This is a genomic window from Flavobacterium sp. GNP011, assembly GCF_056428925.1.
Genome location: NZ_JBWJVJ010000020.1, coordinates 1 through 57,671, shown reverse-complemented (window position 1 = coordinate 57,671; position 57,671 = coordinate 1). Strand labels below are relative to the sequence as shown.

The window sequence follows — 57,671 nt, the reverse complement described above, 5'->3', positions numbered from 1 at the left end:
TGATGAGTTGCGCATGGCTACAAATTTTAAAGGTAAAGTTATTGGATTGAGTATAAAAGACCGTGGTGCTATTTTGCCAGCTGGACATTTTGCTAATTGGGCTTTTTGGTACAGTTCAACAGGTTCCTTTATTTCTAGTACGTTTTATGGTGCAAATTTGCCAAGTTGGGTTACTGAATTCAACCAAGAAAAACGATACATGAACTATATAAATAGAGGTTGGAATTTATTAAAGCCATTATCTACTTACAATGAAAGTTTAGCGGATGATAATCCATACGAGGGGAAATTGGATAAAGCAAATGGTCCTGTTTTTCCTTATGATTTGGCTAAAATCTACAAAGAAAAAGGTGCTGATGTTTTACGAACTACACCTTTTGGTAATGATATCTTGGCAGATTTAGCTATGAAAGCTATTGAAAAAGAGGAGTTAGGGAAAGACGATATAACTGATTTTCTAACAGTTAGTTTTTCTTCTACAGATTATGTTGGTCATACTTTTGGACCTCGTTCTATAGAACTTCAAGATACCTATTTACGTCTTGATCAAAATTTAGAACAGTTTTTAAATTACTTAGACAAAACAGTTGGAAAGGATAATTATTTAGTTTTTTTGACTGCTGATCATGCTGGGGCAGAAAATCCAAATTATTTAAAGGATAATAAATACAATGTAAAAAATGTTCCTACTAAAGGTTTTGTGGAATCCTTAAAGAAATTTTCAAATGAAACTTTTGGAGCAGATCTTATTTTGGACTATTCTAATTTCAATGTGTTTTTCAATTTGGACTTGGTAAAGCAAAAAGGTTTAGAATTGACAAAAGTAAAAGAGAGCTTTAGAGGATTTTTGATGACACAAGAGCATATCAAAAGAGTGTATACTGAGGAAGAAATTTTAGCTTCTTCAGGTGATGATTACTTCTTAAGTTTTATAGCTAAAGGTTATGATCCTAAACAGAATGGTGAGTTAGTGATTTTAGATAAGACTGGCTATATGGAATATCAAGCTACAGGAACAACACATGGATCTCCAAATAGTTATGATACTCATGTGCCGCTTCTTTTTTATGGATGGCATGTCCCTAAAGGAGAATTGCACGCAAAAAAATACATTACTCAAATTGCACCTACGTTGTCTCAAATGTTAAAAATTCCGTTTACGAATGGCACTGAGTCAAAAGTTTTAGAAACTTTACTTGATAAGTAATAATATCTAGAATTGAAAAATCCCATTTACAACTGATTGATAGTGTAAATGGGATTTTCTATTTTAAACCGCTGCTATTGCTTGTGGTAACGGAATTTGATTTTTTAATAAATCTTCAAAGGTTTCGTGGGCTCTGATTAAATGCCCTTCGCCATTCATCCATAAAACTTCGGCTGGTTTGTACCGTGAATTATAGTTTGATGCCATAGAAAAACAATAGGCTCCTGCATTTCTAAATGAGAGTATATCGCCTTCTTTGATTTCGGCAATTCGTCTGTTGTTTGCAAATGTGTCTGTTTCACAAATATATCCTACTACGGAATAAAAACGCTCTTTCCCTTTTGGATTTGAGATGTTTTCTATATGGTGTTGTGAGCCGTAGAACATAGGACGAATTAAGTGGTTGAAACCACTATCGATTCCTGCAAAAACAGTAGATGTTGTTTGTTTAACGACATTAACTTTTGCTAAGAAATATCCAGCTTCACTTACAAGGAATTTTCCTGGTTCGAAAATCAATGTTAATTCTTTTCCGTACTCATCACAGAAGGCGTTGAATCGTTTCGATAATTTTTTACCCAACTCTTCAATGTCTGTTTCGATATCGTCTTTTTTGTAAGGTACTTTAAATCCACTTCCGAAATCTAAGAATTCTAAGTTTTTGAAATTTCTAGCTGCATCAAATAATATTTCAGCTGCATATAAAAATACTTCAATATCTAAAATATCGGAACCAGTGTGCATGTGGATTCCCACAATGTTCATTTTTGTGTTTTCAACAATACGAACTAAATGTGGTAATTGGTGAACTGAAATTCCAAATTTACTATCAATATGACCTACAGATATATTGGCGTTTCCACCTGCCATAACGTGAGGATTGATTCGGATGCAAACTGGTACGTTTGGATATTTTGTTCCAAATTGTTCTAAAATTGATAAATTATCAATATTTACTTGAACTCCCATAGCGGCAACTTCTTCGATTTCTTCAAGCGAAACACCGTTTGGAGTATAAAATATTTTTTCAGGTTCGTAGCCCGCGTGCAAACCTAATTGTACTTCTTGGATAGAAACTGTATCCAAACCTGAACCCATTTCTCGTAACAATTGAAGTATCGCCACGTTTGATAAGGCTTTCATAGCATAATTGATGCGCAACTGTTTTACCTTAGAAAAAGCTTTGGATAATCTGTTGTATTGAGATTGTATTTTTTCGGCATCATATACGTATAATGGACTACCAAATTGTTCTGCTAATTGTACTAAGTCTTTTGATTGCATAATTATTAATTTTGAGCAAATTTATTACTCTTTATTTAGTCCCACAAGGGAAGATATGAATTCTAACAAATTGTAACAAAAAGTTATATTTCAAACAAATCGAGTTTTAAAAAGCGAATTTTTAATTTGGGTGAGGGATGGTAGCGGATAGCCCACAGACGCTGTAGTTTTTACGAAAGCGGCGAGGACTTGAAGCGAACAGCCCGACGCTACCGAAACGATAGTGGAGGTAGGGGCACCTCCTAAAAAATCAAATGACTGCCCATAAAGGAATTGGCAGTCATTATTTGATTGTTTAAAACTATTTATAGGCTAGGCAAATCGCCATTTCCTTTGGTTGGTAAATTGGTATAACCCATCAAGTATTTATCTACTTCTCTGGCGGCTTCGCGACCTTCTGAAATGGCCCAAACAATTAAGGATTGCCCTCTACGCATGTCGCCTGCGGTAAATATATGGGGAATATTGGTTTGGTAATTGTTTGCTTGATAGTTGTTACGGGTGTCAATTTTGATGCCCAACTGCTCGCTCAATGTTTTTTCAGGGCCTGTAAAACCGAGTGCTAACAAAGCCAAGTCACAAGGCCAGATTTTTTCGGAACCTTCTTTTTCAATTAATTCAGGTCGTTGACCAGGTGTCATTTTCCAAGCTACTTCAACGGTTTTCAAGCCGACCAGTTCTCCAGCTTCATTGGCTATAAATTCCTTCGTATTGATGAGCCAGTTTCTATCGCAACCCTCTTCGTGAGAGCTTGAAGTTTTTAATTGCAAAGGCCAAAAAGGCCATGGAGTGGACTCGCTTCGGCTTACCGGAGGTTTTGGTAAAATTTCAAAATTTGTGACTGATTTGGCACCATGACGGTTTGAAGTTCCTACGCAGTCTGAGCCGGTATCTCCACCACCAATAACGATAACATTTTTATCAGTTGCTTTGATTTGATCAGGAATTGATTCACCGTATAATGCTTTGGTTTGCTGTGTTAAAAAGTCCATTGCCTGCACAACGCCTTTGCTTTCTATTCCTTTTGTTGGTAAACTGCGACGCTCTGTAGCGCCACCACATAAAACAACTGAATCGAAGTTGTTGAGTTCTGCAATTGAGTAATTAACCCCCACGTTGACATTGGTTTTAAAAGTAATTCCCTCCGCTTCTAAAACTTTTACACGTCTGTCGATGATTGCTTTTTCAAGTTTAAAATTTGGAATCCCATAACGTAATAATCCACCAATGGCATTGTCTCTTTCGAATACTGTAACGGTGTGTCCGGCGCGGTTCAATTGTTGTGCTGCTGCCAGACCAGCAGGTCCAGAGCCAATTACGGCAACTGTTTTTCCGGTTCTAACCTCTGGAGGTTGTGGTTTGATCCAACCTTCGGCAAAGCCTCTTTCGATAATATTTTTTTCAATATTTTCGATAGCAACTGGCTCGCTAATGATTCCTAGAACACATGATTTTTCGCAAGGAGCTGGGCAAAGTCTTCCTGTAAATTCAGGAAAATTATTGGTAGATTGTAATATTTTCAGTGCACTTTCCCATTCCTCCTGATGCACCATATCGTTAAAATCAGGAATTAAGTTTCCTAACGGACAAGAGCTGTGGCAAAATGGAATGCCGCAATCCATGCATCTGGAACCTTGTTCTTTGATTTTATCTTTGGTTAACGGAATTGTAAATTCATTATAATTTGAAACTCTTTCTGGAACTGCAACATTACTTTCGTCGGTTCTAGAATATTCTTTAAATCCTCCTATTTTTCCCATGACTATGATGCTATAAGTTCTTTAATTTGTTTTTCCTCGGCCAAGCGTTGCAACGCTTTTTTGTAGTCCGTAGGCATTACTTTTACAAAATGCTGCTGTTGATTTTCCCAATCTTCTAGGATTCTTTTTGCTAAAGGACTACTTGTATACAGCGAGTGATTTTTAATCAAACGACGTAGTTTAGTGAAGTCGTCCTCTTCTAAAGATTCTAAGCCAACCATTTCCATATTGCAAACTCGTGCATCAAATTTTTTGTTGGGATCAAAAACATACGCAATTCCACCGCTCATACCAGCTGCAAAATTCCTTCCTGTTTTTCCTAAAACCACTACAGTTCCGCCAGTCATATATTCGCAGCCATGATCTCCAATTCCTTCAACAACGGCAGTTGCTCCGGAATTTCGAACACAAAAACGTTCTCCCGCCATACCATTAATGTAGGCTTCGCCAGTGATAGCTCCGTATAGCGCCACATTACCAATAATGATATTTTCTTCGGGTTTGAAAGTTGCAGTAGGAGGAACTTTAATGATTAGTTTTCCGCCAGAAAGCCCTTTGCCTAGATAGTCATTGCAGTTACCATGAATTTTAAATGATAAACCATTTGTTGCAAAAGCACCAAAACTTTGCCCAGCGGATCCTGTAAAATCAACTAAAATAGTATCTTCGGGTAATCCTTGTGCGCCATAAATTTTTGAGATTTCGTTACTCAATATGGCTCCTACAGAACGATCGGTATTTTTGATATCGAAGGTAACTCTTGTTTTTTCTTTTCTGTAAATTGATGGAATCGCAGCTTTGATAATATCAAAATCCAAAACGTGCTCTAAAGCATGATCTTGAGTAGTTGTATTGTGATTGGGAACTTCTTTTGCTTTTTCAGGCTTGTATAAAATGGAAGACAAATCTAGTCCACTTGCTTTGTAATGCTTGATGGCTTTATTTACATTCAGTTTTTGTGATTGTCCAACCATTTCTTTCAAGGTTCTAAAGCCTAATTGAGCCATGATTTCTCGCAATTCTTCGGCAATAAAATACATGAAGTTGATAATGTGCTCTGGCGTTCCTTTGAAATTTTTTCTCAATTCAGGATCTTGTGTTGCAATACCCACAGGACATGTATTCAAGTGACACGCTCGCATCATGATACAACCTGAAGCTACTAATGGCGCTGTTGCAAAACCAAATTCCTCCGCTCCAAGTAAGGCTGCAATAGCCACATCGCGACCCGTTTTTAATTGGCCATCACATTCTAAAACGATTCGGCTTCTCAAATCGTTCAAAATCAATGTCTGTTGTGCTTCCGCAAGTCCAAGTTCCCAAGGAATTCCGGTATGAGTCAATGAGGTTAATGGAGCGGCTCCAGTTCCTCCGTCGTATCCTGAAATTAAAATCACGTCTGCTTTTGCCTTTGCAACTCCAGCTGCTATTGTACCTACACCGACTTCGGAAACTAATTTAACATTAATTCTAGCTTCGCGATTTGCATTTTTTAAGTCAAAAATTAACTGCGATAAATCTTCAATTGAATAAATATCATGGTGAGGTGGTGGCGAAATTAAGCCTACATACGGTGTTGAATTTCTGGTTTCGGCAATCCAAGGCACTACTTTTTCACCAGGTAATTGACCACCTTCACCAGGTTTTGCTCCTTGTGCCATTTTGATTTGTATCTCACGAGCGTTGGTCAAATAGTTAATTGAAACCCCAAAACGTCCTGAAGCAACTTGTTTGATGGCGCTATTTCTTGAGTCTCCATTTAAGTCTTTTTGAAAACGTTTTGGGTCTTCTCCTCCTTCTCCAGAATTGCTTTTACCACCAATTCTGTTCATGGCAATCGCCAGGTTTTCGTGTGCTTCTTGGCTGATAGATCCATAAGACATGGCACCTGTTTTGAATTTTTTTACAATTTCTGTCCAAGGCTCCACTTCATCCAAAGGGATAGGATCTAAGTTGTTGAATTCAAATAAACCTCTTATGGTCATCAAATTTTCACTTTGATCATTGACCATCTTAGAGTACTCCTTATAACTTTCAGGACTGTTTAAGCGAACAGCTTGTTGTAATTTAGAGATTGTTGTTGGATTAAACATGTGCTTTTCGCCTGATCTTCTCCATCTGTAAACACCACCAATTTCGAGTGGAAGTAAATTACTGACTTTGGAATTTGGAAAGGCTTTTTGGTATCTTTTTTTGACTTCTTTTTCAATTTCCATCAATCCAATTCCTTCAATTCGAGAGGGCGTGTAAGGGAAATACTTAGATGTGAATGTTTTGTTCAGTCCTAAGATTTCGAAAATTTGTGCCGCTCTGTACGAATGCAAAGTAGAAATTCCGATTTTATTCATGATTTTCAGAATCCCTTTTGCGATGGCTTTATTGTAATTTTTGATGGCATAATCCGCTTTTACACCAGTGATAAATCCTGCATTTACTTGGTTGTGAATAATTTCATTAACCATGTACGGGTTTATTGCACTTGCTCCGTAACCAAATAATAGCGCAAAATGATGTGGTTCACGTGGTTCTGCCGATTCAATAAGAATACCAAATTTTGATCGAACTTTTAAAATGTTTAGCGAATGATGAATGTATGAACACGCCAATAACATTGGAATAGGTGCCATTTTTTCGCTAACACCTCTGTCTGACAAAATCACAATATTACAACCTTCTGCAACTGCTTTGTAGGTAGCTTGTACTGCTTTTTCAAGTGCGCGCTCTAAGCCGTTTACTCCTTTTTTGATTTCGTATAACATTGAAATAGTGACTGACTTGAAATCGGCATGATCGATGTTTCTTATTTTGTCCAAATCTTCGTTGGAGATAACAGGATTTTGGATTTTTAGTTTTTTACAATGTTTGGGAACAATGTCAAAAATATTATAATCGCCACCAATTGCCAAGCTAATATCAGTTATGATTTCTTCACGAATACCGTCCAGCGGTGGATTGGTTACTTGTGCAAATAGTTGTTTGAAATAATTATACAACAATTGAGGCTGATCAGATAAAACAGCAAGCGGTGTATCATTCCCCATTGAACTTAGCGCTTCGGCTCCTTCGGCACCCATCGGGTTGATGATGGTTTTTAAATCTTCAATCGTATATCCAAATAAGCGCTGTCTGGTTTCAAAATCAATATTTTCAACTGGAATGAGATTATCAGTGTACGGAATTTGAGCTAGCGAAAGTAAATTTTCGTCAAGCCATTGTTTATAAGGTCGCTTGGTGACAATTGCATTTTTGATTTCGTCATCCTCTATTATGCGACCTTCATTCATGTCAACCAAAAACATTTTCCCCGGTTCTAATCTACCGTGTTGAATCACATCTTCTGGTTTGATATCCAATACTCCAATTTCAGAGGACATAATTACGAAACCACTTTTGGTTAAAGTGTATCGAGAAGGACGCAATCCATTTCTATCCAATAAAGCACCAATAACGTTACCATCTGTAAAAGGAATAGAGGCTGGACCATCCCAAGGTTCCATAATACAAGCGTTGTATTCGTAAAAGGCTTTCTTATCTTCTGACATCGTTTGATGTTTCTCCCAAGCTTCCGGAACCACCATCATCATAGCTTCGGGCAAGGAACGTCCTGTCATCAGTAACAATTCAATAACCATGTCCATCGAGGCAGAATCTGATTTTCCTTCCAGAATAATTGGGAAAAGCTTTTTGATGTCTTCGCCAAAAACATCACTTTTCATCAATTCCTCACGTGCACGCATACGGCTTATGTTGCCACGTAACGTATTGATTTCTCCATTGTGACACATGTAACGAAAGGGTTGGGCTAGTTCCCAAGATGGAAAAGTATTGGTTGAAAATCGTTGGTGTACCAATGCCAATCGGGTTACCAAGTCATCGTCTAGCAAATCGGTGTAATACCTGCTGATGTCCTCTGGCATCAATAAACCTTTATATATTATTGTAGTGGTAGAAAAACTTGAGAAATAAAACATGTGACTTTCGGAAATTCTTGAGTTCCGAATTGTGTGCTCTGCTATTTTTCTGGCGGCAAACATTTTAGCATTAAATTGTTGCTCTGTCAAATCCAAACTTTTTTTACCTACAAAGACTTGCTTTACGGTAGGTTCTTTTTCTCCAGCAATTCGCCCTAAATTTGATGCGTCAACAGGAACGTCTCTCCATCCTAAAATTTCTAGATTTTGATCATGAATAGCATTTTCAAACGCAGTTTTACAAAAAACAACTTGATTGTTGCTCTTTGGCATAAAAACCATTCCAACAGCATATTCTTTAGCATTTGGAAGTTCAAAATCACATACTTTTTTAAAAAAAGCATGTGGGATATCAAATAGGATACCAGCTCCATCTCCAGTTCTACCATCAGAACTTACAGCACCTCGATGCTCTAGTTTTATGAGAATATCTAATGCTTTGTGTATAATATCATTTGACTTAATTCCATTGAGATTACAAATAAATCCTGCTCCGCAATTATCGTGTTCAAATTCGGGCAAATACAGACCTTGTTCTTTAACTTTCATGCTTAATTTTTTTTCTTCAAAATTAAATATTTAGTATGTAATATTAGTCAAATTGGTTAAATATGGGTATTTTTTATAGTAATAATAGAAAAACGTTGTGAAAAATACAAAAACGTGATTTAAAGGGAGGTGATTTGTTTTTTCGATAAAAAGTAAAAGGATTTGTTTTCAAAATAGGGTGGAAAAGAGCCTAAATACGTTTGTTTTTAATATTGAAATGAAATTCTAACAAAATTGTTTGAAAAATTGATATTTTTTAGAATCGTACCAATGTGAAATGGGCTTAAATACCTGCTGAAAAATTGAACAATAATTTATTTAAAAAAAATAACAGTTACATTAAATTTTGCTATTTTTGTGGCACTTTATTTCTGGAAGAAATTCAGAAGCCAGTCAAATTCTATATTATGAACATACACGAATATCAAGGGAAAGAAATTCTAGCAAGTTACGGAGTACGCATTCAACGCGGAATTGTAGCAAATAGTCCAGCTGAAGCTGTTGAAGCTGCGAAACAATTAACTGCCGAAACGGGTACAGGATGGCATGTTATTAAAGCACAAGTTCATGCAGGTGGACGTGGAAAAGGTGGAGGAGTAAAACTTGCTAAAAATTTACAACAAGTAGAAGAAATTGCAGGTCAAATCATAGGGATGCAATTGATTACACCTCAAACATCAGCTGAAGGAAAAAAAGTAAGTACTATATTAGTTGCTGAGGATGTGTACTATCCTGGAGAAAGTGAAACATCAGAGTTCTATGTATCTGTTTTATTAAATAGAGCTACTGGTCGTAATATGATTATGTATTCTACCGAAGGTGGAATGGATATTGAAGAAGTTGCTGAGCACACACCACATTTAATCTTTACTGAAGAAATTGATCCTTCTGTAGGTTTGCAAGGTTTTCAAGCAAGAAGAATTGCTTTTAACTTAGGACTTTCAGGAAATGCGTTCAAAGAAATGGTTAAATTCATCGATTCTTTATATAATGCGTATATCGGATCTGATGCTTCAATGTTTGAAATCAACCCGGTATTAAAAACATCTGATGATAAAATTATGGCGGTTGATGCAAAAGTTAACATTGATGACAATGCATTATACAGACAAAAAGCATATGCTGACATGCGTGACGTTCGTGAGGAAAATCCAATTGAAGTTGAAGCTAAAGAAGTAGGCTTGAACTATGTAGATCTTGACGGAACTGTTGGATGTATGGTAAACGGAGCAGGTCTTGCAATGGCAACTATGGATTTAATTAAGTATGCTGGTTTTGAACCTGCAAACTTCCTTGACGTAGGTGGAACTGCTGATGCAAAACGTGTTGAAACTGCTTTCCGTATTATCTTAAAAGATCAAAACGTAAAAGCTTATTTTGATTAATATTTTTGGTGGAATTGTTCGTTGTGACCGTGTGGCACAAGGAGTTGTTGACGCTTACAAAAATATGGGAGATGCTATTAAAGTGCCGATTATTGTTCGTTTACAAGGTACCAATGCAGCTATTGCAAAAGAATTAATTGATAATTCAGGAATGCCAATTTTATCTGCTGTTGAATTTCAAGAAGCAGCTGATCAAGTACAAGCGGCACTTTCTTAATTAGAAAATTGTTATATATTAAAAACCTGTTTGCTTTAGTAAACAGGTTTTTTTGTGCCAAATAATTAGTGGAAAGTAAACAATTCATAATATTATTGGAAAGTGCAAAACAGTATAGCACGGATCAATTACCTTTGTTTTTTTAAATTTGATATCATGAAACTTCATATAAAAAATAACTTTATCACAGAATTACCGGCTGATCTTGACCTTGAAAATACTCCAAGACAAGTTGAAAAAGCATGCTTCTCCTATGTAACGCCAGTAAAACCGATTAATCCTGAATTAATTCATGCTTCAGTTGAAGTGGCCAATACTATCGGTCTTAGCGAAGAAGATATTGCATCAACAGCATTTTTAAATACGTTTTCAGGAACTACGATTTATCCTGAAACCAAATCTTATGCCTTGTGTTACGCAGGTCATCAGTTTGGGAATTGGGCTGGACAACTAGGAGATGGTCGTGCCATTAATCTAACAGAAGTTCAGCATAACAATGAATCGTATACGTTGCAACTGAAAGGTGCTGGGCCTACACCATATTCTAGAAATGCAGATGGATTTGCGGTTTTGCGCTCTTCCATTAGAGAATACTTATGTGCCGAGGCCATGCATTATTTAGGAGTTCCCACAACTCGTTCGCTTTCGTTAATTTTATCTGGAGATCCCGTTTTACGCGATGTTTTGTACAATGGAAATCCTGCTTATGAGAAAGGCGCTATTGTAGCAAGAGTGGCTCCATCTTTTATTCGTTTTGGAAGTTTTGAAATTTTTGCCGCGCGTGAAGATCACGAAAATTTAAAATTACTGGCCGATTATACTATTAAACACCATTTTTCACATATCCAAAAGGAAGGAATCGAAAAATACTTAGCCTTTTTTCAAGAAGTTACTCAAACCACGCTCAATATGATTGTTAACTGGCAGCGCGTTGGTTTTGTGCATGGTGTAATGAATACGGATAATATGTCTATTCACGGGATTACAATTGATTATGGTCCTTACGGTTGGTTAGAAGATTTTGATTCTGGATGGACTCCAAATACCACTGATAGGCAGCATAAAAGGTACCGTTATGGCAATCAACCTGAAATGGCATTGTGGAATTTATACCAATTAGCGAATGCATTGTATCCTTTAATTCAAGATGCCAAGCCGCTGGAAGCTATTCTTGAGGCATTCAGTACCAATTACGAAAAGGAATATTTGAGAATGATGCAAAATAAGATGGGCCTCCAAATCAAAAAAGAAGAGGATGTAGTCTTGATTCATGGTTTGGTTGAATTACTACAACGAGTAGAAACCGATATGACTATTTTCTTTAGGACTCTAAGCAATGTTACCAAAGCAGCTACTTCGAAAGTTGCTTTCAATACAGTTAAAGCTGCTTTTTACAATCAAAAGGATTTAGATGAAACCGTCTTGAGTGAATGGTACGATTGGTTTGAAAAGTACAGCATTCGAATTAATGAAGAGGTTATTTCTGATTTGGAAAGAAAACAACAAATGGATAAAGTAAATCCCAAGTATGTATTGCGAAATTACATGGCGCAATTGTGTATTGATGATGCTGATAAAGGAGATTACGGTTTGCTTAATGAATTATATGTAATGCTCAAAAAACCTTATGAGGAGCAACCGAATTTCCAAAAATGGTTTGCCAAAAGACCGGATTGGGCTAGAGATAAAGTTGGATGCAGTATGTTAAGCTGTAGTTCTTAAAAGTGAATTTAGAATTTTTTAATAGCAATAATATCCTCTCCTTAAATTAAGATTTTTTTTTAGGAAAATTAAAAACACCTAACTAAATCCCGAACTCTCATTCAGGATTTAGTTATGTATTAGTTTCCTAATTCTTGAATCACATCCGATTCGTAGATATGAAAACCTTCTGTATTTTTTTGTGCCAATTTGTACATGGCTTTCGCAACTTTTACACCTTCTATTGGTTGGTATTTTTTTAAATTTCCTTGAAAAATAAATGAAAACATTTTCATGACAAATGCACCAGCTTTTTCTGCAAATCTAAATTCATTTCGATCACCCAATAGGAGGGAAGGTTGTAGAATAGAAACGCTTTCAAAATTACAAGTTTTAAGAAAATCTTGAATTTCACCTTTTGTCTTTAAATAAAAATTTGAAGACGTGGCATTGGCATCCAGTGAAGAGATCAATAAATAATTTTTCACTTTATTCTCTTGCGCAAAAAGGGCGAATTGTTTAGGATATTCAAAATCTACTTTTTGGAATGCTTTTTGGCTACCAGCTTTTTTTATGGTAGTGCCAATGGTACAAAAGAAATCATCGCCTATAACCCATTCCTTATAACTTTCGGGCTTGTCAAAGTCAATGATGTGTTGGGTTAATTTTGGGTTTTGTATTCCCGTATCTCTTTTTACAAAGGTTACAACGCTTGTATATTCAGGATTGTCTAAAAGTATTTGGAGTAATTCAGATCCAATAAGACCTGTGCTGCCAATAATCAAGGCTGTTTTCACAATTATGATTTTTTATTTTTCCCGAAATTATATTTCACTTTTTCCACCACTTGCACTTTTGGTGTTCCTTTTGCAAATGTTTTTTTGAAAGGCTTTTTAGCGGCAGGTTTTGTTTTTGATGGAGCTTCGTCACCTCTTGCTCTTTCAGAATCTTTTGCTTTTGCTTTGAATTCTGTTCTTTCTCCTGCACCTTCTTTTACTGGAATTTGTGCTTTGTGTTTGGCCAAAACATCATTTGGATTTTTTGGATTTTCCTTAGTTCCACGCAAGTGAATCACGAGTCCGTTCAAGAAATTACGCAATACTTGGTCACCACATTCCATGTAATTTTCATGTTTTTCATCACGAAAAAAAGCACCCAACTCCGATTTTGTGATTCTAAAATCTACTAATTCTAATATTTCAACTATTTGGTCGTCACGAAGCATAAGTGCCACGCGAAGTTTTTTAAAGATATCGTTATTTGTCATCATATTCTAATTTTATACAAAGGTACGTTTTAAAAGCATTTAGAATACAATTTTCAATTTAGAATTGGTTTGCGATCGCATTTCTAATTGATAATTTAAAATAAAATAATATTTTAGCACAAAATATAGATTATGAACGAATTTGAGGAAAGACGCAGTTTGTTGCTTGAAATGATAGCTTTTTCAACTGTTGATGGAAAATTACATAAACGCGAATATGAATTTCTGGCAATAGTAGCACAAGCTTTAGGAATAGAAAAAGATGTTTTTAAAGATTTATTTCATCAAGAAGTTCCTCAATTGTCTATAAAAACAGAGTTTCTGAGAATTCAACAATTTTATAGATTGGCTTTGTTAATGTATTGTGATGGTGTGATACATGAAAAAGAATTAGCCTCTATCCAGCAAATAGCTATTGACATGGGATTGAATCCTAATGCTACCAAACGTATATTAAAATTAATGAGTGAATCACCTAATGCTATAATTGACGGGGCGGTTTTATTGAATGTTTTTCAGGAACAGCATAATTAAGGCAATTGACCTTGCAATGCTTTGATCTCATCTCTAAGTTTTGCGGCTTGCATAAAATCTAATTCTTTTGCCGCTTTTTCCATTGATTTTCTTTTCTCTCGAATGAGTTTCTCCAGTTCAGGTTTAGACAGATAAAGGTTTTCAGGCTCTGCTGCAGTGTTTAAAGTAGCACCTAATTCATAATCTACAAGAGGATTTTTGGTAAAGGCGCTTTCTATTTTTTTGTTCAACGCCATTGGAACCTCATTATGTTGGGTATTGTAATTGATTTGTTTAGTTCTTCGGTATGAAGTTTCGTCGATGGTTTTTTGCATGCTAGCCGTAATTTTATCGGCGTACATAATCGCTTTTCCATTTAGGTTTCTCGCTGCACGACCAATTGTTTGCGTAAGTGATCGATGACTTCTTAAAAAACCTTCTTTGTCAGCATCTAAGATTGCTACCAGGGAAACTTCGGGTAAATCTAATCCTTCACGAAGTAAGTTGACACCTATTAAAACATCAAAAATTCCTTTTCTAAGGTCTTGCATGATTTCAATTCGTTCCAAAGTATCCACTTCAGAATGGATATAACGACAACGGATATGAACTTTGGTTAAATATTTAGCCAGTTCTTCGGCCATTCTTTTGGTCAAAGTAGTGACTAAAACACGCTCGTCAATTTCGGCTCGAACTTGAATTTCTTCGATTAAATCATCAATTTGGTTCAAGCTTGGTCTTATTTCAATAATAGGATCGAGTAATCCCGTTGGACGAATCACTTGCTCTACCACAACACCATCTGTTTTTTGTAATTCATAATCAGCAGGTGTTGCCGAAACGTAAATAACTTGATTTTGCATTGCTTCGAATTCCTCAAATTTCAAAGGACGGTTGTCCATTGCCGCAGGAAGTCTAAATCCGTATTCAACCAAGTTCTCTTTACGGCTGCGATCACCGCCATACATAGCGCTTACTTGTGAGAGTGTTACATGGCTTTCATCTACGACCATCAAGTAATCTTTAGGGAAATAGTCTAGCAAGCAAAAAGGTCTTGTACCTGGCAAACGCCCATCTAAGTAACGAGAGTAATTTTCGATACCGGAACAATATCCTAATTCCCGAATCATTTCTAAGTCGAAATTGGTTCGTTCTTCCAGCCTTTTAGCTTCAAGATGTTTACCTATTTCTTTAAAATAATCAACTTGTTTTACCAAGTCTTGTTGAATTTCCCAAATGGCATTTTGCAATACATCCGGCGAAGTCACAAACATATTTGCGGGATAAATGGTTAGCCTGTCAAATTTTTCAAGAACTTGAGAATTTTTAGTGTCAAAGCTTTCTATTTCTTCAATTTCATCCCCAAAGAAATGAATTCTATAGGCTTCATCGGCATAACTAGGGTATACATCAACGGTATCACCTTTTATCCTGAAACTTCCAGGATTAAAATCAGCTTCGGTTCTAGAATACAAACTTTGAACAAGTTGGTGTAATAATTTGGTCCGAGAAATAACTTGCCCTTTCTCTATTGGGATTAGGTTTTTTTGAAATTCAATTGGGTTTCCAATACCATACAAACAAGAAACGGATGCTACAACCAGAATATCTCTACGTCCTGAAAGCAACGAAGCAGTGGTTGACATTCGCATTTTTTCCAGCTCTTCATTGATAGATAAATCCTTCTCAATGAAAACGCCAGTAACAGGCATAAACGCTTCAGGCTGATAATAATCGTAGTACGAAACAAAATATTCTACGGCATTATTCGGGAAAAATTGTTTGAATTCAGAGTACAGTTGTGCCGCTAATGTTTTGTTGTGTGCCAAAACTAGCGTAGGACGTTGCACTTCTTGAATAACATTGGCCACAGTAAACGTTTTACCAGAACCGGTAACTCCTAAAAGCGTTTGGAATTGATCTCCATCTACAATGCCTTGCGCTAATTTTGCAATGGCTTGGGGTTGGTCACCTTTGGGCTGGTAATCGGATACTACTTGAAAATTCATGTCTTGGAATTACTTCATACAAAGATACGACTGAATTCAAGAAAAAATGTTTTTAAAAACTTAAAACTTCCATGCTTTTTGTTGTGCTGAACTCAAGAAAGTCCAAGCTAAGATGCGGCTTGTTTTTTGGCCTTGAGCCATATCAATAGTTTTGATTTCGACAGCGCTTACTTTGTTTAGTGTTTTGTATAAACTGGAAAGATTTTCTTTTTTGGACACTAAAGTCGTGAACCAAAGACACTGCATCGGATATTTTGCACTTTCGTAAATCATTTGTGTGACAAACCCTAGTTCACCGCCTTCGCAAAATAATTCGGCATTGTGACCTCCAAAGTTTAAAACAGGCTTCGTAGTTTTACTTGTACCGCTATTAGATTGTAAATTGTTTATTTTTCTTAAGGTACTTTTAGTGGCCTCATCTTGTGATGCGTGAAAAGGAGGATTGCAAATTGTAAAGGTGAATTTATCCTCAGGCGTTATAATATTTTTAAATATGAAACGTGATTCCGTTTGTTGTTGCAAGCTAATTAAATCAATGAGTTTCGGGTTATTTTCAATGATAGTACTGCAGTTTTGAATTGCTTTTGTATCAATATCAGTTCCTACAAAACTCCAGCCATAAACAGAACAACCAATAAGCGGATAGATGCAATTGGCACCCACACCAATATCTAACCCTTGAACAGTTTCACCCTCAGGTATAATTCCGTTGTTGCTAGAGGCTAATAAATCTGCTAAATAATGAATATAATCAGCTCTACCAGGAATAGGTGGGCACAAATAATTGTTAGGAATATCCCAATTTTGAATGTCAAAGTGCTGCATCAAAAGCGCTTTATTCAAAGCTTTTACCGCTTCAGGATCGCTGAAATCGATGGTTTCAGTTCCGTGTTCATTGGTTTTAACAAATTCACTTAGGGATGGATATGTAGTAATTAATTCTTTAAAATCATACCCTGTCCTGTCCAGATTCCTTGGGTGTAAATTTGTTTTTTCAGTACTCATTTTAAATCGTTCGTTCTTATTTTGGGTGCAAAGATAACCATAAGTAGTTTGCTAATGTAAAGTTAATGTGATTAAACAGCTGGAAAAGAAATCATAAAATTTAATTGAGACTTTTTTTGAAGCTTAAAAACGGCTACTTTTATGAAAAAAATGAATTTTATAGCAGCTCGATTCGTTTTCAAGAAGCGTTATTTAGTAATAGTACTCTACTTGTTGTTGTGTCAAGCTTGTATGACTATGCGGTTTACTCCTAAAGAAACGACTTCGTTTTTTTCAAAATCTTATACGACGTATCAAGACACGACCTTTCAAAGCGGTGGTTTTAAGTTGCATTATGTAGCCACTGGATCAGATTTAAACCCAGTATTATTTTTTGTTCATGGTTCGCCAGGAAGTTGGAATGCTTTCAAAGATTATTTAGTAGATCCAGATTTACTAAAAAAATACCGAATGATTGCTATTGATCGTCCTGGATTTGGGTACAGTGATTTTGGCGATGCTCAAAATTTAGCAACACAATCACAGTTTATATCCACATTTATCAAATCTCAAAACTTTAAAAAGCCAGTTACGTTGGTAGGGCATTCATTTGGCGGTCCGCTTGTTGCACAACTTGCGGTTGATCATCCCGAGTGGTATCACAGGCTGGTATTTTTAGCGGGATCTCTTGATCCAAAAGCTGAAAAACCAGAGAAATGGCGCACGGTAATTAAGACAATTCCGTTACGGTATTTAATTCCAGGAGCATTGAGACCCTCAAACGATGAATTGTGGTGGTTGAAAAAAGACTTGGTAACCTTAGAAAACCAACTTTATAAAATTGATTGCGAAGTTACCATTGTACATGGCACTAAGGATGTTTTAGTACCTTACAGCAATGTAGATTTCATGAAAAAGAAGTTTGTAAACGCTAAAAATTTGACTGTAAAAACCATTCCCGAAGCCAATCATTTTATTCCATGGAGTCATTACGATATTATTAAAAACGTAATTTTAGACGAAGAAACTAAGAATTAATCCATACATTCCATGAGTAGCAAATCACCTTCTTCATGAAGTATGGTAACTAAGCCGTCTTGAGTCACGTGATTACTACTACCAGTTCGATATCCTATAGTTAAAGTATCGTTTTGAAGCGGATAAAATAAATTATCAGAGTGTATTCCTGTTACTTGTCCTATTGGGATTAAGGAAATAGGAGTTTGTGCTGTATACCATTTTTCGAATTTTCTAGGCAACAAAAATACTTTAGAGTGATCGTCTAGAATCACAATTTTCAATAGATTTCGGTATTTTGGGATGTTGGTTAGGTTCGTAATCGTATGGTCGGCTCTTTTTCCTGTTGCCCAAACCACATTTACAGCAGGTATTTTTCTATTAATTAAATAATCAAAAGCTTTCTCAAGGTCTGTTTTGTTTTGGTCCGGTGTATGAACTATTTCCAGGGGATATTGGGAAGTTTTATAGATTTCAGGATCAAAACTACGGTCAAAATCACCCAAGAGTACATCTACTTTTATATCTAGTTCCATAACTCGCACCATAGCAGAGTCTAGTACAATTACAAGAGGAGACCACTCCAGCAATTGACCTAAAAGTTCAGGATTACAGGATGCGCCATTAGCAATTATTAAGGCAGGCTCTTGATCGTCCCGAACGATATGATGTGAAGACATGTTTATTGATTTTGGTTTGGAGTACAAATATACTTATTCAACTGTATAATTTCTTACCTCCGTCTCGCTTAATGAAAAATACCCAAGCGGATAGTTTTCTGGTGTGGTCGAGTTGATGATATTTCCTCTTACAGTTGCTGGCGGTGCTTGAAATGGCCCACCTCCATTGTTACCAGCAATACTTACTAGAACACTCATATAATTGTAATAGGCTTTTGAAATTCCGATATGCGTTACCTCAATGAGATCCCCTTTCTTAAGTTCGTCGTTTTGGGAAATACTAAAAAATTCATTGCCATTGAAAAACTCATCTTGATCCACATAATAATCTGCTTTTACTTGATTAGAATAGCTGTATTTGTATAGGTAATAATTGGCAATTCCTGAAGGATCTTGGTAAAAAGTTTTTATTTCTTTATTGTTTCCGGTAAAGCCACCTTTCTCATTTTGAATAATTTTGGTAATAGAAGCAACAGGTTTTAATGTTTCTGTGGCTGTATAGGTGGCGCCTTTGTTAATGATATTTAGCGTGTATGTCTCATTAAGAACTGGATTGAAATTGGTGCAAACATATTCCCCAGGTGTTCCTGTTTCAGTAAAAACAAAAATTGTGTTGGCACTATTTTTTATAGTCACAGTAGCTCCTGAAACTTTTGGAATTTTAGTGTCATAAAAACCAGTAGTTGTTGATAGTTTAATGGTTTGTACTGTACCACTTGTTCCTTTTTTCCAGTTTATTGCCGCTTCAATTACTAGTTTTGGCGCAGCATTATTCAAGTCAACATTTATTACATCCTCACAACTAGTGGTAATGCAAGTGCTAATTAGGATTAAGAGAAGGATTATTTTTTTCATCATCTGAAATTTTAAAAATATTTTAAGTACTAAAATTTAAAGTTGTAACTCACTGCTGGAACCATTCCAAAAATAGAGGTTCTTACGGCTTCATTATTGCCTGTGTCTGCGTTTTGTCTAAAATTGATTGACGCAGCATTACGACGGTTGTATACATTGTAAATACTAAAAACCCATTCGCCTTTCCATTGTCTATTTTTATTTTTTGTAGGTGTTAAGGTCGCTGCTAGATCTAAGTGGTGGTAGGCTGGTAATCTATTTTCATTGCGCAATCCATAGCTAGGAACAACTATTCCTAAATACTCGTATTGCCCCGTAGGATAAGTTACTGGCTGCCCTGTTTGAAGTGCAAAGTTAGCGCCAAAAGACCATTTGTCATTTAAATTATACGAGGAGGTAACAGCAATATTATGTAACTTGTCATATACAGAGTTGTACCACTGACCATTGTTTATCCCTGTTTCTAGCGGAGTTCTTCCCGGTGTTTGTTGCTCGGATTTTGATAGTGTATACGAAATCCACCCGTTTAGTTTGCCTTCATTTTTACGGAAAAGTATTTCCAAACCGTAGGAACGTAATTGACCATTTAAAATAATTTGTTCAATAGCTTTATTTGCAATTAAATCGGCACCATCAATATAGTCCAATCGGTTTTGAACCTCTTTGTAATAGGTTTCTACCTCAAGAGAATACATATCATCTTTAAAATTTTTAAAATAGCCCAACGCAACTTGATCTGCAATTTGAGGTTTTATAAAATTGTCACTCGGTGTCCACACGTCTAGTGGAGTAGGAGATGAGGTGTTTGATATTAATTGTAAATACTGTACCATCCTGTTGTAACTGGCTTTTACAGATTGTTCGTCATTAATTTGATACGCAATGGACAAGCGTGGCTCAAGATAATTATAGTTCTTAATGACCTTGTTTTTACCATAAAATTGAGAACTTATGGGTGTAGCTTTTTCATAAATTTGCAACTCAGGATCAAAAAGTACGGGGTTGTTGTTCTCGTAAATATTTACTGTAGATTGCCCTAATCTATAAAACATACTGTAACGAAGTCCGTATGAAAGCGCTATTTTATTAGATATTTCATGATCTGCATTTAAGTAAAGTGCTGGTTCAAAAGCGTATTTTTTATCTAGCTGGTCAAAGTTAATTCCAGAATTTTCATTGCTAGGTTTTATGGTGCCGGGATTGAATTCATAGTAAATAGCGTTTAGTCCATAATTTAATTTGAACTTATTCGAAATGTAATTTTTAAAGTCGTATTTGACATTGTAGTTTTTAATACCAGAATCCCATTTGAAACCTACAAAATCCAAATCCAAACCATAGTAATAGTCACTGTAGATTAGTGATAAATTAGAAAATAGTTTTTCTGAAAATAAGTGATTCCATCTAAGGTTTAAAGTAGCATTCCCATAGATATTGGTAAAACTGTCGCTAAGACTGAAAACATCGCGGCCAAAATACCCCGACAAATATAAACTGTTATTTGGGTTTAATTTATAGCTCAATTTTGTGTTTAAATCATAAAAATAAGCAGAATTGTCTTTTTGCTCTTCAGAAAGTTTCAAGAACAAATGTGCATAAGAGCTGCGACCGCCTATTAAGAAAGAGCCCTTGTCTTTTACTAATGGTCCTTCGGCCAAAATTCTACTGGAGATTAACCCAATTCCACCGTTTACATGAAATTCTTTGCTGTTACCATCTTTTTGATAAATATCCAGAACAGATGAAGCTCTTCCGCCATATCGTGCTGGAATTCCACCTTTATACAACTTTAAATCTTTGATAGCATCAGGATTAAAAACAGAGAAAAATCCAAAAACGTGTGAAGAATTGAAAATCGTTGCTTCATCTAATAAAATTAAGTTTTGATCAGCTCCACCACCTCTCACATTGAATCCAGATGCACCTTCACCAGCATTGGTAACACCAGGTAATAATAAAATAGACTTTAAAACATCAACTTCTCCCAGTACAACGGGCATTTTTTTGATTGCAGAAATGGAGAGTTTATTTACGCTCATCTCTGGTTTTTTGATGTCAATTTTGGTTTTATTATCGGTGATAATTACTTCCTTTAAAATGGTTTCATTACCCACTAGTTTGAAATTCCGAATCGTATTCTGGTTCAAATCAATAGATTCTTCAAGCGTTTGAAAACCCAAGTAACTCACTTGTACGGTGTAAATTCCCTTAGGAACTGTGATTGAAAAAAATCCATATTCATTAGTTGTAACACCTGTTTTTAAACTTGGTAAAACAACATTTACACCTATTAAAGACTCGTTACTGCTTGCATCGATTATAGTTCCACTAAGGGTGAATTTTTCCTGAGCAAAAGAGCAAAATGACGAGAGTACAACTATGAAGTACAGAATGTATTTTTTTGAGTTCATTGTTTTATTTTTATCAGAATGAAAGTACAAATTACCTCAAATAGTTTGGTAATTGGCATATAACACATGTTAAGGTATTGCTAAGATAAAAAAAGACAACTTGTTACAGTTGTCTTGATTTTTTTGTTTCACTATTGTTATTCTACTTATGCAATTTTTGCTAAAATGGCATTGAATGTTGCACTAGGACGCATGGCTTTGCTTGTCAACTCTGGATTAGGTTGATAATGTCCATTAATATGTTGAGGTTGGCCTTGAGCTGCAATAAGTTCAGTATTAATGCTTGCTTCATTAGCTAACAACTCAGTTGCGATAGGTGCAAAAATCGCTTTTAATGACGGTTCTTTATCTTGAGCTGCAAGAGCTTCTGCCCAGTACATAGCCAAGTAAAACTGTGACCCACGATTGTCAATTCCACCTATTTTACGTGCAGGCGATTTGTCATTTGCTAAGAATTTTTCGGTAGCTACATCTAGTGTTTCAGCAAGAACAATTGCTTTGTTGTTGTTTAATGTTTGTCCTAAATGTTCTAAAGAAGCTCCAAGTGCTAGGAATTCTCCAAGAGAGTCCCAACGCAAGTATCCTTCTGCTGTAAATTGCTCAACGTGTTTAGGAGCTGATCCACCTGCGCCAGTTTCAAACAATCCACCACCATTCATCAATGGAACGATAGAAAGCATTTTTGCTGATGTTCCTACTTCTAAAATTGGGAATAAATCAGTTAAGTAATCACGCAATACATTTCCTGTTACAGAGATTGTATCTTGTCCTTTTATGATGCGCTCTAAGGTAAAGTTAGTAGCCTCGATAGGGTTTAAAATCTGAATATCTAATCCAGTAGTATCAAAATCTTGTAAATAACGGTTTACTTTTACAATTAATTCTCTATCGTGTGCTCTGTTGTTATCTAGCCAGAAAATGGCTGGAGTATTAGACAAACGAGCTCTGTTTACAGCTAGTTTTACCCAGTCTTGAATAGGAGCATCTTTAGCCTGACACATTCTAAAAATATCATTTGCTTCAACAGCTTGTTCCATTAAAACAGTTCCATTGGTATCTACTACTCGAACTACACCATCCGTTGCAATTTGGAAAGTCTTGTCGTGAGATCCGTATTCTTCGGCTTTTTGTGCCATCAAACCTACGTTTGGTACACTTCCCATTGTTGTAGGGTCAAAAGCGCCGTGTTTTTTACAAAAATCAATAGTTGCTGTGTACACACCTGCATAACTGCGGTCTGGTATCATAGCAACAGTATCTTGTTGCTTGCCTTCTTTGTTGTACATCTGACCCGAGGTACGAATCATTGCTGGCATGGATGCATCTACAATTACATCCGAAGGTACGTGTAAATTCGTAATTCCTTTATCAGAATTTACCATCGCTAAGGCTGGTCCGTTTGCAATTGCTTCATTCAAAGCTGCTTCAACTTCGACTTGCATTGGGTTGCCCGCTATTTTTGCGTACACATCACCCAAACCATTGCGGGTGTCTATGTTCAACTCTTGGAATAAAGTAGCGTATTTTTCGAAAACAGCTGCAAAATATACTTCTACAATAGCCCCAAAAATGATGGGATCCGAAACTTTCATCATCGTAGCCTTCAAGTGAACCGAAAGTAAAACGTTTAATTGTTTTGCTTCGGCAATAGTTTTAGCTACAAATGTTTTGAGTGCATGTAAGTTCAATACAGCGCTGTCAATGATCTCTCCAGCTTTAAGCGGTGTGCTTGCTTTTAAAACAGTTGTTGTTCCGTCTTTGGCTACTAATTCAATTTTTACATCTGTAGCTTCAGTCAAAGTAACTGACTTTTCACTACCGTAAAAATCGCCACTTTCCATAGAGGCAACGTATGTTTTAGAGTCTGCAGTCCAAGCTCCCATTGAATGTGGGTTGGCTTTAGCATAATTCTTAACCGCTTTTGGTGCTCTTCTGTCTGAATTTCCTTCACGCAATACAGGATTTACAGCAGATCCTAATATTTTAGAGTATTTTGCTTTTATAGCATTCTCAGCTTCGTTTTGTGGCTCTTCAGGAAAGTTTGGTAATTGGTATCCATGAGATTGTAGTTCAGCAATAGCTGCTTTCAATTGTGGAACAGATGCGGATACATTTGGTAATTTTATAATATTGGCTTCAGGCGTGGTGGCTAGTTGTCCAAGTTCAAGTAAGGAATCAGCTGTTTTTTGATCTTCAGTCAAAAACTCCGGAAAGTTGGATAAGATTCTACCCGTTAATGAAATGTCTCTAGTTTCAATTTCAATGTCAGAAGTTCTTGTAAATGCTTGTACAATAGGTAAAAATGAATAAGTGGCCAGTAATGGCGCTTCATCAGTAAGCGTGTAAAAAATTTTTGATTTCTGTGTCATTTTTTTATTTTTATAATCGAATCACGTTAAATGTAGCTTCTTCAAGGTATTTTCTTGAAATAAGACGCACAAATATATGAAAATCAGATGTAATTGAAGGACGATTTGTGAGAGAAAAACTCGAATTTCAGGATTACTAACCTGTTATTCGCAAATTGTTATATTTCAGGTTACAATCCAACTAAATTCTAAATTTATAAGGAAATTTTAAGCAAAAAAAAGTCCCAAACATGTTGGGACTTTTATTATAAAGAGATGTTTGACTATCTTCTTTTGTCTTTGATCTTAGCTTTTTTACCAGTAAGTTCTCTGAAGTAGAAAATTCTAGCTCTACGAACTGCACCTTTTTTGTTGATTTCAATTTTTTGTAATGCAGGTAAGTTCACTGGGAAAATACGCTCTACTCCAATTGCACCAGACATTTTACGGATTGTAAAAGTTTCAGTATTAGCTGAACCTCTTCTTTGAATTACAACTCCTTTAAAGAACTGAGTTCTTGTTTTTTCACCCTCTCTAATTTCGTAGAAAACAGTGATAGTATCTCCAGCTGCAAAAACAGGGAAATCTTTTCTTGTTACAAACTCGTCTTGAACGAATTTCATTAAATCTGCCATGATTGTATTTTATTATGGTTTAATTTAGGTCAACATTCACGGATCTCGCCAGAGGTTAACTTAATGTGGGCGCAAAAGTACAACTTTTGTTTTAATTTGCAACTTTTATTTTAAGGCGTAGTTTTTAGTTTTCAGTCACAGTTTTTAGTCTCAGTTTACAGTGTCAGTTTTCAGTTTTCAGTCAAAAATTTCTATGATTTGCTGTGAATTAAATTTTGCAACCAAATTTACTTGGATTATTGATCATGAAATTAATTAACTTTCCAATTTCGATGGTTTGGTTATTTAATTCAGTGAACTTTGCTAGGTCTATATACTCGCACTTAAATGCAAATTCTAGCCATACACTTGTCTCTGAGTTTTCAGCATCGCTGTCCGTTAATTTACTGATGAAATGATTAGGGTAGCGCCTTTTTCTATATGCCTCGGCAATGTTAGCTGAAACACTTCTCGAGGAGCGGCGCATTTGATCTGTAAGAGCGTATTTCTCTTCTTTTGGGAATGATTTTGATAAATTAAAGATATTCATAACTAACAAAAACGATTTCTGAAATGCTGCTAATTCTTTGAAATCCATGATTTTCTTTATTTAGGTTGCTTTTTTTAGTTTTCAGTCTCAGTTTTCAGTTTACAGTTTTCAGTTTGTGTTACGTAGTAAAATTACTAAAAATATCAACGACGACTGCCCACTGTGACTGGAGACTGTCCACTTTTGCCAATAACTCGAAAACTGCGACTGCAAACTGTCCTAATCCTCCAACAAATCCGGTCTTCTATTTTTAGTATGTTCATAGGCCATATCCTCGCGCCATTGGTCAATTTTGGCAAAATTCCCACTCGTTAAAACCTCAGGAACTTTCCATCCTTTGTAGTCTGCAGGTCGCGTGTAAATAGGTCCGGACAACAACCCGTCTTGAAAACTATCAGTCAAAGCCGAAGTTTCATCGCTCAACACACCTGGAATCAACCGAATTAAAGCATCCGATAATACGAGAGCACCAAGTTCACCACCAGATAAAACATAATCTCCAATAGAAATTTCTTTGGTAATAAAATGATCGCGCACACGCTGGTCTACGCCTTTGTAGTGCCCACACAAAATAATAATGTTTTCATACAAGGACATCGTGTTAGCCATTTTTTGGTTGAGGGTTTCTCCATCGGGCGACATGTAAATCACTTCGTCGTAAGTACGTTCGCTTTTTAAGTTCGTAATGCAAGCATCAATAGGTTGCACCGTCATCACCATTCCAGCACCACCACCGTACGGATAATCGTCAACGCTTTTTTGTCTGTTTGTGGTGTAATCGCGCAGGTTATGAAAATGAACCTCCACCAAACCTTTATCAATAGCACGTTTCATAATCGAAGCTTCAAACGGGCTTCTCAACAACTCAGGCAAAACGGTAACAATATCAATGCGCATAATTTTTCTTAAAAAGGTTCTAAGCGACAAAGATACTAAGGTTTTCTAATAATCAAATACCCATTTCAACCATTAAACTTTTCTTTAGGAGCTTGATCCAGCTATACGTTACAATCTTATACGCCATCCCGAGGTTTCGGGACTGGCGCATAAGGATTTCCACTTCTATCTGGGCTAGGGCGTGCGTATTTCAAGATAGTTTCCGTTTATACAAGTGCGAAAATTATTCTTTTGATGTAAACATAGTTTCATGATTTGTAACTAATTATTTATATATTTGAGGATAATTATAGTAAGGCGTTTGTCAGACATCGTTACCCAATTGTGGGATAATAGGTTTGGTATTGTCTGGACTATATATAAGTTATGCAACATTTAAACCAACAGTAATCTAAAAACAAAATGAAAAAAAATATTTTCTTATTATTATTATCCTTAATTACTCTACCACTCTATTCTCAAAAAATCACTTCTGAAAATTATTATGATTCTTTCGTCAAATATATACCGAATTACAAACTAACAACAGCTTGGGTTGATAAATATGAAGTTGCGCAAGTCTTAGAGGAAGAGATGAAAAATGCAGGATTTGAATGGATATCCACATTTAGAATTGTTAGGATTAGTAATGGAGAATATGTAAATGCAATTTGCTTTTCAGAAAAATCAAAAGTCGGTTTTTTATATGAAGAAATCCATAGCTTACCAAATCCTAACAGAAGAGCTTTGAAAAGTATGTATAAGGAGAATACTGGAAATGATTACGCAGAGAAAATCATACCATTAAATGGAGATTCTGAATTTATTAAAATCAAAGAGGTGTCAACTAATTTTTACATTTTGAAGGAGGATCCATATTGGTATCAATTTACAGACAAACCGCAGAATGAAAAAATTTTAGTTGACAAACAAACAACATTAGAAATATTGCGAAGCGATGTGAAAAAGATAATCGCAACATTCAAAAAATAAACGTTGCAGAACACACGCTACAAGCAATTTAGGGAATTGGCCTAGTTTGAAATTGATTTTGTATTAGAAAGATTTAGCAAATCCTAATAATGGGCTTAATTTAGTCAAAAACCCGCTGTAGTGCCAGAACTTGGCAGCAACCGTTTGAAGCGATTTTACAACCGTTTCAAGAGTAAAAATTAGACATAGTATGACTGTCCTCACTGCAAATAAAATTTGACAGAGAAACAAATTTTTAATAAAGTAAAGATATGCTGACAAACGTAAGTCCAAAAATGCCAATGCGGAACAAGACCGCAACAAAAGATTTCTATATAAATAAGTTAGGATTTCGGAACGTTGGAAGTTCTGACTATGACGGTTATTTGATGATTGAAAAAGATGACATAGAAATCCACTTTTTTGAGTTTAAAGAACTTGGCCCGAAAGAAAACTATTCAGGAGTTTACATCCGAACCAACAACATTGACAGTTTATATCAGTCATTGTTGGACAATAAAATAAGCATACACCCGAATGGTGCGTTAGAGACAAAACCTTGGGGACAAAGGGAATTTTCCTTACTTGACCCTGATAACAATCTATTGACTTTCGGACAAAATATATAATCACTTTTGAACGAACACTACGTAACGGCAGTAGCCAAGTGGTACTACAAAGGATTTGGGTATTAGGCTTAATTGAAAAATGGTTTTGTATTTGTAAAGTCAATGTTTATCTGAAAGTTTAGGCTTCCTTAATTCGCACATCTCAAAGCAGCTTCACGCTGGTAACAATCTAAAAGAAAAACAAAAGAATGAAATTCGACAGAAATGATAAAATAGAAATTTTTGAAAATGCAATTAGTTGGATTGTAGTATTTGCCATGTTTGTTTATGGTGGAGCTAAAATAGTTCAATTTGATGGAGCTGCTGAAATTGACAAAACTGTTTCAGAAATGACTGGTATGGAATTGATGTGGGCTTTTTATGGTTACTCAAAAGCATATGCAATAACTTTAGGACTGTTTGAAATAATTGGAGGAACATTGATTTTGATAAAAAGAACCAGAACTATTGGTTGTTTGTTCACTTCTACCATACTTGTAAATGTGATTTTACAAAATATATTTTTCCAAGTGCATTTTGGAGCTCTAAAAGTAGCGATCCTATACCAATTATTAATACTAATAATTTTATGGTTGAATAAAGATAAAGTTATTCAAAGCATCAAGAGTTTAATCCATTACAGTACATCTCAGCAACCGAGATTTAAATTTATAATCAAATTAGGAATTGCTTTTATTTGTTTTGTCATATTGAGAATAGCTGAATACTTTATAACAATGAAATTATAGAGCCAGTAGATAAAGGTTATTACAACGAATTTATGTATTGGACATAATTGAAAGTCGATTTTGTATTTGAGAAGATTAACTTCGTCTATTCGGTATCGCTCTGGTGGCGAATCCGAATAGTGGGTTCAATTTAGTTCCATATCATTAGCAGCTTGTTTGAACCAAAATTCCGCGAAAAAATAATTGAAAAACAAATCAAAATACACAATATGGATAATGAATTAATTAGGGAACAATCTTGGTGGAAAAGCAATTGGAAATGGTTTTTACCAACGTTCATAATAATGTTTTTGCTTGGATTTGGATTGCTTTTGAGTTCAAGCTTTGACGGAAATTTTACAGATATTGCTCAAGCGTATGCTGACAATTCACTTTATGAAAAAGCAATTGAAAAAGCGAAAACGAATAAAAGAGTTCTTGAAGTATTGGGAGAAATAGAACCGATTGATAAATTAGCAATTTTAGAAGGAAATGTGATTTATTTAAACAATCATAATTCAGTTGAATTGTCGGTAAGAGTTAAAGGAAATAAAGGAAAAGGAAAAATGGATATTTCTGCAAAAAAAAATGGGAACGAATGGGAGTTTAAAAAAATAAACATACGTATTAAGGACCCGAAAGAAGAAATTCAAATTTTTTAAGATACAATTTACTATTAAAAACAAAACCATCCGCAAACAAGTACTATCCTGAAAAATAAACTTATTTGCCTTTGTTTTCTAAATTTATAGTAGCAAATAGAAACTCTCTTGTGATTTTTCAATGGATGTTTACCTTTTATAGCCTCAACTTGATTGAGGCTATTTTATTTAATTGCAATTGGCTTTTTTACTGTTGTTCGCTCGGCTTTTGTTGCCATCAATGGCAATGGTTGCACAGTATATAAAATCGGCATCCTGTTGTCTCTAGCAAATTGTTTTTCGTCTACAGTAAAATACAGCATAACTAAAAGTTTAGATTAGATTCTATCAAGATCATAAGTTTGTTATAAAATTAATATCCTTGATTATGAAACAATATTTACTTTTAATGGTTTTCTTTATTTTTTCTACCTCTTTTGGTCAGAATTATAATTTTTTAGGATCCTACACATCCGACGGTACACCACAATACTTTGTGACCAGTGATGTGATTACAACTCAAACCTTAGATTTGATAAATAATTCACTTCCAGAAAGATATCCAGTGCCAATTTATAATCCACAATATATTTCATCGGGTTATGATACTGATTTAGTAATAGATAAATATGCTGATGTATGGGTGACTTTTGTTAGTGAAGGAGCAGGATATAAAAATGTTTTGGGTTTTTATACCTATGATATCAATAATCCACCAACTACAGTTCCACCAGCGAATCAAATCACTATTGTATTTCCTAATGTATCGGCTGCGGGAAGCGGCGGAAGTTTGGTGGCGGGTAATAAAGTAAAAATTGGTACTTTCCCAGCCGGAACAGGAATTGGTTGGGTTTTATTGGCTAATGGATGGAATGGTACAGCAGTAACATCTGGTTTGTGGAAATTGTTTTCTAATCCTAATTTTAATCCAGAGGCCGATCCTGCATTAAGACAACACAATGTGCTCTTGAACGACCCTACCAATGAAAGAATTATTCTTGGTTTTGAAGATATTAGAAGAGATTACGGCAGCTGTGATAATGATTTTAATGATGCTATATTTTATATTACAGCCAATCCTTATGATGCTATTTTAATAAATAATATTGCCGATGTAAGTATGGCAACCGATGTAAGTTCAGGAAACAACGGAGGATTGGAAAGCAATGGTGATTTAGCGACTTTAATTGCTAAAAGAAATTTTAACAGAATCAAAACAAATGGTTATGATGACAAAAAAGCAACACAAAAAAAGTTTGTCAAATCATTAAGTACTGCTAAAATATCAGGTTCTAATGTTGATTTTGCAGCTATTATTCCAAGTACAGGAATGTTTGGCACCGAAACTACTTCAATTTCCAGTCCCAGTGACTTAATTGGTATCACAAATGCAAAACAAGTTTATTCAGTAGATTATTATCAAGGTGAAAATCGTCTTGCAGCACTTCTCGCAACAGCAACTACAGGAAATATTTATAGTCATTCGAAAGCAATTTGTGACCGTTTGAATAATTCATCTCTTGAAGATATTAGAACGATTGAACTAAATGGTTACGAAATTATAATGTCTAAAATAAGAAGAGCCAATGGATTGATAGAATATGCATTGAATTTTTCTATTCAAGATACAGGAACGGAAAAAAAATTACACAGTTATTGGAATATTGATCAATATCCAGCTGGAGATTATCTTAATTTTCAAGTTTGGGGTTCTTCAATGGGACAAATTTGTAGTATAACCAATGCAATGATAGCTAAATTAAAAGAACAAGGAACTTTGACCAATACTAAGTCTGATAATCGAATTCCATCTGTTTTTGTGAAAAAAGGCTCTTACAAAAACGGTAAATTAGCGATTACTTTAATAAATAAATTGGGTTCATCGAATATAGATCTACAAGCTAATAAAAAAGTAACAGAATTATCCAATATTGATTTTGTTTCTAAAAGCATCACGCTAACAGGTTCTTATGAGCAGAATATTCAACTTGACTTAGGTGGGTTATTTGATGTTGGACTTTCTATTTTGGGTAACAAATCAAAACAAATAGACGCTTTGTATTTAGCAGATGGTCCTTGGGGATTAGATTATTCAAAAACAGAAACTACAGTTTCGACATTTAATATAGATAATACTTCGAATAGTGATTTAACAACGGATCAATACGCAATAGAAAGAAATGTAACGGTTGCAGGAGCTATTTATGGAACTTTGAATGTGTTTAGAAATATTCTTCCAGGCGAATTGGCTTTTGATGCTAGCTCTTATTCAACAGTAGGTTTTGCAATTAGCAGTTCGCTTCCTGTGGAAGTCGTTTTAGTAACGGAAAACACAAAAGATTGGAACAACAGATTGCGTCTTAAAATTCCTGCAAATACAAGCGCTACAGAGGTAAATCTTCTTTTAGAGAATTTTACAAACTCCGTTGGTCAAAAATACAATAAGGAAAAAATTAAAGGATTAGTTTTTTCACTTCAAGGGGATTATCAAGCTTTCAAATCATTTGCGGTTAATGTTTCTAAAGTAGCCTTTAAAACCTCAGGTACTTTAAGCATTCCTGATCTTAAAAATGAAATAAACGCAAAAATATATAGTTATCCAAATCCTTGCACCGCGGCTACAACAATAGTTTTACCTAAAGCAATTGAGTATGCCAATGTAAAAATCATTGATTTGAACGGAAGAATAATTGCTAACAAAGACCATAATGTTATTTCATCAAGCAACGAAATTGCAATAACATTAGAAAATATAAGCAAAGGAGTTTATTTCCTTACAGTTACCACTAAAGAAAACGAGACCTTTCAAACTAAATTGATTGTAAATTAAAGTTTTTTTTACTATTTTTATTAAGAGGCTGCCTAATTTTAGGTAGCCTTTTTGTTTATAAATTAAAGGCTATAAAATAATTTGTACCAAAAATAATTTTCATGTCTAAAGTCAATTAAAGAAGAGTAATATCCTATGATATTGTAACAGTTTGGGTAGCAAATCAGAAAATATAGATTAATTTAGCCACAAAATACCTGTCGATAGGGAACGTTAGGTATTAAAAAAAATCTTTTTTTTTAATACAAATATCTATTCTAATGGCTTTTTTCAAACTAAAAATACATATCTAAAAACAAACAATTCCTGAAATATGTTGCATTCTTAAAAATACGAAAATTCCTGTTTTGACTTAACTTTTTTGCTATATTTGTTTGTAAGTAAACGGAATTTTTTTCACTGACTGACATTAGCGGTCAGTTTGCCAAAACCACTAAATTTTAGAGTAATAACATTATGAAAAAAATTTCATTCCTCTTTTTTGTATTTCTTTCTATTCATTCTTTTGGACAAAAAAAAATAAATTCAAGCAAAAATAATTTTGATAAATCTGTATACTATTCAATGGATACAGTTGCATACTCTTTTTTAAAAAAATCAGGAGCTAATTCTGTTTCAATAGCCATTGTAAAAAACAAGAAAACTTATATAAAGCATTATGGAGAGTTGGATAAAGGAAAAGGTAATAAAGCAACTAATCAAACACTTTTTGAAATAGGCTCTACAACTAAAGTTTTTACAGGAACACTAATGGCTAATGCTGTATTAGAAAATAAAATTGGATTAGATGACGATATTAGAAAGTATTTGAATGAAGATTTTTCTAATCTAGAGTTTCAAGGCAAGCCAATAAAAATAAAGGATTTACTTGTCCATAGAAGTGGAATACAAACACCTTTTCCTGTTACTCAACAAATAAGAGATCAATATCCGGCTGAACGTTTCCTTTATTATAAAAACAGACTCGATAAAGCGTATACTAAAGAACTTTTCTTAGCTGATTTACGAAAAGTAAAAGTAGATTCACTTCCTGGAACAGGCTATAAATATGGTGCTTTAGCACCAGAATTATGTGCTTATATTTTAGAAAATGTATATAAAAAAAGTTACTATGACCTATTAGATGTCGAAATTTTTAAAAAAGAAGGAATGAAATCTACCAAACTTAATTTAACAAATAACCAGATCCTTGCAAATGGTTATAATGCAAAAGGCGATATTATGGAACCTTTAACTATTAGTATTTGGGGAGCATCTAAATTTTTAAAATCAACAATGGATGATTTAAGTAAATTTATCAAGTTTGAATTAAATCTAAATAATAAGGTTGTTATTGAATCTCATAGAAAAGTTTATTCAAACATAGATATGGGATATTTCTGGAATACTGTAGCAGATGAAAATGGAAATACAAGCTATATAAAAGACGGTGGTTCAAATGGAACTTCTAATATACTTAAAATTTTACCAAAATACAATCTAGGAATATTAATTATTGCAAATCAAAATGATAGAAGTACAGGTGCAATCATTGAAGATGCTTAAAAAAATTAGAAATGACTTTAAAAGAGAATTAAAAAAAACTACTGCCAACGCGCTCTACAGGCAATTTTGGTTTTAGGCTTAATTTGAAATTGGTTTTGTATTTGGTTAGATTTGCTTCGCCTGTTCGCTATCGCTTGGGTGGCAAATCCAAAAATAGGGCTTAATTTAAGGCAAAACCTGTTATAGTAGCGGGAAGTTAGGCGTCACTTTCGAGTGACAGAAAACCGAAAATAAAAACAAAAAATATGAAGAAAATAATATTAATAATTTGCTTATCACTTTTTGGAACTCAAAATTTATTAAGTCAAACTGATAAAGAAAATGCTTTAAAAAAAGCAAAAGAAGGAATAAAATTAATGGACGAAGGAAAATTTGATGAAAGTATAAAGTTTTTAGAAGAAGCAGAGAAACTTGATTCAGAAAAATTTAATTATCCTTATGAAAAAGCATATGCATATTATCTTAAAAAAGATTATGAAAAATCAATAAAGATACTAGAAACAGTGATGGAGCATAAAAATGTTATGCCAGAACTATTTCAACTAATGGGAAATAGTTATGATATTTTGGAAAAACCAGAAAAAGCATTTGAAGTGTATGATGCAGGTTTAAAGAAATTTCCGAACGCAGGATTGTTATATCTTGAAAAAGGGAATGTCTATTGGAACAAAAAAAATTTTAAAAAAGCATTACCATTTTATGAAAAAGGTATTGAAGTAAATCCTATGTTTGCTTCAAATTATTTCAGAGCAACAAAAATATATTGTAATTCAAGTGACGAAGTTTGGGGAATGATTTACGGAGAAATTTTCATAAATCTTGAAAGAAATACTAAAAGAACTTATGAAATCAGCAAACTATTATTTGACACATATAAAAGTGAAATAAATTTTGCTTCTGAAACTAAATCAGAAGTTAGCTTTTCAAAAAACACGATTATAAACGTTAATGATGTTGGAAAAGATAAAAAATTCAAAATTCCATTCTCAATGGTTTATGAGCCAATATTATTAATGTCAATTGTTAATCAAAAATCAATTGACCTAAATTCACTTAATAATATTCGACAATCTTTTCTAAAAAACTATTCTACTTTTGGACATAATAAAACTAACCCAAACGTATTATTTGACTATCAAAATAAAATATCAGAAAGCGGAAATTTTGAAGCATATAATTATTGGATTTTATCAAACGGAGATAAAGAAAATTTTGATAAATGGATGGAATTAAACAAAGAGAAATGGGATAAGTTTGTAAAATGGTTTTCAGACAACAAAATAAAGATTGACAATTCAAATAAATTCTTTAGAAGTGAAAACTAATTTAAAAAAGCGATCACACAACAGGAATTTGGAAAGGTCGCTTATTTTGTAGTAAATTACCCTTATTTCTCGCAAGAAGTTTTATCTTTGTTAAGAAACAATCCGTTCTGAAGTTCGCAACCTTGCCAAGCGCCGGAATGTTATGGGTTATTGCACCTAAAAAGACGTTTAGAATTAATACTAAAATAATTATAATAGAAATGAAAAAAATAATCACTCTTCTTTTGGCATTTATGTCCATTAACTTAATTTATGCACAAACTAACATATTTCCAACAACAGGAAAAGTAGGTATAGGAACTTTAAAACCTAATTCAAGATTAGAAGTTGGTGTAAGTCACGACTATAATCAAGATGAAGAAATGCGGATTGGCTCCTATTATAATGACAAATTTTATGGAATTGGCATGAATTATCGAATAGATGCATATGGAGGTCCGTCAAATAATATTATTGATTATTCGGGAGGTACAAGATATACTGCAATCTCTCTAGTAGGTAATAAAGTCGGCATAGGGACTGCTAATCCAAATTCAAGATTAGAAGTTGGTGTAAGTCACGACTATAATCAAGATGAAGAAATGCGGATTGGCTCCTATTATAATGACAAATTTTATGGAATTGGTATGAATTACCGAATAGATGCATATGGAGGTCCGTCAAATCATATTATTGATTATTCGGGAGGTACAAGATATAATGCAATCTCTCTAGTAGGTAATAAAGTCGGGATAGGGACTGCTAATCCAAATTATGAACTTGATGTAATTGGAACTATTAGAGCACGAGAAATTAAGGTAGATTTAAAAGGTGCAGATTTTGTTTTTGAAAACACTTATAAATTAATGCCATTAAATGAACTAGATAAATTTGTAAAAAATAAAAAGCATTTACCGGAAATTGCACCCGCAAATGAAATGGAGAAAAACGGAACTGATTTAGGCGTTTTGACATCTAAGTTATTACAAAAAATTGAAGAGTTAACTTTATATACAATTCAACAAAATAAAAAAAATGAGAAGCAAGAAGAAGAATTAAAAATACTGAAGGCTAAAATTGAAAAATTGGAGTCTAATAAAAGATGAGGATTATTAAGTTATAACACATACCACATGTAGCTGTTGCCTAACTCTCTTAAAAAAGTAAAATTTCAAGATAAGTATAAAAAACAACCTCGTTTAAGGATATTTAAGCGAGGTTTATTTTTTGTTTTCTATGAAGAGTCAATATCCATAGAATTTTTTTCAAAAAACATTTTGGGTATTTGGCTGGATTAGACTTAATTAAAAGTTGATTATGATTTTGGAAATTTCCTGATTAACCATATTTAAATCTTAATTTAGTATTCAATATTGCCTAGAATTTTAATATCAAACTGTTTTGAACACCCTGAAAGCTCTCTTAGAAGATTATATTTAAATTTTATAAGAAAATACACTGAATAAAAACACAAGTGTAGTTTTTAGACAAACGGATCATAATAGCCATTTAAGCGCCCCAAAATAATGAAAGAATATTTTATTTTACAATTCAAAATGCTAAACCGTCAATTAAGGGAATGGGGTATTGAACCTTTAATTGGGTATGTTGTTGGTTTTTTTACTTTTATTGTTATTTCGCTTGGATTATTTAAAAAAACTCAATTTGCTGAATACATTTATATTGTCTCGGCTTTAAGTTTAGTTATAAGATTGAATGAAATAAATAGGAATGAATTTTTGAAGCTTTGTTATTCTAAAACGAAGTATATTAAAATAAGAATAATAGAAAACCTAATGGTTTCAATCGTATTTATTTCCTTTTTGTTATATCAAGAAAAGTATTTGAGTTCAGTTGTACTTTTTATTTCGGTCTGTCTTTTTTCACTACTAGATTTAAAAAACAAATCTAGTTTTATAGTACCAACTCCTTTTTATAAGTATCCGTTTGAGTTTACAGTGGGTTTTAGGTCAAATTATTTTCTCTATTTCTTTGCTTATTTTTTGACATTTATGTCGGTCAGTGTTGGGAATTTTAACTTAGGTATTTTTTCATTAATCATAGCTTTAGTTTCGTGCCTTAATTATTATACTAATTCAGAAGATGAATTTTATGTCTGGGTATTTTCATTGACTCCAAAAGAATTTATAAGGTATAAGTTAAAAAACATAATCCTATATTCAACCATTTTGTGCTTACCCATAATTGTACTTTTATCTCTATTTTTCTACACTAGAATAGATATAATACTGGGTTTTCAATTTTTGGGATATTTATTTATTTTCACAACTATGTTAGCAAAATATTCTGTCTTTCCTGAAAAATTAAATATTAAGTTTGGAATTGCATTAGCAATAACATTGTGGCTTCCGCCATTATTATTGCTTATTATTCCTTATTTATACATCCAGTCAACGAAAAAAATAAAAGAAATATTACAATGATTAGTATTAAAAATCTATCAAAATCATACGGTCAAAAAGTAGTTTTAGAGAATATTAACTTAAACTTTGAAAAAGGAAAAGTTTACGGAATTGTTGGCGAAAATGGAGCAGGAAAAACTACATTGTTCAAATGTATTGCTGGATTAGAAAACTACTATGGAACAATCAATTGTGAATATGGAAAACCAAAAGATTTTTTAGGCTATTTACAAACAGAACCTTTCTTTTTTTCAAAAATAACTGGTAATGAGTATATTCAATTTTTATGTAACGCTAGAAATGTTACCAACACTAATGTAAAAGAAAAAAATGTATTTGATTTACCATTGAATGAATATGCGGTAAAATACTCCACGGGAATGAAAAAAAAACTCGCCTTTACAGCAATATTATTACAAGAAAACAAATTTTTTATTTTAGACGAGCCATTTAATGGTGTTGATATTCATAGTAATATCATAATTACTGAAATAATTCATAAATTGAAAGAAATTGGAAAATCAATTCTAATTTCTTCTCATATTTTCTCCACACTCAACGACACTTGTGATGAAATATTTTTATTAAAAAATGGACAAATAATAAAGAGAGTGCTTAAAGAAGAGTTTAGTAGTTTAGAGAGTGAAATGAAAGCTTTTACCATCGGAAATAAAATAGACAAGTTAAACCTTAAATAAAAAAAGTCCGGTAACAGAAGCAACTGTTTTGGACAAATTGGCTTAATTAAAAGTTAATTTTATATTTGAGTTGATTTACTTTGTTATTTAGCTGTAGACTAAACTTTAAAAGAATGTTTTTATTAATCCATCAATAAACAACTACATGATAAAGTCCATAAAAACAATTGTTCTATTCCTGCTTTTTATTTGTCATGTTTCGTGTACACAAAATCAATTGGAAGGGAAAATAACAAAAGTCAATCCCAATGATCTTAAGGCTACCACCACACACGGACCTGTAGGTATTACTAGAAATATCATTCAGGATAAAAAAGGGATGATGTGGATGGCATCGTTTCGTGGTGTTTATAAATATGATGGAACGTTTTTTACTAACATGACAAAATCCTTAACGTCATCACGTTTTTATTCTATTTTAGAGGATACAAAAGGGAATTTATGGTTTGGTACCGTTGGCGCAGATGCTTCGGGAGTGTATCGGTATGACGGAAAATCTTTCGAAAATTTTACAACTGCGCAAGGACTTCTTAATAATGAAGTGAGTAGTATTTATGAGGATACAAACGGTACGTTCTGGTTTGGCGTTTCGGGTGGGTTTAGTTTTTTTGATGGTAGCTCTTTTCAAAATTTTATCATAGACGAAAACGGAATTCATGAAGACAAAACTGGAAAAATATTTATAAATAGGCAATCTTTTAAGCATACCGTCAATTCTATTTTGAAAGATGATAAAGGTATTTTATGGATTGCCACAGGGGACAAAACGTACCAATACAATCAACAAAAAGTGATTGTAATGACTCATGACCAGACACCTTTTTATAACGCTCGTCTTCTTATGAAAGATACAAACGGATCTATATGGCTGGGTGGTAACCACGGTTTATGGCGTTACAAGAACCAAGCTTTTAGTAATTTTTCTAAAACTATCGTGTCTAGTATGCTCGAAGATTCTAGCGGAGCTATATGGTTAGGCGCCGCAAAAAATGGAGTGACACCCAAATGGGATCTTTCTCAATTGCGTTCAAATGCTGTACGTACTGAATATTCCAAAGGAGTCACAATTCCCAATTTACCAATGATTTTTGGACTCAGTGCATCAAGTGATGGGAATATTTGGTTAGCAACATTTGATGGTGTTTTTCGCTATGATGGTAAAACAATGAAGAGTTTTAATAAAATATAATGGTATAAAATGGTACTATTTTCTTAAAACAACATTCTTGAATTTTATGGAAGCAAACCGTAGCTAATAAACAAACGAGAAAAAATAAATCATTGTCATGGATCGTCTCAAATTAATATTGCTTTTATTTTCAGTTTTCACCTTCTTCACATCAATTGCTTGGCTTGGTCGAAATATAAGTTTCTACTTTGTTAATAAAGACATGTACCACCAGGAGCAGAATTATATTAAAAAGTATGTATTAATTTATTCAACATTTACCGTAGTTAAAAGTGGCTCTAAAAGTAGCAACGAGTATGTTTATAATTATGGATTGTCTAAAACTTATGATAATTATAGAACTGTTTTCGACTTAAACGTGCCAGATGGGAGCGCAGTAGTAGAAAAAAAGATGCATGTAGAAGCATTTGAAAATCCATTAAACAGTAATCAATATTTTTATTACGCTTGGATTCATAAACAAAAGGGGATAGGTTATATTTGTAATGAAAACGAGAAAACAATCAAATACAATTGGATTTATTTGCATCAATTGCTTGAATTTCAAGTAAATTTATTGGTGCTAATTTTTTCAATCATTGTTTTTTATTGGCTGGAAGTCTATAAGATTTTCAAAAAATGCACTTGAAGCAAATTACTTTTTATTAACAAATAAGAGCTTATGAGAAATTTTTTCTTAATACTATTGTTTCTATTCTCTGGCTCAGCCTTTGCTTGTTCTTGTGCTATGCCTTCATTTATAGACAAGTATATCAAATTAGACTTTGTTGCTAAAATTAAAATAATTAAAAATTATAAAAATGAAAGCGAAGAACTTGAATTATATCGTGCGGACATTGAAATTAGCGAGGTGTATAAAGGTGAAGTTCTAGAATCTATTTTTGTTTTAGGGAGAAATGACCAATATATAGGCAGCTCATGTGCAATATTTATCCCTGAAAATACAGAATTAATTGTTTATGCATTCAAAGATAATGTTGGTAAATATAAAATAGGAATGTGTTCTGGATTAGTTTATTTGAATACTCCTTTTGCAAATGACAATAACCAAGAATTAGAAATGTTAGCAATTTTTAAATCAAAAAACATAGTATTTACAGATAAAACCTATTATCAAGAAAAGGGTAATAAATTATATTATGATTTGCTGCAGTTTAAAGGTGTTAAATTAAAAAAAGAGTATGGCTTTTATGAAATTGTGTTTAGTTCTGAATTGAAAATTAAGAATGTAACAGAAATCAGTGGTTTGGGTAATCGAGTAGATCGTAAACTAATAGAAATTATTAAAAAAAGCGAATGGAATAGTTATACTAAAGGCTTGAGAGATAAAGTTTCAGAGGATAGCAAACTAATTATAGGTATCGCTTATCGTCCAAAAGTGGGAGAAGATGTAAGTTACTTGAGATATTTTTAGTGTAAAATTATAGTTCATCCATTATTGCCAACATCTCATTTTCTTCATTTCTAAATCAACGAATCTCCTAATTCCCTTTTTAAAATTATTTTCGTAAATTTGCCATTCAATAAAAATTAAACAACAATGGAAAACGGAATATATGCTAAATTCAACACCACAAAAGGTGCTATTTTAGTAAAACTTACACACGATTTAACACCAGGAACTGTAGGTAACTTTGTAGCACTAGCCGAAGGAAACCTTGAAAACAAAGTAAAACCTCAAGGAGTTAAGTTTTATGACGGTTTGAAATTTCATAGAGTAATTCCTGATTTTATGATTCAAGGTGGTTGTCCACAAGGAACAGGAACAGGAGATCCAGGCTACAAATTTGATGATGAATTTCACCCAAGTTTAAAGCACAACCGTCCGGGAGTTTTGGCAATGGCTAATTCAGGTCCAGGTACAAATGGTTCTCAGTTTTACATTACACACGTTCCTACAGATTGGTTGGATAACAAGCATACTGTTTTTGGACACGTTGTTGAAGGTCAAGATATTGTTGATGCTGTGGCTCAAGGTGATGTATTAGAATCTTTAGAAATCATAAGAGAAGGTGAAGAGGCTAAAAACTGGAACGCAATTGAGGCTTTTATCACTTTTAAAGGGGCTAGAAACAAGCGTGACGCTGCCTTAAAAGCAGAGGCTGAAGCAGCTATGGAAAAATTAGCAGCTGGATTTGAAAAAACTGAAAGCGGATTGCGTTACCAATTCATTCAAAGAGGTGAAGGTAAAAAAGCAGAAAGCGGTAAAACTGTTTCGGTACACTATGAAGGTTCACTAGAAAACGGAAAAGTTTTTGATTCATCATACCCAAGAAAAAAACCAATCGAATTTAGATTGGGTCAAGGTCAAGTAATCGAAGGATGGGACGAAGGTATTGCACTTTTAAAAGTAGGTGACAAAGCTCGTTTTGTAATTCCATCTGATTTAGGATACGGTCCAAGAGGAGCTGGAGGAGTAATTCCGCCAAATGCTACTCTTATTTTTGATGTAGAATTAATGGATGTAAAATAAGCGTTAGCTTAACTTGCATACTTTATTTATCCCATTAGCCTTTGCGGCTAATGGGATTTTTTTTAGGAATATTATAGAAGATTTGCTTAAAAAAATGCGGTACAAAAAGCAATTTACTTTTTGTACCGCAACTATTGGAAATGCAAACAAAGATCTATTTAATTCGTTTTATCTAATCCTAATGCTTTTATTATTTTGCTGTAAATTTCGTTGTTTTCATACACACCTGTGAAGAGTTGTGATTGTGGTCCATATGCAAAAACAGGAATCATGGTTGCTGTATGATCAAATGATGTAAAATCACCTTCAATTACTTTGTCTTTCAAATTTCCGTCAGGAATACTAAATCCAGAAGTTTCATGATCTGCAGTAATAATTACTAAGGTATTAGCTGTAGCATCAGCAAATTTAATTGCTTCTGTAATAGCTTTATCAAAATCAATACCTTCTGCAACAATTCCTCCTACATTGTTATGATGACCATATGAATCTATTTGAGCTCCTTCGACCATGATAAAGAAAGGTTTGTTTTTCTTTTGTAAAAACGAAAGACCATTTTTTGTTGCCTTTGCTAATACGTCGTCTCGACCTTTTATAACTCCATTTACGCCACCTTCAGCGAGAAAGAAACCAATGCGTTGACTTGTGACGTTTGCAATATCATCTACTTTTTGTGGTAATGTAAATGCTTTTTCTAAAGCGTTTTTATCAAAATATTTACCGCCGCCACCTACAAATAAAGATAAGTTGCTTTTTAAAAGATCAGCGGCTAGCTCATTATCCATTCCTCTATCTTTTTGATGTGCGTAAAAAGCAGCAGGTGTTGCACCAATTATTTCATCTGTGGTAATGCAGCCCGTGTTAAAACCTTTTTTGGATAAAAATTCAGTAATATTTGGAATGAAATTTTGATTAGCATCCAATCCTATCGCACGATTATAGGTTTTTTGACCTGTAGAGAAAGCAGTAGCACCAGCAGCAGAATCGGTGGTAAAGTCATCAGATGATTGTGTTTTTATAAATCCAATAGATTGCAATTGTGTCAAAGTTAGCTTTCCACCATTGGCTAAAACAGCAGAAGAGATTTGAGATAATCCATTACCATCTCCAATTAGCAAAATAACATTTTTTACTTCGGTATTTTTTTTATCCGAAGCAAAAGTTGGGGTATATATTTCTGAAATTTGAGTGTTATGAAAAACTCTTTCTGATAGGGATCGAATATATTTTGAAGACTCATAGGGTAAATCTGTATTTATAATGTCTACCCCTAAATCGATAAAGGTTTTCCATGCTCTTTTGTAATCTGGAGTTCCCCAAAAACGAAATGGTTTACCATGACTATGAGCTTTGTTTACAAGATTTTGTACAAGATTACATTCTTCAATTGGCAATTTGCCTTTTCCGCTCCAATCGGATATTTTTTTAAAATTACTGCTTATCAAAGCTACTTTTTCCCATTGTTTTGCCGTTAATTGATTCTCTTTTTGGTAATCAAACTTAATATATTCTGGATAACTGTTGTATTTTTCTACTTCAGGTTGGTTGCCAGAAATGACAAAACTGATGTTCTTATTTTGAATTAATTTAGGGTGTTTTTGTAGCAACTTTACAATTTTGTCCAGAGTGGTATTGGCCTCAGATTTTATGTCAATAAGTAATTGAAAGTTGTACAGATGCCCTAGTTGTAGATCAATTGCTTGCTCTAAAGGAAGTAAATAAAGGCTTTCTAATGTTCTTTCTTTTTTAATTTTGGTAGGTTCATGACAAACATATAAGATGTCGTCTTTGAGAAAAACATCCACTTCAATTGAATTTAAATCATTATTGAGGGCGTTCCAAAACGGAATGTTTTGTTCATAGTCATTATGGGAATGAATCGTGATGTTTTTCTTTGATTGTGCTACTGCAACAAAGTGAATGATGATAAAGGATAAAAAAAATAGCCTATTTTTTTTGTACATAGTTTTAGTTTTTTTTCAATTGAGTAGTGTTGATGTTTAAAGCTTGCATCATCTTGTGATAAATCTCGTTGTTTTCATAAATGCCAGAAAAGAGTTCTTCTGATTTTCCTTTTGCAAAAACAGGAACAAGAATTGTGGTGTGTTGATTGGAACTAAAGTTAACTGCTACTTTCGATGGGACTTCTTCGTCTTTTCCTGTGATTGGATTTTTTTCATAAAATTTATCCAAACTTACCCCACCTGTTTCGTGATCAGCGGTAATAACTAATAAAGTATTGGGATGTTTTTTGATGTATTGTAAAACCACACCTATGGTTTTGTCAAAATCCAAAACTTCTTGTACCATCAAATCAGCATTTTTATCATGGCCGCCCCAATCAATATAAGACCCCTCGACCATCAAGAAAAAAGGTTTGTTTTGGGCATCAAGATAATCCAAACTCAATTGTGTAGCTTCTTGCAAATAAGCTTTTCTGCCTTCAACTTTTGATGGAATTCCATCATCGGCCAGGAGATAGCCATTTTTTTTAGAGGGATCAAATGGTTCTTGCTGGGTATGAATTTTGTAATTTTTGATTTCCAATTCTTTAATCAAATCCCTGCCATCTTTTCTTTTGGTAAAAAATTTAAGTCCACCACCAGAGAAGAAATCAACTTTTTCATTTAATAAGTGCAAAGCGATATTATCATTAGCATCTCTATCATTTTCGTGGGCATAAAAACTAGCAGGTGTAGCGTGGGTAATAGCTGTTAAAGATACCAATCCTGTTTTATATCCACGATTGGACAAGGTTTCTAAAATTGTTTCCGCCTTAAGGGTGTCTTTTGTCAGGCCAATGGCTCTTTTGAATGTTTTTTGTCCAATAGAAAAAGCGGTTGCACCAGCAGCCGAATCTGTAATTTTGTGCGAAGTACAAGACGTTTTACTCAATCCCAAGGTTTTAAACTGGCTAAAATTAGGGACGGTATCGTTGAAGTAAAACGCTGATGAAACCTGAGCTAAACCCATTCCATCACCTATCATAAAAATGATACTTAATGGTTCTTTGTCTTTTTTATGTTTTTTTTGAGCCATTAAAGGATGACTCAATAGGAGTGTTAAAATTGTTGCTGCAAAGGCATATAAAGTCGAAAGCGTGTTTTTCATTGTTTAATTTTTACAAAAAAACTATTCTGCTTTATGTAGGCAGAATAGTTCTTGTTAGGATTTTTTATTTAAAAGTTAATACCCATCATTTTGTTTTAGGTATCCTGGTTCTGACGAAGCACCATCAATAGCGCTTTGCGGAATTGGGAACAAGCGTTTTTTGACATCAGTATCTGTTTTTTCTGTCCAAGTACCTTCATATTTGCCAAAACGAATCATGTCTGTACGACGTAACATTTCCCAGTAAAATTCAAATCCTCTTTCTCTGTAAAGGATGTCCAGTGAAATACTAGTTAGTGCTGGAGGGGTTAATCCAGCTCTAGCTGTTCTTGAGGCTCTTACTGTATTTAGGTCAGCCAAAGCTCCTCCAATGTCATTGTTTTTTCTCAATTTTGCTTCGGCTCTCATCAAATAAACATCGGCTAAACGCAATAAAGAAATATCAGCGTCGCCTCTGTTTCTTCCTGTATCTGATTTTTTAGAAAATTCATATTTCAAAACTCTGTAACCGTTACTATAACCGCTTCCTGTTGTGGTGAAATCAACATTTAAAGTGTGATTTACTAATCTTTTTTTATCTGATCGTGTAATGTTTCTTAGTTTACTAATTCTGTAGCCAATTCCATCAGCACATCGTTGAAATGGTTGTCCTTTGGCAGTGGTAATCAAACCATATTGTTGACCTCCTAAAATTCCTCTGTTTATTTTGAATTGGCTTGCTGTTAAGCAAGAATCAGCTGGGATAACTAGATTTTTTTTAAAGAAACGGGCATCTACAGTAGCTGGATCAGTTGTTCCATATGCATTGGTCCAAGTATTGTAATAGTCTGGTGTAATGGCGGGACCATCTGTACCGTTGGCGTTCACATAGGCAGGTAAAGGAAACATGTCCCCTGATAGAGAAAAATAAGCCAAACGATTGTGTCCATTTAATTCGGCGCGTTGGTCAACAGCAAAAATTAGTTCTTTGTTGGTATGGTTTTCATCATCAAAAATAGCAAAGTATTCAGGTGAGAGTTGGTGTTGTCCAGATTGAGTGATTTTGTTTGTGTATTCAATCACTTTGTCCATATCCTCTGATTTAAAATCAAAAGTAGTTGCATATGGATTGCGGTAAACAGCTGCATTAAGGTACAAACGAGCCAATAATCCCCAAACGGTTGCTTGTGTTATTCTACCTGGTCCTGTTGTTGTTGCTACTTGATTCTCAATTCCTACTAACTCGTTTTTTATATAATCTACAGCTTCGCTGCCACGAACTATTTTAGAATTAGTAGTTAGGTCTTCTTTTACAAATACTAAACCGAATAGATCAAGAGCTAGCATAGAATAATAGGCTCTTATTCCTTTTGCTTCAGCCAAATAAAGACTTGCTTTTGTGTTTTTAGTTTGCATAGCAGTTAGTTCACTCACAGCTGCATTTGATCTTGCAATTCCTTTTGTAATAGCATCCCAAGTTTCTTTTACAGGCACGTGTGAGCTGGTTAGTGTATGACGATGTAGGTCGATATAAATTCCATTGTCTCCCCAATCAGTCCCACCACGATACGGCAATATAGCTTCGTCTGTTGATATTTCTTGAAGGGCAAAATATCTGGTATGCAAAAATAAGTCAGCCATTACTGCATAAGCTGGAACAATAATTGCTTCGGCAGCCAATGCTTCTGGAACACTTCCGTTTAAGGATTCATCTAGAATTTGTTCATCAAGGTCACTACATCCTACTTGAAAAAGGATCAGTGAGCAAAGTGCTAATTTTATAAATCTATTTTTCATTGTAATTTTTTTAAGGTTATTTCGAAGTCATATTGTATTTGACTTTTGTTAAAATAATTTTGAGGGAATTAAAGAGAAACATTTAATCCTAAAAGAATAGTTCTTGCTTTTGGATAACTCAAATAATCAATCCCATAAGAAGAGATTCCATCTGAGCTTCTGTCCGTGTTTACCTCGGGATCAAAGCCATCATATTTGGTAATCACGAATAAGTTTTGTCCTGTTATTGAAAATCGCATTGTTTTTACCCAATTAGATAGACCGATGGCCTTCATATCAAAGTTATATCCTAATGATAAATTATTTAATCTTAGGTAAGCTCCGTCTTTTAAATAACGCGTAGAAACAGAGGCTGGATTGGTATTTGATTCTTTAGGATACTCTGTAGATGCAGCTGTAGTATTTACTGATTTAACTAATTTTGCTCTATAAAAATTAGAGTTGGCTGTATTATCATATATTTTGTTTCCAGAAACACCATTAAAGTTAAAGCTCAAATCAAAACCTTTGTATCCTAGATTTCCATAGAAGTTATATAATTTGTCAGGTAAAGCAGTCCCCGCAATGATTCTATCGGAGTCATTTACAATTCCATCATTATTCGTGTCTCTGTATTTACTTAATCCTGTGGTTTCGTCAATGCCTATGAATTCTTTTAGAAAGAAAGTACCAATGGGTTGTCCGCTCATGTAACCATTTATGGCAGCAGAAGACAAACCACTACCCGAAGCAGTTCCAGTTGTAAGAATAGTGTAAGGAAGATTTTTGATTTTATTGTCAATGAAACTCATATTTCCGCCGATTCCTATAGAAAGGCCGTTTTCGAATTTATGTTTATAGTCAAGAGCTACTTCCAATCCTTTATTGGTAACAGTCATATCTTCAACATTTGTCCAATACGTGGTTGCTGGCTTAATAGGGTCTGCAGGAACAACTTTCATTAATATTTTGCTAGTTTCTTTATTGAAATAATCTATAGTTCCTGTTAAGGAATTATCAAAAAGTCCAAAATCCAAACCAAAATTAGATTGTGTAGAAACTTCCCATTGGATATTAGGATTGGCTAAACGAGCATAGGTAGCACCTCCATAGTAAGTAGTAGAAGGATCTAATGGATAGCTGGTGCCCGCAGATACCGACACTGTTGAAGAACTTTGAGTGATTTTTGAAGGGATTTCTTGATTACCTGTTTGTCCCCAACCAGCTCTTAGTTTCAGGTTGCTAAAAGGAGTCTCTTTTATGAATTCTTCTTCTGAGATCACCCAACCTGCTGCAAATGAGGGAAAGTATCCATATTTGTTATTGTCACCAAATTTTGATGAACCATCAGCTCGAAAAGTAGCAGTTAACAAATATTTTTGATTGTAATTATATCCAATTCTACCAAAATAGGACTGTAATTCGTTAATAGTGGCAGAACCTCCGGGACGATTATTAGTAAATGTTAAATCTTGTCCTAAACCAGGATTATAAACAGGTTCAATTCCGTTATCAGTAAATTTATTAATGCTCCAATTTCGTGTTTGGATGTAATTTTTTTGATACGAATGACCAGCCATTGCTGATACATTATGATTTCCAAAATCCTTAGTGTAGGTTAAGTAATTTTCAATCAAACGATTGTTGTTTTTAAAATAGTAAGCGTCCAATCGGCCTTCTTTGAATGGAATTGTACTTGGCATATTTTGAATGTCTTGGTCAGCGTTCGACCTATCAATACCAAAATTTAATTTGTAAGTAAGACCTTTTATGATTTCGTAAGATGGCGAAATGTTTGCTATGATACGATTGGTCTCAGTTTTATCACTATAGAGTTTTAATGTAATTAGTGGATTTTCTAAATCGGAAAATACTGTAGGATTACCAGCTAAATTTCTAGCAGAATAAGTAGGGTTTAAACTTATTGCGCTACCTAGTAATGTTTCAATATTTGGTCGGTCAGAAAGGGAATTAGTTACGTTTAAATTATAATCAATTTTCAATTTTCCATTTAGGGCTTTTTGTGTTAAGTTGATTCTACCTGTAACACGCTTTAAATTATTATTTCTGATAATTCCTTCTTGGTTTAGGGCTCCAATAGAGGCGTAATAAGTTAGGTTATCAGTGCCACCATTCATAATGAAATTATGATTTTGCGTAATAGCCAAACGAGTAATTTCCTTCTGCCAATTCGTATTTCCCCCCAAATCAGTTAAAGTTCCGCCCAAGGATGCTACTTGTTTTCTAAATTCATCGGCACCAAATACAGGCAATTCTCTGGCAATAGTTGAGCTAGCCATACTAGTGGAGAATGAAATTTGTGATTTACCTGATTTCCCTCGTTTTGTAGTGACAATAACTACTCCATTGGCTCCTCTAGAACCATAAATTGCAGTTGCTGAAGCATCTTTCAAGACGTCAATAGACTCAATGTCGTCTGCATTGATAAAACTCAATGGATTAGTTGCGCCACCTGTAGTAGAGTTATCAATAGCAAAACCATCAATCACAAACAATGGAGAGTTCCCTGTTCTAATCCCTCCTTGACCACGAATACTTATTGTTTGATTACTTCCAGGTTCTCCACTAGCTGAAGTAATATTTACCCCCGAAACTTTTCCTTGAATCAATTGCTCAGGTGAAGTTACGATACCCTTATTAAATTCTTCGTTTTTCACAGAGGTAACCGCACCTGTAATATCCTTCTTTTTAGCAGTTCCATAACCGATAACGACCACATCTTTTAGTTGATTATCATCAGACTTTAATATTATTTTTAAGTCAGCTTTATCAGCAATCAGTTTTTGTTGGTTTTTCATGCCTAAATAACTAAACTCAATCACTTCACCTATAGAAGCTTCTATTGAAAAATGCCCATCAAAATCTGAGGTAACTGCATTTTTTTTTGCTTTTACTGTAATATTTACCCCCGCTAAAGGAAAGTTGGATTCATCTAATACAACACCTTTTACTTTATTTTGTGACCACGAAGTAGTACAAAAAATCATAAAAAATGCAACTAACAAATAATTAATTTTCTTCATTTCAGCTTTTTTTAAATTTGAAGCAAAGAAAATGGATCATCATTAAATTAACATGAATGTCAAGTTATCTTATTTTAATGTTGTTTAAATGATTTTGTATTGATATTTGGTCTCATTTTTAACAGTATTTGATAAAATATATAATTAGATGAAGTGTTAATTATACAATTAATATTTTTTTATAGAAAAAAAGGATTTGTCGTAAATAATCAATGTCGTTTTTAAAATTAACAATACATTAAGGAATTTAGTGATTTATGTTTTTTGTGTTAAATTGTTAAATATGCAACCTTATTTCTTTGAATTTTATTTGAATCTAAACTATTGAGAATGAAATAAAAAAGAATTGCAAATGTTTTTTAAAAGGAAAAATTTATCCATAAAAGAATTTAACTTTCTGTTATAATTAATTTTTTCATTAATAATCAAAGATTGATATCGCATTTATTGTCGTAAATTTTTGCCTCAATAAAAACAACTTACTATACAAAATGGATTATACGCTAAATTCAATACTACAAAAGGTGCTATTTTAGTAAAACTCACACACGATTTAACACCAGTAATAAATGGTTCTCAGTTTTACATCACACACGTTCCTACATATAGGTCAGATAACAAGCGCACTGTTTTTGGACATGTAGTAAAAGTAGGTGACAAATCTCGTTTTGTAATTCCATCGGATTTAGGATACGGTCCAAGAGGAGCTGGAGGAGTGATTCCACTTAATGCTAGTATTATTTTGATGTAGAATTAATGGATAAAATAATCCACTCTCATACTAAACTAACACACTCCCTAAATGCATTTGTTAGGAGTTTTTTTGTAATATTGATTATCTAAAAAAAACAAGTGCAATGAATATAGAACACAATACATCCTTGTCATGGGAAGAGTTTGAAAGAGTAGAAATGCGTGTGGGTACCATTTTAGAGGTTCATGATTTTCCCGAAGCCCGAAAACCAGCCTATCAATTGATAATGGATTTTGGGACTGAAATAGGAATTAAAAAATCGTCTGCACAAATCACTAAGCGATACCAAAAAGAAGATTTATTACACCGACAAATTGTTGCTGTTGTCAATTTTCCAAAAAAACAAATTGGCAAGTTTTTTAGCGAATGTTTAGTGTTAGGATCTGTAGGATCTGAGGGCGATATTGTTTTGCTCGCACCAGATTTTAAGGTTGAAAACGGATTGCGAATAGGTTAATTTATTCTTTAAATGAAGATTGAATTTTAGCATCAAGTGTTTCATACTTATTGTGAATGGCTAATATGATTACTCCAAACAATACCGCCGAGACAATCAGAATCGTGTTTAAAAAACCCTCGGTGCCAAAAGAAAGTTTTATCAATATCGTTGAAATGATAAAGCCAGAATTGCGAATTACTTTACTAAATTTATCAGATAAGAAAAATGAAAACAACAATAGTAATACCTCAATTAAAATTAAGATGGTGAAAAAATCATCAAAGAAAATTTTATTGATGTCTTTCATTTTTGTTACAATTTCTGCAATCGAAAAGAAATTTTCATAAATCCAATGTCCCAAGCTGTAAATGGATAAACTTAAAAAGACAGGAATTAGAATGATAGCAAAAATGTTCTTTAATTTGATAAACGAAGCAATTGCTGTAGTTTTTTGAATTTTAGACTGGTTGATCTCATTCTCCTTACTTAATTTGTAAAAGAAAAAAAGCAATAAAAAAAGCATTATGGTAGCTAGTATATCTAGTGTAAAATTTACATTAGCAACAGAGTCAAACCAGTTGTCCTTAAAGTCAAGTTTAGTCAAATCTTTAAAGATGCGTCTGATAATTATAAGCGTAATGATTTCATATTGTTTACCAATGTATATAGTGGTAGATTTTGGTAAATAGTAGATTAAAAGATATACTTCATAGATCAAAATAAATGAAAATGGTGTGTAAATTGCTGCTATAGGATTACTCAATAACTTAGAGTATTTTGGAGTATCGATCCAGCCCAGATCAATAATGACAATAATACTGAGATGTACCAAAAAAAAAATAATAGCCATGGAAACAAAAAACTTTTCGGCTCTTTTTTTAGTTTCAACAGATAGGAGTAGGCGATACAAAAATTGAAATACTGTGTTATATTGTTTCATAATACTAAGTAAGGACTAAAAGTACTGAATTAACATTTTAAAAATATTGATTTTCAATTAATTAACCTTTGTTTAAAGTGGTTTGAAATATTTAATTTTAAAATTGCTATATATTCTTTTTTAATCCCCATTCAGCCCAAGAGCCATCATAAACAGAGCAATTGTCACTTTCAATCAAAGCATACGCTAAAACGATTATGCAAGCGGTAACTCCAGATCCACAGTAAATAATTAGCGGTTTGTGTTTCAGTTTTAGAACGGTTTTAAGTTTTTCTGGTTGTAAAAAAGTAGTTTTATTAAGCACACTGGTGTAAGGAATATTTATCGCCTTTGGGATATGTCCGCTTTGTAAACCAGCTCTAGTTTCTTTGATAGTACCATTAAAACGATTTTCAATACGGGCGTCAACTACAAGATACTTTTGATCAATAATGTTTCTTTCAACTTGATTTTTAGTTTTAACCAATTCTTTTTTAAAATCAGCTTTAAAATCTCCATAGGCATATATCTCGGTTTCTGGAATGGTCTCCACAGGATAATTGTGTTTAATCCATTGTGGCAAACCACCGTCAAGCACAGCAATGTTTGTAAATCCCATAACTTTAAAGATCCACCAAGCTCTTGGGCTCGAGTATATTCCTAATTTGTCATACACTACCAAAAAACTATTTTTTGAGATACCAAGTTTACTAGCCTCTTGTTCAAATTTACTCGGACTCGGTAGGGAATTGGGTAATGGATTATTTTGATCGCTGAATGTTGTTTTTAAATCAAAAAATCGAGCGTTTGGAATTCTGAGGTTTTCAAAATCAGACAGTGCGTTAGCCTGATTTTCTTTAAGACTAGCATCTAAGATTATTAAATTGGGTAAATTTAGGTTTTTATAAAGCCATTCTACTGTTACTATTGTTGAGGTCATTTTTTCCATTTTGACAAAGAAATTAAAATTCTAGGGTTTAAAATAAAAAAAGTCCAATAACGTATAGTTTTTGGACTTTCTTGTGGGTAAGTAAGGGAACTAAAAAATTAAATATCATCAAAATCTATATCAGTAAATGTTGATGTTTGTGGTAAGCTATCGTCGTCTTGTTTCTCTAAAGCATATTCTTTTTTAAAATCTTTTTGGTGTCTTTCAGATATTACTTCTTCACCTTTGTGATTTAATACATAAGAGGTCATTTCGCCAAGAATTTCTGCAAAAGCAGTAAAATCCTCTTTGTACAAGTAGATTTTATGTTTTTTAAAGTGAAACGATCCGTCTTCTTCTGTAAATTTTTTACTTTCTGTGATGGTAATGTAATAATCATCAGCTTTTGTAGCGCGCACATCAAAGAAATAAGTTCTTCTTCCAGCTCGTAAAACTTTAGAAAATATTTCTTCTTTTTCTAACATGTCATGTTCTCTCATATTCCTTTCAGTCAATTTATGGTTGTTAACTAGCATTCAAAAATCTACAAAAAATATGTATTATACAACAATTAAAGCATTTCTTTTTCTGAAAGTTGTTTCAAATGCAAGTCGGCATAATACCCATTTTGATTTATCAATTGATTATGAGAACCTTGTTGGATAATTTGTCCATTGTCTATAATAATTATGTTGTCTGCATTTTTTGCTGATGAAATTCTATGGCTAACAATAATAGTCGTTTTGTCTTTACAAATAACATTAAGATTGTTCAAGATGGCCTCTTCGGTTTCGGTATCCACGGCAGATAGGCAATCATCAAACAATAAAATAGGCGAGTTTTTTATAATCGCACGTGCTATAGAAACGCGTTGTTTTTGACCACCTGAAAGGGTAATTCCGCGCTCTCCTAGGATTGTTTCATATTGTTTGTTGAATCCCATAATGTTGTCATGAACAACGGCACTTTTGGCGGCCGCCTGTACTTCTTGATCTGTTGCATTTTCTTTACCAAACTTGATGTTGTTTTTAATACTATCTGAGAATAAAAAAGCATCTTGAGGTACAATGCCAATACTGTTACGTAAATCAAATAAATTTAGAGTGCTAATCTCAGCTGAATCTATTGTTACCTTGCCGCCAGACACATCATACATACGAGAAATTAACGATAAAATAGTTGATTTACCAGATCCCGTTTTGCCTAAAATGGCCAATGTTTCTCCTTTTTTTACAGAAAATGAAATATTTTTTAAGGCTTGAATGTTCGTGTCTTTATAGGTATAGCTCACGTTATGAAATGCAATACTACCTTCAATAACAGATTTGTTTTGATTGTTGTTTTTAATTTCGGGTTCTATTTTAAGAAATTCATTAAGTCTTTTTTGAGATGCTTCTGCTTCTTGAACCATTGATGAAACCCAACCCAGTGAGGCAACTGGCCAAGTAAGCATGTTTACATACAAGATAAATTCAGCAATAGTTCCAATGTGTTTTATAGAGCCGTTGATGTACATGAGACCGCCAAAGTAAATTACAACTAAGTTACTTATGCCAATTAAAGCCATCATTAAGGGACCAAATAACGATTGTACTTTGGCTAGGTTTAAGCTTTTGCTTTTACTTTCCTCAGCCAGATTTAACATGTTTTGTTGGTGTTGTTGCTCTAGTGAGTAGGCTTTTATCACTCTAATTCCAGAGAAAATCTCTTGAGAGAAACTAGAAATTTTTGATAAATACTGTTGAAAAATGGTGCTTCTAGAATTTATTTCAGAGCTCAATTTAAAGATGGTATAAGATAAAATAGGCAGCGGTAATAAGGTGTACAGAGTCAAAATAGGAGACACGTTGTACATATACACAATTACTATTGTAAATCGAATTATTGTATTTATAGTGTACATGACAGCGGGACCTACATACATACGCACTTTTGAAACGTCTTCGCTAATGCGGTTCATTAAATCTCCCGTTCGGTTTTGTTTGTAAAAGTTTTGAGTCAAGTTTTCATATTGCCTGAATACTTCATTTTTTAAATCAAACTCGATGTGTCTGGACATCACAATTAGCGTTTGTCTCATCAAGAAGGTCAAAAAGCCTGCTATTATTGTAGTTGCAATAATCAGTACTATATTGGATATCAATTCGTCTTTAATAACGGATTTAGCTACTGATTTTTCTTTGGCGAAAGCCTCAATTACCATAAAAGATTGACTGATCAATTTTGGGGTAAAAAGCATGAATATTTGAGCGATAATTGTAAATACGATTCCAAGTAAAAAGCTGTATTTGTATTTAACGAAATATTTATTTAAATAACGTAATTCTTTCATTTTTTTGTAATGTATTCAAGTTTTTATAACTTTTATTGTAGCGATTAGCTGTTTTTTTAAGATTAAATCTCTGATTATCAAGTGAAAGTTATTGATAAATTGATGATTTTTTCCAGAAATGCTATTGCATATTTAAATTTTATGTAGATTTGGCTAGTCTTTTTGACAAATTCATAAATGTCTCACTATTAAAACTTACACGATGAAAGCAGATTTCACTACTGGAAAAGAACTTCAAAAAATGGATCCCGTTTTTGGTCAATTATCATTTGATGATCACGAGCAAATTGTATTTTGTAATGACAAAGATACGGGTTTAAAAGCAATTATTGGTATTCATAATTCGGTAATGGGACCCGCATTAGGTGGTACAAGGATGTTTAATTACGCTAATGAGTGGGAAGCACTTAATGATGTTTTGCGTCTTTCACGCGGTATGACTTATAAAGCAGCCATTACAGGACTTAATATAGGCGGTGGTAAAGCAGTTATAATAGGGGATGCTAAGACTCAAAAAAATCCTGCTTTAATGCGAAAATTTGGAGAGTTTGTACATTCCTTAAGTGGTCGTTATATTACAGCAGAGGATGTAGGAATGGAAACGGCAGATATGGATATTGTAAGAGATGTAACTCCTTATGTTACTGGAATTTCTGAATCTAGAGGTGGTGCTGGAAATCCATCTCCAGTTACGGCTTACGGCGTGTATTTGGGAATGAAAGCGGCTGCTAAACAGCAGTTTGGTACCGATGTATTGAGTGGTAAGAAAGTATTAGTTCAAGGTATAGGACACGTAGGAGAAACATTGGTTGACTATTTAACCAAAGAAGGAGCCATTGTTACTATTGCTGATATAAATGAAGAAAAACTAGTAGAAGTAGGAGCAAAGTATAACGCCGAAATATATAGAGGTGAAGATCTTTACACTGCTGATGTAGATATTTATGCGCCATGTGCTATGGGGGCAACTTTAAATGATAGTACCATTTCAAAATTAAAAGCAAAAGTTGTTGCTGGAGCAGCAAATAATCAACTTGCAGATGAGAATATTCATGGTGCTTTATTGCAACAAAAAGGAATTTTGTATGCACCAGATTTCTTGATTAATGCAGGTGGAATTATCAATGTTTATGCTGAATTAGCACATTATGACAAGGCTGAAATCATGCGTAAAACCGAAAATATTTATAACACTACGCTAGAAATATTTGATTATGCTATTGCAAATGGGTGTACCACACACAAGGCCGCACTTACAATTGCGCAAAATAGAATTGATCAAAGAAAATTAGAGAACAGTAAAAAGTAGTTTTTATACTCAGCTGCCAGTATTTAGTGATGTATAAATTGTCATCACTAAATACTGATTGCTTAATACTTCAAAATAAGCGATTATATATTTTATTTTAAAAAATGAAATCCTTATTTTTGCACCCTAATAAATTTAAAGTTCTTACAAGGTGGTAAATAGAAGACACATACGCGTAAAGGTCATGCAATCCATTTATGCAATGCATCAAAGCGGTTCAGATAGTTTGGAAAAAGAGGAGAAATTTCTGTATTTTAGTATTGATAGTATCCAAGATTTATACCTTATAATGCTTTCCTCACTGATTGAAATTTGTAAGACTGAAACTGTTTATTTGCATAAATCAAGCTTAAAACATTTAGCTACTCCAGAAGAACGCAATCCAAACGAAAAATTTATCAAAAATAAAATTTTTCAAATCCTATCTGATAATAATTCATTAAGCATAGCACTTGAGAATCGTAAAATTAACAATTGGTCATTAAATGATGATTATATTGTTTTGCTGCTTAACGAAATTAAATCTAGTACGATATATAATGACTACATGCAAAGTGGGATAAACACATTTGAAGAAGATCGACAATTTATTGTGGACTTATTCATGAAAGTGATTGTTCCAAATGAAAAATTGTATGATTACCTTGAAGATGATAAATTAACTTGGGTTGATGATATTCCTCTGGTTAACACACATATAATAAAGCAATTAAAAGCAATCAAGGCTGGTGAAGATGACAATTTTAGAGTTCCAAAATTGTACAAGGACAATGAAGATAGAGATTATGTAAAAGAGTTGTTTCGTAAAACAGTTTTGAACGAAAAAGATCTTGCAAAAGAATATCTTGACAAAACACCAAATTGGGACAGTGAAAGAATAGCTGAGATAGACACCATTATTTTGAAAATGGCAATTTGTGAGTTTCTAAAATTCCCATCTATACCAGTAAAAGTGACTCTGAATGAATATCTTGAAATTGCAAAAGAATATTCTACACCTAAAAGTAGTATCTTTATAAATGGGATTTTAGATAACCTAGTAAAAGAATTAAATACAAATAAAAGAATTATCAAAGCCGGTCGCGGTTTGATGTAATAAAAAAATAAAAAAAAACATGGAACAAATACAGCAGTTAATGGGTGGACAGTTACCTTTATTCTTACTAATGTTTGTTGTTATCTATTTCTTTATGATTAGACCACAACAAAAAAGAGCTAAAAATGAGAAGACATTTGAAAGCAGCTTAAAAGTGGGAGATAAAATCATTACCAAAAGTGGATTGCACGGAAAAGTTGCTGAACTAGCAGAAACTACAGTGGTAATTGAGACTATGTCTGGTAAATTAAAAATGGAGCGTTCAGCAATTTCAATGGAAATGAGCGCAGCTCTAGTTAAAAAATAAGATATTATCAAACGGTACTTAGTAAAAAAGTAAAAAATTACATTGTAATTTGGGACTTTTTGAATTTA

At 33.7% G+C, this 57,671-nt stretch carries 45 protein-coding genes and 3 pseudogenes (1 of these 48 running past the window's edge); 25 read left to right on the top strand and 23 right to left on the bottom strand.

Annotation, left to right across the window (positions count from 1 at the left end):
- Positions 1–1,207, top strand: partial view of an alkaline phosphatase PafA gene (pafA, locus tag AC061E_RS14455; RefSeq protein ID WP_478286876.1) — the 3' portion only. It extends 407 nt beyond the left edge of the window; the window shows 1,207 of its 1,614 coding nt (coding positions 408–1,614); its start codon lies off the left edge, out of view; its stop codon occupies positions 1,205–1,207.
- A 63-nt stretch (positions 1,208–1,270) separates the two neighbouring features.
- Here the strand turns inward: pafA and lysA are convergent, their stop codons facing one another.
- The 3 genes from lysA to gltB all read right to left on the bottom strand — a co-directional run bounded on the left by lysA (position 1,271) and on the right by gltB (position 8,771).
- Positions 1,271–2,491: a diaminopimelate decarboxylase gene (gene lysA, locus AC061E_RS14450; RefSeq protein ID WP_144894018.1), complete on the bottom strand. Its 1,221-nt coding sequence runs from the start codon at positions 2,489–2,491 to the stop codon at positions 1,271–1,273.
- A 305-nt stretch (positions 2,492–2,796) separates the two neighbouring features.
- Positions 2,797–4,251, bottom strand: coding sequence for a glutamate synthase subunit beta (locus tag AC061E_RS14445; RefSeq protein ID WP_478286875.1), 1,455 nt, complete (start codon positions 4,249–4,251; stop codon positions 2,797–2,799).
- A 2-nt stretch (positions 4,252–4,253) separates the two neighbouring features.
- The gene (gene gltB, locus AC061E_RS14440; RefSeq protein ID WP_478286874.1) at positions 4,254–8,771 is read right to left on the bottom strand and encodes a glutamate synthase large subunit; all 4,518 of its coding nucleotides are present in this window, start codon (positions 8,769–8,771) and stop codon (positions 4,254–4,256) included.
- A 407-nt stretch (positions 8,772–9,178) separates the two neighbouring features.
- Here gltB and sucC point away from each other — a divergent pair.
- Positions 9,179–10,373: pseudogene (gene sucC, locus AC061E_RS14435) on the top strand (ADP-forming succinate--CoA ligase subunit beta).
- Positions 10,374–10,526: 153 nt separating this feature from the next.
- On the top strand, positions 10,527–12,095 hold the full coding sequence (locus AC061E_RS14430; RefSeq protein ID WP_478286885.1) for a protein adenylyltransferase SelO: 1,569 nt from the start codon (positions 10,527–10,529) through the stop codon (positions 12,093–12,095).
- A 119-nt stretch (positions 12,096–12,214) separates the two neighbouring features.
- Here the strand turns inward: AC061E_RS14430 and AC061E_RS14425 are convergent, their stop codons facing one another.
- Positions 12,215–12,871, bottom strand: a complete 657-nt coding sequence (locus tag AC061E_RS14425) for a Rossmann-fold NAD(P)-binding domain-containing protein (RefSeq protein WP_478286873.1) — start codon at positions 12,869–12,871, stop codon at positions 12,215–12,217.
- A 2-nt stretch (positions 12,872–12,873) separates the two neighbouring features.
- On the bottom strand, positions 12,874–13,341 hold the full coding sequence (locus tag AC061E_RS14420; RefSeq protein WP_086453877.1) for a DUF1456 family protein: 468 nt from the start codon (positions 13,339–13,341) through the stop codon (positions 12,874–12,876).
- 132 nt (positions 13,342–13,473) lie between these two features.
- Between AC061E_RS14420 and AC061E_RS14415 the strand changes: the two genes are divergently transcribed.
- Positions 13,474–13,875, top strand: coding sequence for a tellurite resistance TerB family protein (locus AC061E_RS14415; RefSeq protein WP_478286872.1), 402 nt, complete (start codon positions 13,474–13,476; stop codon positions 13,873–13,875).
- Here AC061E_RS14415 and uvrB read toward each other — a convergent pair.
- On the bottom strand, positions 13,872–15,863 hold the full coding sequence (uvrB, locus tag AC061E_RS14410) for an excinuclease ABC subunit UvrB (protein ID WP_478286871.1): 1,992 nt from the start codon (positions 15,861–15,863) through the stop codon (positions 13,872–13,874). The genes AC061E_RS14415 and uvrB overlap by 4 nt on opposite strands.
- A 60-nt stretch (positions 15,864–15,923) precedes the next feature.
- Positions 15,924–16,868, bottom strand: coding sequence for a 23S rRNA (adenine(1618)-N(6))-methyltransferase RlmF (gene rlmF / locus AC061E_RS14405; RefSeq protein WP_478286870.1), 945 nt, complete (start codon positions 16,866–16,868; stop codon positions 15,924–15,926).
- A 141-nt stretch (positions 16,869–17,009) separates the two neighbouring features.
- On the opposite strand from rlmF, the gene AC061E_RS14400 reads away from it, so the two are divergent.
- Positions 17,010–17,885 carry an alpha/beta fold hydrolase gene (locus tag AC061E_RS14400; RefSeq protein WP_478286869.1) on the top strand — a complete coding sequence of 292 codons (876 nt, stop codon included), beginning with the start codon at positions 17,010–17,012 and terminating at the stop codon, positions 17,883–17,885.
- Here the strand turns inward: AC061E_RS14400 and AC061E_RS14395 are convergent.
- The 7 genes from AC061E_RS14395 to trmD all read right to left on the bottom strand — a co-directional run bounded on the left by AC061E_RS14395 (position 17,882) and on the right by trmD (position 26,219).
- The gene (locus tag AC061E_RS14395; protein ID WP_478286868.1) at positions 17,882–18,544 is read right to left on the bottom strand and encodes a thiamine diphosphokinase; all 663 of its coding nucleotides are present in this window, start codon (positions 18,542–18,544) and stop codon (positions 17,882–17,884) included. The two genes, AC061E_RS14400 and AC061E_RS14395, sit on opposite strands and share 4 nt — an antisense overlap.
- Before the next feature lie 33 nt (positions 18,545–18,577).
- The gene (locus tag AC061E_RS14390) at positions 18,578–19,399 is read right to left on the bottom strand and encodes a DUF4249 domain-containing protein (RefSeq protein WP_478286867.1); all 822 of its coding nucleotides are present in this window, start codon (positions 19,397–19,399) and stop codon (positions 18,578–18,580) included.
- A gap of 29 nt (positions 19,400–19,428) precedes the next feature.
- Complete coding sequence (locus tag AC061E_RS14385) at positions 19,429–21,810, bottom strand: TonB-dependent receptor (RefSeq protein WP_478286866.1); 2,382 nt, start codon at positions 21,808–21,810, stop codon at positions 19,429–19,431.
- Between the two features lie 146 nt (positions 21,811–21,956).
- On the bottom strand, positions 21,957–24,179 hold the full coding sequence (locus tag AC061E_RS14380) for an NADP-dependent isocitrate dehydrogenase (protein WP_478286865.1): 2,223 nt from the start codon (positions 24,177–24,179) through the stop codon (positions 21,957–21,959).
- A 263-nt stretch (positions 24,180–24,442) separates the two neighbouring features.
- The gene (rplS, locus tag AC061E_RS14375; RefSeq protein WP_086453886.1) at positions 24,443–24,793 is read right to left on the bottom strand and encodes a 50S ribosomal protein L19; all 351 of its coding nucleotides are present in this window, start codon (positions 24,791–24,793) and stop codon (positions 24,443–24,445) included.
- Positions 24,794–25,001: 208 nt separating this feature from the next.
- Positions 25,002–25,370 (bottom strand): four helix bundle protein, encoded by a 369-nt coding sequence (locus tag AC061E_RS14370; RefSeq protein ID WP_478286864.1) that lies wholly within the window; start codon positions 25,368–25,370, stop codon positions 25,002–25,004.
- Between the two features lie 171 nt (positions 25,371–25,541).
- Complete coding sequence (gene trmD / locus AC061E_RS14365; RefSeq protein ID WP_478286863.1) at positions 25,542–26,219, bottom strand: tRNA (guanosine(37)-N1)-methyltransferase TrmD; 678 nt, start codon at positions 26,217–26,219, stop codon at positions 25,542–25,544.
- A 402-nt stretch (positions 26,220–26,621) separates the two neighbouring features.
- Here trmD and AC061E_RS14360 point away from each other — a divergent pair, with 402 nt between their 5' ends.
- The 4 genes from AC061E_RS14360 (at position 26,622) to AC061E_RS14345 (ending at position 29,168) form a co-directional block, all read left to right on the top strand.
- Positions 26,622–27,191 carry a hypothetical protein gene (locus tag AC061E_RS14360; RefSeq protein ID WP_478286862.1) on the top strand — a complete coding sequence of 190 codons (570 nt, stop codon included), beginning with the start codon at positions 26,622–26,624 and terminating at the stop codon, positions 27,189–27,191.
- Between the two features lie 251 nt (positions 27,192–27,442).
- Positions 27,443–27,799, top strand: a complete 357-nt coding sequence (locus AC061E_RS14355; protein WP_478286861.1) for a bleomycin resistance protein — start codon at positions 27,443–27,445, stop codon at positions 27,797–27,799.
- A gap of 188 nt (positions 27,800–27,987) precedes the next feature.
- Entirely contained in the window at positions 27,988–28,527 is a 540-nt protein-coding gene (locus tag AC061E_RS14350) for a hypothetical protein (RefSeq protein ID WP_478286860.1), read from the top strand.
- Between the two features lie 209 nt (positions 28,528–28,736).
- The gene (locus AC061E_RS14345; RefSeq protein ID WP_478286859.1) at positions 28,737–29,168 is read left to right on the top strand and encodes a cytochrome c oxidase assembly factor Coa1 family protein; all 432 of its coding nucleotides are present in this window, start codon (positions 28,737–28,739) and stop codon (positions 29,166–29,168) included.
- Positions 29,169–29,332: 164 nt separating this feature from the next.
- Here the strand turns inward: AC061E_RS14345 and AC061E_RS14340 are convergent, their stop codons facing one another.
- Positions 29,333–29,470: a hypothetical protein gene (locus AC061E_RS14340; protein ID WP_478286858.1), complete on the bottom strand. Its 138-nt coding sequence runs from the start codon at positions 29,468–29,470 to the stop codon at positions 29,333–29,335.
- Positions 29,471–29,535: 65 nt separating this feature from the next.
- On the opposite strand from AC061E_RS14340, the gene AC061E_RS14335 reads away from it, so the two are divergent.
- The 10 genes from AC061E_RS14335 (at position 29,536) to AC061E_RS14290 (ending at position 41,609) form a co-directional block, all read left to right on the top strand.
- Complete coding sequence (locus AC061E_RS14335; RefSeq protein ID WP_478286857.1) at positions 29,536–31,977, top strand: DUF4114 domain-containing protein; 2,442 nt, start codon at positions 29,536–29,538, stop codon at positions 31,975–31,977.
- Between the two features lie 456 nt (positions 31,978–32,433).
- Entirely contained in the window at positions 32,434–33,522 is a 1,089-nt protein-coding gene (locus tag AC061E_RS14330; RefSeq protein ID WP_478286856.1) for a serine hydrolase domain-containing protein, read from the top strand.
- Positions 33,523–33,767: 245 nt separating this feature from the next.
- Complete coding sequence (locus AC061E_RS14325; protein WP_478286855.1) at positions 33,768–34,847, top strand: tetratricopeptide repeat protein; 1,080 nt, start codon at positions 33,768–33,770, stop codon at positions 34,845–34,847.
- A gap of 200 nt (positions 34,848–35,047) precedes the next feature.
- Positions 35,048–35,932, top strand: a complete 885-nt coding sequence (locus AC061E_RS14320) for a hypothetical protein (RefSeq protein WP_478286854.1) — start codon at positions 35,048–35,050, stop codon at positions 35,930–35,932.
- Positions 35,933–36,352: 420 nt separating this feature from the next.
- Positions 36,353–37,270 carry an ABC transporter permease gene (locus AC061E_RS14315; RefSeq protein WP_478286853.1) on the top strand — a complete coding sequence of 306 codons (918 nt, stop codon included), beginning with the start codon at positions 36,353–36,355 and terminating at the stop codon, positions 37,268–37,270.
- Positions 37,267–37,947, top strand: a complete 681-nt coding sequence (locus AC061E_RS14310; protein ID WP_478286852.1) for an ABC transporter ATP-binding protein — start codon at positions 37,267–37,269, stop codon at positions 37,945–37,947. The genes AC061E_RS14315 and AC061E_RS14310 overlap by 4 nt, the downstream gene beginning before the upstream one ends.
- 145 nt (positions 37,948–38,092) lie before the next feature.
- Positions 38,093–39,136 (top strand): ligand-binding sensor domain-containing protein, encoded by a 1,044-nt coding sequence (locus AC061E_RS14305; protein ID WP_478286851.1) that lies wholly within the window; start codon positions 38,093–38,095, stop codon positions 39,134–39,136.
- A 97-nt stretch (positions 39,137–39,233) separates the two neighbouring features.
- On the top strand, positions 39,234–39,764 hold the full coding sequence (locus AC061E_RS14300; RefSeq protein ID WP_478286850.1) for a hypothetical protein: 531 nt from the start codon (positions 39,234–39,236) through the stop codon (positions 39,762–39,764).
- Between the two features lie 33 nt (positions 39,765–39,797).
- Positions 39,798–40,550, top strand: coding sequence for a hypothetical protein (locus tag AC061E_RS14295; RefSeq protein WP_478286849.1), 753 nt, complete (start codon positions 39,798–39,800; stop codon positions 40,548–40,550).
- A gap of 126 nt (positions 40,551–40,676) precedes the next feature.
- The gene (locus AC061E_RS14290; RefSeq protein WP_230154412.1) at positions 40,677–41,609 is read left to right on the top strand and encodes a peptidylprolyl isomerase; all 933 of its coding nucleotides are present in this window, start codon (positions 40,677–40,679) and stop codon (positions 41,607–41,609) included.
- Between the two features lie 158 nt (positions 41,610–41,767).
- Here AC061E_RS14290 and AC061E_RS14285 read toward each other — a convergent pair whose 3' ends face one another.
- From AC061E_RS14285 to AC061E_RS14270, 4 genes are all read right to left on the bottom strand, one after another.
- On the bottom strand, positions 41,768–43,573 hold the full coding sequence (locus AC061E_RS14285) for an alkaline phosphatase (protein WP_478286848.1): 1,806 nt from the start codon (positions 43,571–43,573) through the stop codon (positions 41,768–41,770).
- A 4-nt stretch (positions 43,574–43,577) separates the two neighbouring features.
- A complete protein-coding gene (locus AC061E_RS14280; protein ID WP_478286847.1) occupies positions 43,578–44,720 on the bottom strand; it encodes an alkaline phosphatase in 1,143 nt (380 codons plus the stop codon).
- A 75-nt stretch (positions 44,721–44,795) separates the two neighbouring features.
- Positions 44,796–46,496 (bottom strand): RagB/SusD family nutrient uptake outer membrane protein, encoded by a 1,701-nt coding sequence (locus AC061E_RS14275; RefSeq protein WP_478286846.1) that lies wholly within the window; start codon positions 46,494–46,496, stop codon positions 44,796–44,798.
- 68 nt (positions 46,497–46,564) lie between these two features.
- A complete protein-coding gene (locus AC061E_RS14270; protein ID WP_478286845.1) occupies positions 46,565–49,519 on the bottom strand; it encodes a SusC/RagA family TonB-linked outer membrane protein in 2,955 nt (984 codons plus the stop codon).
- A 484-nt stretch (positions 49,520–50,003) separates the two neighbouring features.
- Here AC061E_RS14270 and AC061E_RS14265 point away from each other — a divergent pair.
- The 3 genes and pseudogenes from AC061E_RS14265 to AC061E_RS14255 form a co-directional block, all read left to right on the top strand.
- Positions 50,004–50,108, top strand: a pseudogene (locus tag AC061E_RS14265) (hypothetical protein); the annotation flags it as partial.
- A 51-nt stretch (positions 50,109–50,159) separates the two neighbouring features.
- Positions 50,160–50,281: pseudogene (locus AC061E_RS14260) on the top strand (FKBP-type peptidyl-prolyl cis-trans isomerase); the annotation flags it as partial.
- Between the two features lie 95 nt (positions 50,282–50,376).
- Positions 50,377–50,730 carry a tRNA-binding protein gene (locus tag AC061E_RS14255; RefSeq protein ID WP_478286844.1) on the top strand — a complete coding sequence of 118 codons (354 nt, stop codon included), beginning with the start codon at positions 50,377–50,379 and terminating at the stop codon, positions 50,728–50,730.
- Between the two features lies 1 nt (position 50,731).
- Here AC061E_RS14255 and AC061E_RS14250 read toward each other — a convergent pair whose 3' ends face one another.
- The 4 genes from AC061E_RS14250 to AC061E_RS14235 all read right to left on the bottom strand — a co-directional run bounded on the left by AC061E_RS14250 (position 50,732) and on the right by AC061E_RS14235 (position 54,891).
- Positions 50,732–51,652, bottom strand: a complete 921-nt coding sequence (locus AC061E_RS14250) for a hypothetical protein (RefSeq protein WP_478286843.1) — start codon at positions 51,650–51,652, stop codon at positions 50,732–50,734.
- A 106-nt stretch (positions 51,653–51,758) separates the two neighbouring features.
- Positions 51,759–52,571 carry a sulfurtransferase gene (locus AC061E_RS14245; RefSeq protein ID WP_478286842.1) on the bottom strand — a complete coding sequence of 271 codons (813 nt, stop codon included), beginning with the start codon at positions 52,569–52,571 and terminating at the stop codon, positions 51,759–51,761.
- A 107-nt stretch (positions 52,572–52,678) separates the two neighbouring features.
- Positions 52,679–53,059, bottom strand: a complete 381-nt coding sequence (locus tag AC061E_RS14240; RefSeq protein ID WP_478286841.1) for a PUR family DNA/RNA-binding protein — start codon at positions 53,057–53,059, stop codon at positions 52,679–52,681.
- A gap of 71 nt (positions 53,060–53,130) precedes the next feature.
- Positions 53,131–54,891, bottom strand: a complete 1,761-nt coding sequence (locus AC061E_RS14235; RefSeq protein ID WP_478286840.1) for an ABC transporter ATP-binding protein — start codon at positions 54,889–54,891, stop codon at positions 53,131–53,133.
- Positions 54,892–55,093: 202 nt separating this feature from the next.
- On the opposite strand from AC061E_RS14235, the gene AC061E_RS14230 reads away from it, so the two are divergent.
- The 3 genes from AC061E_RS14230 to yajC all read left to right on the top strand — a co-directional run bounded on the left by AC061E_RS14230 (position 55,094) and on the right by yajC (position 57,603).
- Entirely contained in the window at positions 55,094–56,200 is a 1,107-nt protein-coding gene (locus AC061E_RS14230; RefSeq protein WP_478286839.1) for a Glu/Leu/Phe/Val family dehydrogenase, read from the top strand.
- 184 nt (positions 56,201–56,384) lie between these two features.
- On the top strand, positions 56,385–57,296 hold the full coding sequence (gene nusB, locus AC061E_RS14225; RefSeq protein WP_478286838.1) for a transcription antitermination factor NusB: 912 nt from the start codon (positions 56,385–56,387) through the stop codon (positions 57,294–57,296).
- A gap of 19 nt (positions 57,297–57,315) precedes the next feature.
- Positions 57,316–57,603, top strand: coding sequence for a preprotein translocase subunit YajC (gene yajC / locus AC061E_RS14220; RefSeq protein ID WP_182650948.1), 288 nt, complete (start codon positions 57,316–57,318; stop codon positions 57,601–57,603).
- Positions 57,604–57,671 lie beyond the last annotated feature (68 nt).

Bases quoted from the DNA above. Each gene is read 5' to 3' on its own strand.
- lysA (WP_144894018.1), bottom strand. From the start codon at position 2,491: ATGCAATCAAAAGACTTAGTACAATTAGCAGAACAATTTGGTAGTCCA.
- AC061E_RS14445 (WP_478286875.1), bottom strand. From the start codon at position 4,251: ATGGGAAAAATAGGAGGATTTAAAGAATATTCTAGAACCGACGAAAGT.
- gltB (WP_478286874.1), bottom strand. From the start codon at position 8,771: ATGAAAGTTAAAGAACAAGGTCTGTATTTGCCCGAATTTGAACACGAT.
- AC061E_RS14420 (WP_086453877.1), bottom strand. From the start codon at position 13,341: ATGACAAATAACGATATCTTTAAAAAACTTCGCGTGGCACTTATGCTT.
- AC061E_RS14415 (WP_478286872.1), top strand. From the start codon at position 13,474: ATGAACGAATTTGAGGAAAGACGCAGTTTGTTGCTTGAAATGATAGCT.
- uvrB (WP_478286871.1), bottom strand. From the start codon at position 15,863: ATGAATTTTCAAGTAGTATCCGATTACCAGCCCAAAGGTGACCAACCC.
- rlmF (WP_478286870.1), bottom strand. From the start codon at position 16,868: ATGAGTACTGAAAAAACAAATTTACACCCAAGGAATCTGGACAGGACA.
- AC061E_RS14400 (WP_478286869.1), top strand. From the start codon at position 17,010: ATGAAAAAAATGAATTTTATAGCAGCTCGATTCGTTTTCAAGAAGCGT.
- AC061E_RS14395 (WP_478286868.1), bottom strand. From the start codon at position 18,544: ATGTCTTCACATCATATCGTTCGGGACGATCAAGAGCCTGCCTTAATA.
- AC061E_RS14390 (WP_478286867.1), bottom strand. From the start codon at position 19,399: ATGAAAAAAATAATCCTTCTCTTAATCCTAATTAGCACTTGCATTACC.
- AC061E_RS14385 (WP_478286866.1), bottom strand. From the start codon at position 21,810: ATGAACTCAAAAAAATACATTCTGTACTTCATAGTTGTACTCTCGTCA.
- AC061E_RS14380 (WP_478286865.1), bottom strand. From the start codon at position 24,179: ATGACACAGAAATCAAAAATTTTTTACACGCTTACTGATGAAGCGCCA.
- rplS (WP_086453886.1), bottom strand. From the start codon at position 24,793: ATGGCAGATTTAATGAAATTCGTTCAAGACGAGTTTGTAACAAGAAAA.
- AC061E_RS14370 (WP_478286864.1), bottom strand. From the start codon at position 25,370: ATGGATTTCAAAGAATTAGCAGCATTTCAGAAATCGTTTTTGTTAGTT.
- trmD (WP_478286863.1), bottom strand. From the start codon at position 26,219: ATGCGCATTGATATTGTTACCGTTTTGCCTGAGTTGTTGAGAAGCCCG.
- AC061E_RS14360 (WP_478286862.1), top strand. From the start codon at position 26,622: ATGAAAAAAAATATTTTCTTATTATTATTATCCTTAATTACTCTACCA.
- AC061E_RS14355 (WP_478286861.1), top strand. From the start codon at position 27,443: ATGCTGACAAACGTAAGTCCAAAAATGCCAATGCGGAACAAGACCGCA.
- AC061E_RS14350 (WP_478286860.1), top strand. From the start codon at position 27,988: ATGAAATTCGACAGAAATGATAAAATAGAAATTTTTGAAAATGCAATT.
- AC061E_RS14345 (WP_478286859.1), top strand. From the start codon at position 28,737: ATGGATAATGAATTAATTAGGGAACAATCTTGGTGGAAAAGCAATTGG.
- AC061E_RS14340 (WP_478286858.1), bottom strand. From the start codon at position 29,470: ATGCTGTATTTTACTGTAGACGAAAAACAATTTGCTAGAGACAACAGG.
- AC061E_RS14335 (WP_478286857.1), top strand. From the start codon at position 29,536: ATGAAACAATATTTACTTTTAATGGTTTTCTTTATTTTTTCTACCTCT.
- AC061E_RS14330 (WP_478286856.1), top strand. From the start codon at position 32,434: ATGAAAAAAATTTCATTCCTCTTTTTTGTATTTCTTTCTATTCATTCT.
- AC061E_RS14325 (WP_478286855.1), top strand. From the start codon at position 33,768: ATGAAGAAAATAATATTAATAATTTGCTTATCACTTTTTGGAACTCAA.
- AC061E_RS14320 (WP_478286854.1), top strand. From the start codon at position 35,048: ATGAAAAAAATAATCACTCTTCTTTTGGCATTTATGTCCATTAACTTA.
- AC061E_RS14315 (WP_478286853.1), top strand. From the start codon at position 36,353: ATGAAAGAATATTTTATTTTACAATTCAAAATGCTAAACCGTCAATTA.
- AC061E_RS14310 (WP_478286852.1), top strand. From the start codon at position 37,267: ATGATTAGTATTAAAAATCTATCAAAATCATACGGTCAAAAAGTAGTT.
- AC061E_RS14305 (WP_478286851.1), top strand. From the start codon at position 38,093: ATGATAAAGTCCATAAAAACAATTGTTCTATTCCTGCTTTTTATTTGT.
- AC061E_RS14300 (WP_478286850.1), top strand. From the start codon at position 39,234: ATGGATCGTCTCAAATTAATATTGCTTTTATTTTCAGTTTTCACCTTC.
- AC061E_RS14295 (WP_478286849.1), top strand. From the start codon at position 39,798: ATGAGAAATTTTTTCTTAATACTATTGTTTCTATTCTCTGGCTCAGCC.
- AC061E_RS14290 (WP_230154412.1), top strand. From the start codon at position 40,677: ATGGAAAACGGAATATATGCTAAATTCAACACCACAAAAGGTGCTATT.
- AC061E_RS14285 (WP_478286848.1), bottom strand. From the start codon at position 43,573: ATGTACAAAAAAAATAGGCTATTTTTTTTATCCTTTATCATCATTCAC.
- AC061E_RS14280 (WP_478286847.1), bottom strand. From the start codon at position 44,720: ATGAAAAACACGCTTTCGACTTTATATGCCTTTGCAGCAACAATTTTA.
- AC061E_RS14275 (WP_478286846.1), bottom strand. From the start codon at position 46,496: ATGAAAAATAGATTTATAAAATTAGCACTTTGCTCACTGATCCTTTTT.
- AC061E_RS14270 (WP_478286845.1), bottom strand. From the start codon at position 49,519: ATGAAGAAAATTAATTATTTGTTAGTTGCATTTTTTATGATTTTTTGT.
- AC061E_RS14255 (WP_478286844.1), top strand. From the start codon at position 50,377: ATGAATATAGAACACAATACATCCTTGTCATGGGAAGAGTTTGAAAGA.
- AC061E_RS14250 (WP_478286843.1), bottom strand. From the start codon at position 51,652: ATGAAACAATATAACACAGTATTTCAATTTTTGTATCGCCTACTCCTA.
- AC061E_RS14245 (WP_478286842.1), bottom strand. From the start codon at position 52,571: ATGACCTCAACAATAGTAACAGTAGAATGGCTTTATAAAAACCTAAAT.
- AC061E_RS14240 (WP_478286841.1), bottom strand. From the start codon at position 53,059: ATGAGAGAACATGACATGTTAGAAAAAGAAGAAATATTTTCTAAAGTT.
- AC061E_RS14235 (WP_478286840.1), bottom strand. From the start codon at position 54,891: ATGAAAGAATTACGTTATTTAAATAAATATTTCGTTAAATACAAATAC.
- AC061E_RS14230 (WP_478286839.1), top strand. From the start codon at position 55,094: ATGAAAGCAGATTTCACTACTGGAAAAGAACTTCAAAAAATGGATCCC.
- nusB (WP_478286838.1), top strand. From the start codon at position 56,385: ATGCAATCCATTTATGCAATGCATCAAAGCGGTTCAGATAGTTTGGAA.
- yajC (WP_182650948.1), top strand. From the start codon at position 57,316: ATGGAACAAATACAGCAGTTAATGGGTGGACAGTTACCTTTATTCTTA.